Origin of the sequence: Ralstonia sp. 1138, from assembly GCF_040544795.1 — a bacterium.
GTDB classification, from domain to species: Bacteria; Pseudomonadota; Gammaproteobacteria; order Burkholderiales; family Burkholderiaceae; genus Ralstonia; species Ralstonia flatus.
The window spans coordinates 453,112-508,397 of record NZ_JBEPKQ010000004.1 but is presented as its reverse complement, the minus strand read 5'-3'; the positions used below and the strand labels follow the sequence as shown (position 1 = coordinate 508,397).

The window sequence follows — 55,286 nt, the reverse complement described above, 5'->3', positions numbered from 1 at the left end:
TTCAATGAACACCTGCGTTTGGGCGGCTGAGCGCGAAAGCTGTTCCAGTGCGCGCAGCTTGGTCTTGCGCTCGGCCGCATCGACCGGCAGATAGCCGTTGAACGCAAAGCTCTGGCCGTTCAGGCCGGACGCCATCACCGCCAGCAGAATCGAACTCGGTCCCACCAGCGGCTTTACGCGCACCCCGCGTCGGTGCGCGAGACGCACGAGATTCGCGCCCGGATCGGCCACCGCCGGCACGCCGGCTTCCGACATCAGCCCCGCGTCCTGCCCTGCAACCACCGGCGCCAGCAGCGCTTCCAGCTCCGATTCCGGCGTTTTGACGTTCAGTTCGCGAATGGTGATTTCCTGCAGCGGGCGTGTCAGTGGCGTCGTCTCGGCCAGTTTTTTGAGCAGCGCGCGCGCCGTCTTGGCGTGTTCGGCGACGAAATAGTCGAGTTGCGCGGTGATCTGCTGCACGCCGGCCGGAATCACGTCAGGCAGCGGGTCGGCCGCATCGCGCGAGCCCAGCGTATTCGGAATGAGGTAAAGCGTACCGGCCATGGTTCAGGCGAAGAGCGGGTAATGAACGTTGCGCAGCATGCCGGTCAGGGCGATCAGCGGCAGACCCACAAGCGCGGTCGGGTCCGACGATTCCACGCGTTCGAGGAGGGCAATGCCGAGGCCCTCCGATTTGGCGCTCCCTGCAACGTCGTACGGGTGTTCCAGGTGCAGATAAGCGTCCAATTCCTCATCGGAAAGGTCGCGGAAGGTGGCCAGGGTGCGGATGTCTTCGCTCTGGTGTTGCCCCGTCCGCCCGTCGTACAAGCACAACGCAGAGTGAAATGTGACGGTGCGTCCACGCATCCAGTGCAGTTGCGCCAGTGCACGGGCGTGGTCGCCCGGTTTGCCGACCTGCTTGCCATCAAGCGTCGCGACCTGGTCGGAGCCGATGACGAGGGCGCCGGGATAGTCTGCGGCCACCTTCTCCGCCTTCTGCCGCGCCAGGCGCAACGCGGTCTGGTCGGGTGACTCGTCTGGGGCGGGCGTCTCGTCAATGTTGGGTACCACGATCTCAAACGGCAGGCGCAGGCGTTCGAGCAATTCCCGCCGATATGGCGAGCTGGAGGCCAGAATGAGCGGCGGACGCGATGCAGAAGTCATAAGTGCTTGAAGATGCAGTGGATTTTGAGCAAAACCTTTTGACGCCAGAGGTTTTTGCCCGCTATAATCCCGCGTTTCGCGGTTTGGCCGCGCAGTGTCGCAAACCGGGCGCCCCGGCGCAAGGTGTGATGGCTGCAGGCGGTCGCTCCGGTTCGCGCACCAACGGCAACGCGTTCAATAGGTTCGATTCGTGGATTTTCGTACATTCGATCTTTTCGCGTTCATTCGCGCGGGTGAGCCGGCAAGCGGTGCAGTCCTTCTGACCGACATGCCGCGCCTCCTGGCCGAGCGGGCCGCCGATGCGCCAGCTGACGCCGATACGCAGTTCCATTGGCGATTGCAGGGCTTGGTGCGCGAGGAGGCCTCCGCCGGTCAGTTGCCGCGTCAGCGTCTCTTCGTGGATCTGGAAGTGGACGGTGCGGTCTGGCTGCAATGCCAGCGATGCCTGAAGGCGTACGAGCAGCCGCTGCCGGTGCGCACGCGCCTGGAAGTCATGCGTTCGGAAGTCGAGGCAGATGCCGCCCCGCTGGATGACGACGAGGCTGACGTCATCGTCGGCTCGCGCCACTTTGATCTGATCACGCAGATCGAAGATGAGCTGTTGCTGGCGCTGCCGGTGTCGCCGCGTCATGCCGCCTGCCCGGATGAGGTGTTGCCGGAAGAGGCTGAAGCTGAAAAAAAGCCGTCGCCGTTCGCGGTGCTGGCCAACCTGAAGACCAAACATTAGGCGTGCGCGAGTATTGCGCGCGCTGATGGCAGTACGTTTCACACGCCTACCGGAATGGCTACGCTCCGGCTCCGTGTGATGTGATAAAATCGATCAAATTGCTTAGGAGTCAGTCATGGCTGTTCAACAAAACAAGAAGTCGCCGTCCAAGCGCGGCATGCATCGTTCGCACGATTTCCTGACCGCGGCCCCGATCGCTGTCGAGCCGACCACCGGCGAAGTGCACCTGCGTCACCACGTGAGCCCGAACGGCTACTATCGTGGCCGCAAGGTTGTGAAGACCAAGAACGACTGATGCGATTTGCCAGTTTTCTGGCAAGCGTGTTGGGTTGGTCTGAACGCACAGGTTCATGATGCAAGCGAAAAAGCGGCAAGCCAATTTGCCGCTTTTTTGTTGAGCGAAATTCGGCAATGCGTGTACGGGTTTGTGTACCATACGCGCGCCAACGGCCGGAGCCGCACGTGAAACCGCAACTCAGACTCGCATGACCATCAAGCTTGCCATCGACTGCATGGGTGGCGATCACGGCGTTGGCGTGACAATCCCTGCAGCGATCCATTTTCTCGCCGCACACGAAGACGTCGAAATGCTGCTCGTCGGGCAGCCCGATGCCATCGCGGCGCAGCTCAAGCGACTTCACGCCACCGCGAACCCGCGCGTCCACGTCGTCCACGCCTCCGAGGTGGTGTCGATGGACGATCCGGTCGAGGTCGCGCTGCGCAAGAAGAAAGATTCTTCAATGCGCGTGGCCATCAATCAACTCAAGGAAGGCGCTGCTCAGGCGTGCGTTTCCGCCGGCAACACCGGCGCGTTGATGGCCGTGTCGCGTTACGTTCTCAAGACGCTGGACGGCATTGATCGCCCGGCGATTGCCACCGCCATCCCGAACGAGAAAGGTGCCGGCACGACCGTGCTGGATCTCGGGGCCAACGCCGACTGCGAGCCCGAGCATCTGCTGCAATTTGCGCAGATGGCCTCGGCGATGGTGTCGGTGGTCGAGCAGAAGCCGCGTCCGACGGTCGGCCTCCTCAACATCGGCGAAGAAGTCATCAAGGGCAACGAGGTCGTCAAGCAGGCCGGTGAGCTGCTGCGCGCCTCCGATCTCAATTTCTTCGGCAACGTTGAAGGCAACGACATCTTCAAGGGCACGACGGACATCGTTGTCTGCGATGGTTTTGTCGGTAACGTGGCGCTCAAGAGCACCGAAGGCCTGGCTAAGATGATCGGCGAGATGCTACGCCAGGAATTCAGCCGGTCGTGGTTCACCAAGCTGCTCGCCGTTGTGGCGCTGCCGGTGTTGACGCGTTTCAAACGGCGTGTCGATCATCGGCGCTACAATGGCGCCGCGCTGCTCGGTCTGCGTGGTCTGGTCATCAAGAGCCACGGCTCGGCCGATGCCTACGCGTTCGAATGGGCCATCAAGCGTGCCTACGACGCCGCGGCCAACGGCGTGATCGCCCGCATTGCGCAGGCGTTCGAATCGCACCATGACGCAGCGGGCGCTGCGCCGGTCTCCACTTCCGCTCCGGCCGCCGACGCTGCTTGAACGCGTCGCCTCCGAGTCAGATTTCACCCCACCGCACATGACACGTTTCGCAAGGATCATCGGTACGGGCAGCTACCTGCCGCCCAAGCGGGTCACCAATGACGAACTGGCGGCCCAGCTGGCCGAAAAGGGTATCGAGACGAGCGACGATTGGATCGTCTCGCGCAGCGGCATCCGAGCGCGTCATTTCGCTGAGCCCGACGTTACGTGCAGCGACCTCGCCGTGAAGGCCGCGGAGCGCGCGATCGAAGCTGCCGGTATCGATCGCTCCGAACTCGACCTGATTCTGGTGGCAACGTCCACGCCGGATTTCGTGTTCCCGAGCACTGCGTGCCTGGTGCAGCAAAAGCTCGGCATCACCAACGGCTGCGCTGCGTTCGACGTACAGGCCGTGTGTTCCGGCTTTGTCTACGCGCTCGCGACTGCCGACAAGTTCATCCGCTCGGGCGCCTACCGCAACGTGCTGGTGATTGGCTCGGAAGTCTTCTCACGCATCATCGATTTCAACGATCGCACCACATGCGTGCTGTTTGGCGACGGTGCGGGTGCTGTGGTGCTGCAAGCCTCTGACGAGCCGGGCATCCTGTCGACCGCGCTGCATGCTGACGGCAGCCACGCCAACATCCTGTGCGTGCCGGGCAACGTGGCGGCAGGCGCAATCCAAGGTAGCGCCTTCCTGTACATGGATGGTCAGGCCGTCTTCAAGCTGGCTGTGACGGTGCTCGACAAGGTCGCCCGTGAAGCCCTGGCAGCAGCGGAACTCGATGCCTCACAAGTCGACTGGTTGATCCCGCACCAGGCGAACATCCGCATCATGCAGGGCACGACCAAGAAGCTGGGCCTCTCGAACGAGCGCCTGATCGTGACCGTCGATGAGCATGGCAACACGTCTGCGGCCTCGATTCCGCTGGCGCTCGACGTTGCTGTGCGCGATGGCCGCATCCAGCGCGGCCAGCACGTGATGCTCGAAGGCGTGGGCGGCGGCTTCACTTGGGGCGCTGCGCTGCTGCGCTTCTGATCGACGAATTTCCAGAACGAACAATACGAGCCATGACATTCGCTTTCGTCTTCCCCGGCCAGGGTTCGCAATCGGTCGGCATGCTCAACGCGTTTGCCGATCATCCGGCTGTGGCGGCAACGCTGGCCGAGGCATCCGACGCGCTGGGCCAGGACATCGGCAAGCTGATTGCCGAAGGCCCGGCTGAAGAGCTGAACCTGACCACCAACACGCAACCCGTCATGCTGACGGCCGCTGTTGCGGTCTATCGCGCATGGCAAGCTGCTGGCGGCCCGACACCGACCGTCGTGGCGGGTCATAGCCTGGGTGAGTATTCGGCGCTGGTCGCCGCGGGCGCCATCGCGTTCAAAGACGCTGTGCCGCTGGTGCGTTTCCGCGCCAAGGCGATGCAGGAAGCCGTGCCGGTGGGCGAGGGCGGTATGGCTGCGATCCTGGGCCTGTCGGACGACGACGTGCGGGCCGCATGCGCCGAAGCTTCCGTTGCGGGCGTGGTCGAAGCGGTCAACTTCAACGCGCCGGCCCAGGTGGTGATCGCGGGTGCCAAGGCGGCTGTCGAGAAGGCTTGCGAAATCGCCAAGGCCAAGGGTGCCAAGCGTGCGCTGCCGCTGCCGGTCTCGGCACCGTTTCACTCGTCGCTGCTCAAGCCGGCATCGGACCGTCTGCGCGAGTATCTCGCCAACGTGACGGTCACTGCGCCTGTGATCCCCGTCATCAATAACGTGGACGTTGCTGTCGTAAGCGACCCGGCGGCCATCAAGGACGCCCTGGTGCGCCAGGCAGCATCGCCGGTGCGCTGGGTCGAGACCGTACAGAAGATGAAGGGTGACGGCATCACGCGCGTGGTCGAATGCGGCCCGGGCAAGGTGCTGGCTGGCCTGGTCAAGCGTATCGATGGTGAGATCGTCGGTGACGCGATCTTCGATCCGGCGTCGCTGGAAGCCGTGCTGGGCCAACTCAAATAATCAACGGAATTCGTATGACCCAAGCATTGAACAATCAGGTTGCGCTCGTCACCGGTGCCTCGCGCGGCATCGGTCGTGCCATCGCGCTGGAACTGGCGCGCCAGGGTGCGACGGTGGTCGGTACGGCCACGTCGGAAACCGGCGCGCAAGCCATCACGGCTTACTTTGCCGAAGCTGGCGTCAAGGGCACTGGCGTGGTGCTCAACGTGAATGACGTCGCGCGCTGCGAGGCCGTCATCGACGAAACCATCAAGACGCACGGCGGCCTGAACATCCTCGTCAACAATGCCGGCATCACGCAGGACAACCTGGCGATGCGCATGAAGGACGACGAGTGGGTGTCCGTCATCGATACGAACCTCTCCGCCGTGTTCCGCCTGTCGCGCGCCGTGCTGCGCCCGATGATGAAGGCACGCGGTGGCCGTATTATCAACATCACTTCGGTGGTGGGCTCGGCCGGCAACCCGGGTCAAGCCAACTACGCCGCGGCCAAGGCGGGCGTAGAGGGCATGGCCCGCGCGCTGGCACGTGAGATCGGTAGTCGCAACATCACGGTCAACTGTGTCGCGCCGGGCTTTATCGACACCGACATGACGAAGGTCCTGTCCGAAGAGCAGCATACCGCGCTGAAGGCGCAGATTCCGCTGGGCCGCCTGGGCGCTCCGGAAGACGTCGCCAGCGCAGTTGCCTTCCTGGCGTCACCGGCGGCGGGCTACATTACCGGCTCGACGCTGCACGTCAACGGCGGCATGTACATGGGATAAGGAAGCCGTCCCGGCGGCGGGTGTGCGGAGCTTTGCGCATAAGCAAATCCTGCGCGATCGCCGATTTAACTGGCTTTTAGCTTCATGTTTGGCGCATTTTTTGCATGGTTTCCGGCGCGGTTTTTCGTCGCGCAAACCTGCTAGAATGCGCGCACTTTTTGTCGAATACTTCCCTGGAGGGTTAAATGGACAACATCGACGCACGCGTTAAGAAGATCGTTGCTGAGCAACTCGGCGTTGCCGAAGCAGACATCAAGAACGAATCGTCGTTCGTGAACGATCTGGGCGCGGATTCGCTCGATACGGTTGAGCTGGTGATGGCTCTGGAAGACGAGTTCGGTATGGAAATCCCGGACGAAGAGGCCGAGAAGATCACCACGGTGCAGCAAGCCATCGATTACGCGACCGCCCACGTCAAGGCGTAAGCGTCAATCGATCTCTTGACATCGCGGGCCACAGAAAGGGCGGTTGTCCGGTTTGACCGGGTGGCGCGTTTTCTGTGGCCTTTGTCGCTGATACAGAGTTGCAGGAAAGCATAGTGAGCCGTCGTCGCGTAGTCGTAACCGGCCTGGGGCTGGTCTCTCCGGTGGGGAACTCGGTCGCCGAGGGGTGGGCCAATCTGGTCGCCGGCAAGTCCGGGATCGCCACCATCACCAAATTCGATCCGTCGAACCTGGCCGTGCATTTCGCCGGCGAGGTGAAGGGTTTCAACGCCGAGGAATACATTCCGGCGAAGGAAGCCCGCAACATGGATACTTTCATCCATTACGGCATTGCTGCCGGCGTGCAGGCGCTCAAGGACAGCGGGCTGGAAGTGACCGAAGCCAATGCGGAGCGCATCGGCGTGCTGGTCGGTTCCGGTATCGGCGGTCTGCCGATGATCGAAGATACGCATCAGACTTACGTCGATCGCGGTCCACGCCGTATTTCGCCGTTCTTCGTGCCGGGTTCGATCATCAACATGATTTCCGGCCATCTGAGCATCATGTTTGGCCTGAAGGGTCCGAATCTGGCAGCCGTCACGGCTTGCACGACCGGTCTGCACAGCATTGGCCTGGCTGCGCGCCTCATCCAGGCGGGCGATGCCGACGCAATGGTGGCCGGCGGTGCCGAGTCGACCGTTTCGCCGCTGGGCATCGGCGGCTTTGCTGCCGCCCGTGCGCTGTCCACACGCAACGATGATCCGGCTACGGCCTCCCGTCCCTGGGATAAGGACCGCGACGGCTTCGTCCTGGGCGAAGGTGCGGGTGTGATGGTGCTGGAAGAATACGAGTCGGCGAAGGCTCGCGGCGCCACGATTTACGCTGAAGTCGCCGGCTTCGGCATGAGCGGCGACGCCTTCCACATGACCGCACCGAACATGGATGGCCCCCGCCGCTGCATGCTGAACGCGCTGCGCGATGCCGGCATGAATGCAGATCAGGTTCATTACCTGAATGCGCACGGCACCTCCACGCCCCTGGGCGACAAGAACGAGTCCGAAGCCATCAAGGCGGCTTTCGGCGATCACGCAGGCAAGATCGTCGTGAACTCCACGAAATCCATGACGGGCCACTTGCTTGGCGGCGCGGGCGGGTTGGAGTCGGTGTTCACGGTGCTGGCACTGCACAACCAGGTGTCGCCCCCGACCATCAACATCTTCAATCAGGACCCCGAGTGCGATCTCGATTACTGCGCCAACACCGCGCGTGACATGAAGATCGACGTGGCCGTGAAGAACAACTTCGGCTTCGGCGGGACCAACGGCACGCTGGTTTTCAAGCGCCCGTAAGGTGAGGCGGCACGTAGCAGACGCGCGTGCCGCTTCGTTTTTGTCTTGGTTGTTCAGCAGATCGTTTTCCCCGAGCCGTATCGGCGGCTGTGCGCGATTGGTCGAATCAGCATGGCCAGTCTTGTTTGTGCGGTGGCCTTATGGGTGATCAGCGCGTGGGGCATTGCGTTGCCGCTGATCACCTGGGCCGTCATCAGCGGCTTGGCGGTAGCGGCCTGTATTCCACTGCTGGTGAATCGCTCGCCGCATGCAATGGAACTCATGTGGCGCGCTCGTCTCAAAGGAGACGGAGAACCCGGTCAAGCTGTGTGGCAGGTCCGACTGATTGCGCCAGAAGCGCTCCAAAATGTGCCTCTGCTATGGTCATGGCCACTCGGCGAGCGCGTCTTGGTCCTTGGGGTTGCGCGTCACGGGTGGTGTCCACAGATCTTTGTGCTGATGCCACCGTGGTTTTCCGCCGGGACGTTACGTCGTATGCGGAGTTTGTTGCGCCTGGGGCCGCCGCAGGTGGCTTCCCGGGTGTCCGGTGTGTCGTAGGTAAAATACAACGTTTCCAAGTCACAAAAATTCAAGGCGATACACTGCAGGTGAAGAATCCGTGAGTGAACGCGAAGCCGACCAGATCCTTGTCGAGCGCGTCCAGCAAGGCGATAAACGAGCGTTTGAGCTGCTGGTGGTCAAGTACCACCGCAAGATCATCCGCCTCGTCTCGCGTTTGATCCGTGACCCGGCCGAAGTCGAGGATGTGGCACAGGATGCCTTTATCAAGGCCTACCGTGCATTACCCCAGTTTCGGGGAGAGTCCGCGTTCTATACGTGGCTGTATCGCATTGCCGTGAATACGGCCAAGAATTACCTGGCGACCCAGGGTCGGCGCCCCGAATCGTCCAGCGACATCGACACCGAAGAGGCTGAAACTTTTGCCGACGGTGAGCTACTAAGGGATATCAATACGCCAGACTCCATGCTGCATACCAAGCAGGTGGCCGAAACGGTCAACCGTGCCATGGAAGCGCTCCCCGAAGAACTGCGTACCGCAATCACACTCCGGGAGATCGAGGGTCTGAGCTATGAGGAAATCGCTGAAGCGATGGAATGCCCGATCGGCACGGTCCGGTCCCGCATTTTCCGGGCGCGCGAGGCGATTGCCGAGAAATTGCGCCCCCTGCTGGGAACAGTGGAGGGCAAACGGTGGTAGCCAGCCGATATGACAAGCCGGCGGCCGCATGCGGCTGCAAACGGTGAAACCTCGGGAAGTCTTCTCTCGGATCGTTGATTGGACGTTGGAGTTTTTGGGGTCGGGAAATGGGTCAGGCTCAATTGCAAACGGCAGAAGCGGAGTTCGCACAACGTATCTCTGCCTTGATGGACGGTGAAGTTGCCGCGCACGAAGTGGCGACTGCAGTCGACCTCGCCAAGGATGGCGAGGGCGCGGCGCATTGGCGCGAATATCAACTGATCGGCGACGTGCTTCGGTCGGAAGATTTGCTTAACACACGTTCCTCCGAAGATTTTCTCAGCCGGTTCTCGGTCAAGCTCGAGGCCGAGCCTCATCTGCTGGTGCCGGCTGTGGCGCAGCGTGCGAAAACTCAAGAGAGGCATCGTTTCCTGGTCAGCCCGGCTTGGGTCCGCCGCATCATGCCCACGACTGCTGTGGCGGCGGCGGTGGCGGCCGTTAGCTGGGTCGTCGTGCCGCAACTGCGCGGTCCTGCCGATGGCACAGACGGCTCTCCTGCGATGGTCGCCAAGGCGACGCAAGGTGCCGGTGCGCAGGCGCTGACCGTGGCGGCAACTGACAGCACGCCGATGATTCGCGACGCCCGCCTGGACGAATACCTGAGCGCCCATCGTCAGTCGGCGACCAACGGTATGGTGGTTCCGTATCTGCGTGCAGTGGCCAACGGGGTGGCAAACACCCAGGACTCCAATCAGGAATAATGCGGGCATCCATGTCGAAGGTGTGGCACCCCGTTGCCGGGGCAGGCGCCCGCAAGTTGCAGGCCGTTCGTCGGTCGGTTTTTCTTCTTCTGTGTGTTTCGGCGCTGGCGACAGCTGCTCAGCCCCAGCCCGATCCCATGCCGCGCAAGGAGGCCGCCTCGTGGCTGGCCAAAATCCATCGCGCAGCGCTCAAGCAGAACTATGTCGGCACGCTCACATACCAGCGTGGCACCGGCATGCACTCCACCCGCATCCAGCACTACGCTGATCTCTTCAACAACGAGTACGAGCGCGTCGAAGCGCTCGACGGCAAGCAGCGCGAAATGCTGCGTCAGAACGACGTCGTCCGGAATCTGATTTACGACGTCAAACTCGTTGTGACGGAAAAGCAGGAGCACAAGGACAGCTTCCCAGCGCTGCTCGCTACGACCAATGGCGATGTGCTCGATCAATACGACATGCGTCATCTGCCCTCGGAGCGCGTCGCGGGCATGGATTGCGAAGTCTTCCAGCTCGACCCGAAAGACGGCTACCGCTATGCGTACCGTATCTGGGCGGAACGCAACAGTGGCTTACTGATGCGCGCCCAGACCATCGGTGAAGACGGCAAGGTGCTTGAGCAGGTCGCCTTCTCGCAGGTCGAGCTGGGTGTGCCGTCGGAAAAGCAGAAGATCGTCGCTGCGTTCAAGAACCTGAACGGCTGGAATCAGTACGAGATCGTGACGCAGCCGACCAATCTGGCTGAGCAAGGCTGGACAATTGGCAACCCCGTCAAGGGCTTCCAGAAAATCCGTGAGGTGCGCCGTCCGCTGGGCGACATCGCGCCGGCCGGCAAGAACAGTTCTGGTTTCGAAGTCCAGCAGGTCGTGTTCAGCGACGGGCTGGCGGGGCTGTCGCTCTTCATCGAACCCGTGTCGGAAAAACGCACGCGTCGTGAGGGCTTCATCTCGCAAGGCGCCACGCACGTGATGGTGCGGCGCGTTGCCGATTTCTGGCTGACGGTCGTAGGCGAAGTCCCGTTTGCTACCATCAAGCAGTTTGGCGCTGCAGTCGACTATAAGCCGGTGTCCGCCAACGCGACCAATAAGCCGGCCAGCGCGCCGCAGTAGCCACAGAGCCGGCACCCGCCTGGGGTGCGCGGCGTGGTTGCACTCAGTACCATTTCTCTATCTGTTCTTGTTCCGGGGAGCTTTCATGCGTACCGCTCGATCCGTTCATGCCTTGCGTCTGCTGTGCGTTGCCGCCGCTGTGGCGGTGGGAAGCGCCCTGGTGCCGGCCCACGCGCAGAACGCCACGGGTAGCGTGGCCACGGGCACGTACGGCTTGCCCGATTTTGCCGACCTGGTCGAAAAGGTCAGCCCCGCCGTCGTCAACATCCGCACCACCGAAAAGGTTCGTATGCAGCAGGGTGGTCCGAGTGATGACGACATGGCCGAGTTTTTCCGCCGCTTCTTCGGTGTGCCGATGCCTGGCATGCCCGGGCAAGGCCAGAAGCGCCGCAATGCGCCGCCGCAACAGGAAGAAGAGCAGAGCCGCGGTGTCGGTTCCGGCTTCATCATCTCGGGTGACGGCTACATCCTGACCAACGCGCATGTGGTGGAAGGCGCGGAAACCATCTACGTCACGCTGATCGACAAGCGCGAGTACAAAGCTAAGCTGATCGGTCTCGACAAGCGCACCGATGTGGCGCTCGTCAAGGTGGAGGCGACGGCGTTGCCCAGCCTGAAGCTGGGCGACTCCGATAAGGTGCGCGTGGGCGAGTGGGTGCTGGCGATCGGGTCTCCGTTTGGTCTCGACAATACGGTGACAGCGGGCATTGTGTCGGCCAAGGGGCGCGATACGGGCGACTACCTGCCGTTCATCCAGTCCGACGTGGCGGTCAACCCAGGCAACTCGGGCGGCCCGCTGATCAACCTGCGCGGCGAGGTGATCGGCATCAACAACCAGATCTACAGCCAGAGCGGCGGCTACATGGGCATCTCGTTCTCGATCCCGATCGACGAGGCGATGCGTGTGGCTGAGCAGTTGAAGGCAACGGGCCGCGTGACGCGGGGCCGCATCGGCGTGGCAATTGACAACGTGCCGAAGGACGCAGCGGAGTCGCTGGGTCTGGGCCGCGCGCGGGGCGCCTATGTGGGCAATGTCGAATCGGGCGGCCCGGCGGACAAGGCCGGCATCGAGGCTGGTGACATCGTCTTGAAGTACAACGGCCGCGATATCGAGAAGGCGGGAGATCTGCAGCGCCAGGTCGGCGAGACCAAGCCGGGCACGCGCGCGACCGTGCAGGTCTGGCGCAAGGGCGCAACGCGCGATCTGACCGTGACGGTCGCCGAGTTGCAGGCCGATACGAAGGTGGCGCAGCGCTCCAAGGGCGCGCAGCCTGATAACAGCCAGCAGGGCCCGGGCAAGCCGAATGCCCTCGGGCTGGTGGTGGCGGACTTGTCCGACGGCGCACGTCGCGAGTTCAAGACCAAGAGTGGCGTTGAAGTGCAGGTGTCAGAAGGGCCGGCGGCGCGTGTCGGCATTCGCCCGGGCGATCTGATCCTGCGTGTGGGCGATACGGACGTCACCAACGCCAAGCAGTTCAACGAGGTGGTCGCCAAGCTCGACAAGAATCGCATGGTTGCCGTGTTTGTACGCCGCGGTGACGCCACGCAGGTCGTGACGCTGCGCCCGAGCGCGGCGCGCTCGGGTAGCGGCCAGTGATCGAACTTACGCTCTACGGCCGCACGTACTGCCATTTGTGCGAGGACATGAAAAACGCGCTGGAACTTCTCCGGCGCGGTTTTTCTTTTGTGCTGCACGAAGTGGACGTCGACAGCGACCCTGCGCTGGAGGCCCGGTTTGATGAATTGGTGCCCGTGCTGATGAGCGGCGCGCCGGAAACCCTGCCCGAAGACGCGCGTGAGCTGTGCCACTACTTTCTGGATGTACAAGCTGTGCAGGCGTGGCTCGCAGCACAAAGCGCGCACAACTGAGGCCACGCCGCTGCCGCAAAAAGAGGCGCGGGAAGCCCACTGAAATCCGGTAAAATCGCCTGTTAGCGCCGATTTTTGCAGTGCACGATTCTTGTGCCGCGACCTCGGCTTGGAACCCAATACCTCCCGCCGGCGCAGCCAACGCGCGCCGGCCTTGCCGGAACCGCTCGCGCTCCCGGCAGACGCGCCCGGGATGGGCGCTTTTCGACGCATTCGATGGACAATATCCGTAATTTCTCGATCATCGCCCACATCGACCACGGCAAATCGACGCTGGCCGACCGCATCATCCAGTTGTGTGGCGGGCTCTCCGACCGCGAGATGGAGGCCCAGGTGCTGGACTCGATGGACATCGAGAAGGAGCGCGGCATCACCATCAAGGCGCAGACTGCCGCGCTGTCTTATAAGGCTCAAGACGGCAAGGTCTACAACCTCAACCTGATCGATACCCCGGGACACGTCGACTTCAGCTACGAGGTCAGCCGCTCGCTGTCCGCGTGCGAGGGCGCGCTTCTGGTGGTCGATGCTTCGCAAGGTGTGGAAGCGCAGACCGTCGCCAACTGCTACACCGCCATCGAGCTGGGCGTGGAAGTGGTGCCGGTGCTCAACAAAATCGACTTGCCTGCAGCCGATCCGGAAAACGCGATCCAGGAAATCGAAGACGTCATCGGCATCGACGCCACCGATGCGACGCGTTGCTCTGCCAAGACTGGCGTGGGCGTGGCGGACGTGCTTGAAGCGCTGATCGCCAAAGTGCCGGCGCCGAAGGGCGACCCGGCTGCGCCGCTGCAAGCGCTGATCATCGACTCGTGGTTCGACAACTACGTCGGCGTGGTGATGCTCGTGCGCGTGGTGAACGGCACGCTGCGCGCCAAGGACAAAGTCCTGCTGATGGCAACCGGTGCGCAGCATTTGGTGGAGCAGGTGGGCGTGTTTTCGCCGAAGTCGGTGCCGCGTGAATCGTTGTCGGCGGGGCAGGTGGGCTTCGTCATCGCCGGCATCAAGGAACTCAAGGCGGCCAAGGTGGGTGACACCATCACGCACGTAGCGCCGCGCAAGGCCGAAGCGCCGCTGCCGGGCTTCAAGGAAGTCAAGCCGCAGGTGTTTGCCGGCCTGTATCCGGTGGAAGCCAATCAATACGAAGCGCTGCGTGAATCGCTCGAAAAGCTCAAGCTCAACGACGCGTCGTTGCAGTACGAGCCGGAAGTGTCGCAGGCGCTCGGCTTCGGCTTCCGCTGCGGCTTCCTGGGCCTGCTGCACATGGAAATCGTGCAGGAGCGCCTGGAGCGCGAATTCGACATGGATCTGATCACCACCGCGCCGACGGTGGTCTATCAGGTGCAGTTGCGCGATGGCACGATGGTGCAGGTGGAAAACCCGGCCAAGATGCCGGCCGACCCGAGCAAGATCGAGGCGATTCTCGAGCCGATCGTCACCGTCAATCTGTACATGCCGCAGGATTACGTGGGCGCCGTCATCACGCTGTGCGAGCAGAAGCGTGGCTCGCAGATCAACATGAGCTACCACGGCCGCCAGGTCCAGCTGACCTACGAAATCCCGATGGGCGAGATCGTGCTGGACTTCTTCGATCGGCTGAAATCCGTCTCGCGCGGTTATGCGTCGATGGATTACGAGTTCAAGGAATACCGCGTGTCGGACGTGGTCAAGGTCGACATCCTGATCAACGGCGACAAGGTCGATGCGCTGTCCATCATCGTCCACCGTTCGAACAGCACGTACCGTGGCCGTGAAGTGGCCGCCAAGATGCGCGAGATCATTCCGCGCCAGATGTACGACGTGGCGATCCAGGCGGCCATTGGCGCGAACGTGATCGCGCGTGAGAACGTCAAGGCGCTGCGCAAGAACGTGCTGGCCAAGTGCTACGGCGGCGATATCTCGCGCAAGAAGAAGCTCCTCGAGAAGCAGAAAGAGGGCAAGAAGCGCATGAAGCAGGTTGGCACCGTTGAAATTCCGCAAGAGGCTTTCCTGGCCATCCTGCGCGTCGAAGAAAAATAATCCAGACATCGCTCGGACGATCTCTCCTCCATGAACTTCGCCCTGATTCTGTTTGTTCTCGTCGTGCTCACCGGTATCGCATGGGTGGCCGACAAGCTCGTATTCCAGCGTCAACGTCAGGCGGCCGCGGCCGCGGCACTCGCTGAATTTGATGCGCGCGCGCAGGTGCAGGCGCAGTACGGCGGCGGTGGCGACATCGGTGCAGCGCGTTTGCAACTGGCCGAAGACAAGCTGCGCCAGCCCTGGTGGCTGGAATACACCGCCAGCTTCTTCCCGGTGATTGCCGCGGTGTTCCTGCTGCGCTCGTTCGTGATCGAGCCGTTCAAGATTCCGTCGGGCTCGATGATTCCGACGCTGCAGATCGGCGATTTCATCCTCGTCAACAAGTACACCTATGGCATTCGTTTGCCGATCGTGAACAAGAAGATCATGGAGCTGAACCAGCCGAAGCGTGGCGACGTGATGGTCTTCCGCTATCCGAAAGACGAGTCGATGGATTACATCAAGCGCGTGATCGGCGTGCCCGGTGACGTGGTGAAGTACGACAACAAGCGTCTGACAGTGAACGGCCAGCCGGCGACCTACGCGCCGCAGTCCGACTACCTTGATGGCGAGCGTCTGACCTACTCGAAGCAGTACCAGGAGACGCTGGGCAACGTGACGCACAACATCCTGAACGACGCGGACCGCCCGGCCTATGTCTCCGGCCCGGATGATTTTCCGTTCCGCGAGAACTGCACATACAATCAGACCGGCTTCACTTGCAAGGTACCTGCAGGTCACTATTTCATGATGGGCGATAATCGCGACAACAGCGCGGATTCCCGTTACTGGGGCTTCGTGCCGGACAAGAACATCGTCGGGAAGGCCTTCTTCATCTGGATGAATCTGAGTGACCTGAAACGGATCGGTGCTTTTCACTGATCCGATAAGTGACGCAGAGATATCTTAGTAAAACTCGGCAATTGCAAAACGGGGGAAATGCAATGCGGATTCGTCAGACCGGTCTCAAACGCCCGTCGCGCGGGATTACGATGTTTGGCATCCTGATCGGCATCATCGTGCTGATCACGTTTGTGCTGCCCGCCATTCGGTCTGTGCCGAGCCTGATGGAATACCAAGCTATCACGCGTGCTGTGAAGCAGGCGCGCGAACGTGCCAGCACGCGCGAAGAGATTGCCAATGCCTTCGACAAGCAGGCCGCGATTGATGACATCACGTCGATCAAGGGCGAAGATCTGGAAGTGCTGGACGGCGGTGGCTCCATTCAGGCGGTGCGTTTCTCTTACAAGCGTGAAGTGCCGCTGTACGGCCCCATCGGTCTGGTGATCACCTATTCGGGGACCCAGCGTTGACATGAGTCTGGATGCACTACAGCAACGTCTTGGCTACCGCTTCAGCAAACCGGAGTTGCTGCAGCAGGCGCTCACGCATCGCAGCCACAGTGCGATGCACAACGAGCGCCTGGAATTTCTTGGCGATTCGATCCTGAACTGCGCTGTCGCGGACATGCTCTACGGCATGTTCGGCAAGCTGGATGAAGGCGATCTCTCGCGCGTGCGGGCCAATCTGGTCAAGCAACAGGCGCTGTACGAGATCGCGCAGATGTTGCAGTTGCCCGATGCCCTGCGTTTGGGCGAAGGTGAGTTGAAGAGCGGCGGTTTCCGCCGTCCGTCTATCCTGGCCGATGCGCTGGAAGCGATTTTCGGGGCAGTGTTCCTCGACGGCGGCTTCGATGCCGCCCGCACGCTGATCCGCAAGCTCTATATCCCGATCCTTGAGCAGGTCGACCCGCGCACGCTCGGCAAGGACGCCAAGACGCTGTTGCAGGAGTACCTCCAAGGTCACAAGATTGCGTTGCCGCTGTATACGGTGGTGGCTACCCACGGCGCGGCGCATAATCAGCAATTCGAGGTCGAGTGCTCGATCCCCAAGCTGGAGATTCGCGTCTCCGGCAACGGGGCATCGCGGCGCGCGGCCGAACAATCGGCGGCCAAGCTGGCCTTGGAAGAAGCGCATCGCCTGGTGCCGCAGCTCGTCAAGCGCAGCCGCGCCGAGCGCACCGGCAAGACGCGCAAGCAGGCCACGCCGCCCGATCCGCAGTTGTCTCTCAGGTTGAAGGAATAATCAGTAAATGAGCGACACCCCATTGCAGCCTCCGCAGCCAGAATCTGGCGTGCCGGAGGGGTTCCGCTGCGGCATGGTCGCCATTGTCGGGCGGCCGAACGTCGGCAAATCTACGCTGATGAACGCCCTCGTGGGCCAGAAAGTCAGCATCACATCGCGCAAGGCGCAGACCACGCGCCACCGCATCACGGGCATTCAGACGACGGATGACGCCCAGTTCGTCTTCGTCGATACGCCAGGCTTTCAGACACGTCACGCCACCGCGCTGAACCGTTCGCTGAACCGCGCGGTCACGTCCACGCTTACGTCGGTGGATGCGGTGTTGTTCGTGGTCGAAGCCGGTCGCTACGGCCCGGACGACGAAAAGGTGCTTTCGCTGCTGCCGCGCGAGACGCCCGTGATCCTGATCGTCAACAAGGTCGATCGGCTTGATGCGTACACGCGCGCCGAGATGGTCGCCGTGTTCTTGCAGGACATGGCGCAGGTGTTTCCGTTTGCCGAAATCGTGCCGATGTCGGCCAAGAACCGCGACGACATCGATCGACTGCTCGGCATCGTGCGCCCGTATCTGCCGGAAGGTGAGCCGATGTACGACCCGGAAGCGCTGACCGATCGCAGCGAGCGCTTCCTGGCTGCCGAAATCGTTCGCGAGAAGGTGTTCCGCTGGACGGGCGACGAGTTGCCGTATTCCAGCACCGTCATCGTCGACAAATTCGAAACCGAAGGCCGCCTGCGCCGCGTGTTCGTGACCATTCTGGTCGATCGCGACGCGCACAAGGCGATGATCATCGGTGCGAAGGGCGCGAAGCTCAAGCAGATCTCCACCGAAGCCCGTATGGACATGGAAAAACTGTTCGACGGCAAGGTGTATCTGGAGGTCTGGATCAAGGTCAAGAGCGGTTGGGCCGACAACGAAGCCGGCCTGCGCGCCTACGGCTACGAATAACCACCTAGCCGCGCCACTTCTACACACGCTCGATGGCGGGACGATCCGATCCGATTCCGGACGAGGCCGCGGAATGGCTGGCCGAGGAAGGCGTTGCCGGCGCCGCGCCGCGCAAGAGTTTTCCTGCCGGGCGTTCCGAAACGCGTGTTGCTGCGCAGCCGGCGTTCGTGCTGCACAGTTATCCGTATCGGGAAACCAGCCTCATCATCGACGTCTTCACGCCGGACTACGGGCGCATGGCGCTGGTCGCCAAGGGGGCCAAGCGGCCGCATTCGGCGCTGCGTGCGGTGTTGCAGACGTTCCAGCCGCTTTCGTTGTCCTGGAGCGGGCGCGGTGATGTGCGCACGCTCACGCGCGCAGAGTGGGTCGGCGGCATGCTGCCGCTGGGCGGAGAAGGGCTGCTGTCCGGGTTCTACCTGAACGAACTGCTCGTCAAGTTTGTCGCTCGCGAAGACGGCCACCCGGTCCTGTTCGCGCATTACGTCGAAACCCTCAATAAGCTGGCCCATGGCGAGCCCGCGGCCTTCACGCTGCGGGCGTTCGAGCGTGTTCTGCTGCGTGAGACGGGCTTTGCCGCGCAGCTCGACCGCTGCATCGACGGCGAACCCGTGCAGGCCGATGCCGAATACGTCTATCACCCCGAGCGCGGCATCCGGCGCACGCTGCCCAGCGATCCGTCGTCCTGGCCTGTATTGCGCGGCCAGACGCTGATCGACATGGAACACGACGACTACGCCTCACGCCCCACGACCGCGCAGCAAAGCCGCAGCCTGATGCGTTTCCTGCTGCATTATCATTTGCATGGCACGCCGCTTTCGACGCGCCAGATCCTGATCGACTTGCAGAAATTATGATCTTTCATGCCTCGCCGGGAATCATCGACCTGGGTATCAACATCGACCACGTCGCCACACTGCGCAACGCGCGCGGCACCACGTACCCGGACCCGATCGCCGCGGCGCTGTTGGCTGAAGAAGCCGGCGCCGATCTCATCACGCTGCACCTGCGCGAAGATCGCCGCCACATCAAGGATGCCGATGTGCGCGCGTTGCGGCCGCAATTGCGCACACGCATGAACCTCGAGTGCGCGGTCACGCAGGAGATGCTCGACATCGCATGCGACGTCGGCCCGCAGGATGTCTGCCTCGTGCCCGAGCGCCGTCAGGAAGTGACCACCGAAGGCGGGCTGGACGTTGTCGGCGGTTTTGCCAAGGTGCAAGCCGCTTGCAAGCAACTGGCCGATGCGGGGATCCGCGTGTCGCTGTTCATCGATCCGGATGCGGCGCAGATCGAGGCCGCCGCCGCGGCCGGCGCGCCCGTCATCGAACTGCACACGGGCCGCTATGCCGAAGCGACCGACGACGCCGAGTTGCGGGCAGAACTTGTCCGCATCGAGACCGCGGTGGAAGAGGGCATCCGCTGGGGCGTGCGTGTGAACGCCGGCCACGGTCTCCACTACACGAACGTGCAGCCGATTGCCGCCATCGCCGGCATCCATGAACTCAACATCGGGCACGCCGTCGTTGCGCATGCGGTGTTTGCCGGTTGGCAGAACGCCGTGCGCGAGATGAAGGCGATCATGGTTGCAGCGCGGTTGTCATCCACGACGCCGGCCGCCGCACACCCGGGCGTGCCTGTATGAGCGAACGGGCTGCAGCCGCCTCGGTGTCCGGTGCCATTTATGGCATCGGCACCGACATCATCCAGATTGAGCGCGTTGAAGGCGTGATGCAGCGGACCAATGGCCGCTTCGCCGAAAAGGTGCTCGGCCCCGAGGAGCTGCGTATCTACCATGCCCGCAAGGCGCGTTCAGAGCGACGTGGCCTCGCGTTTCTTGCCACGCGCTTTGCCGCAAAGGAAGCCGTGTCCAAGGCCATCGGCCTGGGCATGCGCTGGCCCATGACGTGGCGTGCGGTACAGACGCTCAACTTGCCCTCCGGCCAACCGGTGGTGCGCTACAGCGGCGAACTGGCCGACTGGATTGCGCAGCACGGCCTTCATATCCAGATCAGCGTGACGGACGAGCGCGACTACGCAGTCGCCTTCGCAGTCGCCGAGTTGCAAACGAAATCCTCCGCATGACTCAAACCAAAAAACAGAAGCACCCCGGCCCGATCGTTCTGGATGTGGCCGGCCTGAAACTCGGCCCCGACGACGTTCGCCGCATTGCCCATCCGTTGACGGGTGGCGTGATCCTGTTTGCGCGGAACTTTGAATCGCGCGCGCAGTTGACGGCGCTCACGCAAGCCATTCGCGCGATTCGCAACGACGTGCTGATTTGCATCGACCACGAAGGCGGTCGCGTGCAGCGTGCCAAGACCGACGGCTTCACGCACCTGCCCGCCATGGGCGCGCTGGGCAAGCTGTGGGACACCGATGTGCTGGCCGCGACGCGCGCCGCCACCGCTTGCGGCTACGTGCTGGCCGCCGAACTCCGCGCCTGCGATATCGACCTCAGCTTCACGCCCGTGCTCGATCTCGACTACGGCAGCAGCAGCGTGATCGGCGATCGCGCGTTCCATCGCGACCCGCGCGTGGTCACGATGCTCGCCAACCACCTGACGCTGGGCCTGCGCCTGGCCGGCATGTCCAATTGCGGCAAGCATTTCCCCGGTCACGGCTACGTCCAAGCCGATTCGCACATTGCTGTGCCGGTGGACGAGCGCCCGCTGGAGGCGATCCTTGCCGACGACGCGCAGCCCTACGGCTGGATGGGTATCGGCCTGCAATCCGTCATGCCGGCACACGTGATTTACTCGGCCGTCGACCCGAACCCGGCGGGCTTCTCTCGCTTCTGGCTGCAGGACATGCTGCGCGCGCATTTCAACTTCGACGGCGTGATCTTCAGCGATGACCTGAGCATGGAAGGCGCGAGCGTTGCCGGCACGGTGGTCGACGGCGCGCGCGCGGCGCTCACGGCCGGCTGCGACATGGTGCTGATCTGCAACGCGCCGGAGAAGGCCGATCAACTGCTCGGCGAGCTGGACGTGCCCATGGGCAAGGCATCGCAGCGGCGCGTGCGCCGGTTGTTTGGCGGCCGGGCCGTGAAGGACTGGGCGAAGCTGCAGCAGCAATCGGCCTACAGGCAGGCGCTGCGCACGTTGCGCGAGGCGAAGCTCATCGCTTAGCCCCAGAAACGCACAAAGCGTGGTGGTAAAAGAAAAGGCTCCCGAGGGAGCCTTTCTTCTTGCTGCGGCGCCAGCTTACTTGGCGCGGCTGCGGTACTCGTCGGTACGCGTATCGATTTCGATCTTCTCGCCGATGTTGCAGAACAGCGGCACCATGATCACGAATTCTTCGTTGTCGTTGATGCGAGCTGCCTTCAGCACCTTACCCGACGACGTGTCGCCCTTGACTGCCGGCTCGGTGTAGACGATTTCGCGGACAACCGTGGTCGGCAGTTCCACCGAGATGGCGTTCTCGTTGTAGAACGTCACTTCGACCTTCATGCCGTCTTGCAGGTAGTTCAGCGCGCTGCCCATGGCGGCGGGCTCAACGTTGTACTGTTCGTACGTGACCGGATCCATGAACACGTACATCGAGCCGTCGAAGTAGGAGTACTCGGCTTCCTTCTTCTCCAGGATGACCTGGTCCATCTTGTCGTCGGCGTTGAACACCGACTCGCCGCCTGCGCCCGTCAGCAGGTTCTTGTACTTCATCTTGACGACGGCGCCCGAACGGCCCGAACGGCTGTACTCGGTCTTGAGCACGACCATTGCGTCGTTGCCGATCATGAACACGTTGCCAGCGCGGAGTTCTTGCGCGATTTTCAAAGCCATTTCACAGTTCCTGAGAGTAAGAGGGTTCGATGCGCGCCAAGCAACGAAGCACCGCGCGATACCCTCCGGGCCGCGCGAACCAGGTCAGAGCCGGGGGTCGCATACAGATCAGCCCGCTATTTTACCTGTTTTTCGCAAAATGCCACCAAATTCGCGGCGAGATCGCCCAGTTGCATCAAGCTTTGCTCCCAGGTGACGGCCCGTACGCGCAGGCGAGGCGCAACGGCTGCAAAGTCCGTCCAATTGAGTGATGCCGGCGCACCATTCCAGGCGTGCCAGAACGAGATCAGCGCTTTGGCATCGGCCTCTGTCAGGGCTGGCGTATAGCGCGCCAGAAATGCGTCGAGCTTGACGAGGTGTACGTCGTCGCTTTGGGGGTAGATGTGCCAGACAAACGGCTTCAGCGCCCACTGGGCGCGCACGAAGGAGTCTTCCCCGCGTACGAAATTGATGTCGCATGCCCACAGCAGTGGGTCATAGTGCTCCTGTGGCACGAACGGCACGACTGCCACCGTGAGGTTGCCACGCGTCCAGCGCGCGCCCGTCTTGGCAGAGCCGGCATCGCCCATTAGCTCGGCGATCTGCTGGGCGGCCAAACCTTCGGGCACCAGGCAGATCACCGGTTGGGGCGAGGCTTCCCATTGAGAGACCAGCGTCGCCAGGGCCGGGTTGGCATAAGCGAACAGGCTTACGCGCAGGGCGTCGGGGTTGTGGCGCACGAGGTCGTCGACGCCGAGGCGGTGCCACAACGCCTGGTGTGCGGCGGGGCTCGCCTGGAACGTTTTGCGTTGCGCGCCCAGATGCGATTCCCGCAGGACGCCGCCGGTGTTGCGTGCAAAGCCGGGGAAGAAGAAGTGTTTGACGAGCGGCAGCCGCAGATGTGGTGATTGCATCGCGTGATGCTCGGCCACCCAGTTCTCCGCGCTCAGGTATTCCAGATTGAGCCAAACCGGCGCCACGCCTTCCGATGCCCGCTCCGCCATGAGCGTCAGCACGGGCTCCGGAACGGCGCATGCGAACGCGCCAATCACCACGTCGTGCAAACCTGGGTGCGCATCGGCGGCGAGGAGATTGGCGACCTGCGCATCGTCAGTCCATTGGCGGATATCGACGCCCGAGACTCGCTGCGCGTCGGCTTGAGCGTCGACTGCGGGGCAGATCTTCTCGAACGAGCGGAGATCGTCGACCCACAAGCGGACGGTATGGCCGTGCTCTTGTACAAGCTGGCGGGCCAGACGCCAGCAGACGCCGATGTCGCCGTAATTGTCGACGACGCGGCAGAAGAGATCCCAGGATGTGATGGTGCGCATGCAGGAAGGCGAGTCGGGCAGCGAAGAAGGGCGGGCCGACATTGTAGTCGGCAGCTTGTTCTACACTGACGGCCTCTGATCCAGCGAACGCCATGTCGTCCGACCCCACGCAACCCCAGCCCCCCGAGACGCCCGAGAGCGTCGAGCCGAGCGCGCCCGGCAACGTGCCCGAATTCGACGCGAAAGCGCAGATCGCGCGCCTGCCGAATCTGCCGGGCGTGTATCGCTACTTTGATGCGCAGGGCAACGTGCTCTACGTGGGCAAGGCACGCGACCTCAAGAAGCGCGTGTCGAGCTATTTCAACAAAACGCTGCTTTCGCCGCGCATCGCGATGATGGTGGCGAAGATCGCGCGCATCGACACCACCGTCGTGCGCAGCGAGGCCGAAGCGCTGCTGCTCGAGAACAACCTCATCAAGGCGCTGGCGCCGCGCTACAACATCCTGTTTCGCGACGACAAGTCGTATCCGTATCTGAAGCTCACGCATCACGCCTATCCGCGCATGGCGTATTACCGGGGCGCGACCGATCGCAAGCACCAGTACTTCGGCCCGTTTCCGAGCGCGCATGCGGTGCGTGAAAGCATGCAGATCCTGCAGAAGGTGTTCCAGCTTCGCACGTGCGAAGACACCGTCTTCAACAACCGCACGCGGCCGTGCCTCCTCCATCAGATCCATCGCTGCAGCGGCCCATGCGTCCAGGCGATCAGCCCGGAGGATTACGCGCGCGACGTCGCCAACGCGGCGGGTTTCCTGCAGGGCCGCCAGGACGAGGTCATGCAGACGCTGCAGGACAAGATGCAGCGCTATTCCGAATCGCTGGCATTCGAGCAGGCCGCCGTCGTGCGCGACCAGATCGGCGCGTTGTCGACGGTGCTCAAGCAGCAGTCGGTTGAAGAGGTCGGCCACGCCAGCGACATCGACATCCTGGCCGTTGCCATCAAGGGCGGCCACGCCTGCGTGAACCTCGCGATGGTGCGCGGCGGCCGGCATCTGGGCGACAAGGCTTACTTCCCCACGCACGTGGAAGAGGGCGCCGCCATCGTCGGCGTGGATGTCGAGGCCGGCGGCGACGCTGCGGCAGAAACATCACGCGATGCCGAGCGCATGGCCAGTGACATCCTGGAAGCGTTCGTTGCGCAGCACTATCTCGATCAGTTCGTGCCGCCGGTGCTGGTGGTCAGCCATCAGATTCATGCAACCGAGTTGATCGATGCGCTGGCCGAGCAGGCGGGGCGTCGCATTTCGGTTGTGCGCCAGCCTCAGGGCGGGCGTCGCGCCTGGCTTGAAATGGCGGAGAAGGGCGCCGAGCTGTCGCTGATGCGCCGGCTTTCCGAGCAAGGCAGTCAACAGGCTCGTACGCGCGCACTGGCCGAGACCATCGGCATCGATCTCGAAGACCTTGCCGCGCTGCGCGTCGAATGTTTCGACATCAGCCACACCGCCGGCGAGGCCACGCAAGCCTCCTGCGTGGTCTTTCACAGCCACGCCATGCAAAACAGCGAATACCGTCGCTACAACATCCAGGACATCACACCCGGTGACGACTACGCGGCCATGCGGCAGGTCCTCACGCGGCGCTACCAGAAGATCGTCGAGCAGGCTGGCGAAGACACGCCGAACATGCCGAGCATCGTGCTGATCGACGGCGGCAAGGGGCAGGTGGAAGTCGCCCGCCAGGTGTTTGAAGAGCTGGGGCTCGATATTGGATTGCTCGTCGGCGTGGCCAAGGGCGAGGGGCGCAAGGTCGGCCTCGAAACGCTGATCTTTGCCGATGGCCGTCCGTCACTGGAGCTGGGCCAGGGCAGCGCCGCGCTGATGCTCGTCGCGCAGATTCGCGATGAGGCGCACCGCTTTGCCATCACCGGCATGCGTGCCAAGCGAGCCAAGGCGCGCAACACGTCGCGGCTGGAAGAAATCGAAGGCATCGGCGCCAAGCGTCGGCAGCGTTTGCTGGCGCGCTTCGGTGGCCTGCGTGGCGTGATGGCCGCGAGCGTCGACGAACTCGCCACGGTCGAAGGCATCTCGCAGACCCTGGCCGAAGAAATCTACCGTCAGTTGCATTGATCGGCGACAATGCCCCATCTTGCCGCGTAGGTTGAAGCTTGCGCGGCGGTTGTCCTCTCGATTTGCCATGCCTTTCAACTTCCCGATCCTCCTGACCTGGCTGCGTGTGGCCATGATCCCGCTGGTGGTGGGCGTGTTCTACGTGCCGGACACCTGGATGGCGCTGCCCACCAAGAACCTGACGGCCGCGGTGTTTTTCATCGTTGCAAGCCTCACGGATTGGTTCGACGGCTTTCTTGCCCGCCGCTGGAACCAGACCTCCGCCTTCGGCGCTTTTCTCGATCCGGTCGCGGACAAACTGATGGTGGCCGCTGCGCTGCTGGTGCTGCTGTCGTTGGGGCGCGTGTCCGACGTCATCGCGCTCGTCATCATCGGCCGCGAGATCACCATCTCTGCCCTGCGTGAATGGATGGCGCAGATTGGCGCGTCGAAGAGCGTGGCCGTGAACTTCCTCGGCAAGCTGAAGACGACCTTCCAGATGATCGCCATTCCGCTGCTGCTGTTCGAAGGCCGCCTGTTGGACATGATTGACGCGCAGGTGTGGGGCACGTGGCTCATTTACGTGGCGGCGGTGCTCACGCTGTGGTCGATGGCGTACTACATGAAGCTCGCGTGGCCGCAGATCCGCGAGCGCGCAAAATGAGCCTGTAAAAACTCTTGCGCAAAAGTGTTGACGAGGACGATTCTTCTTTGCCATAATCTCGTTCTCGCGTTGCAGTGATGTGACGCAAACGGTCTGGCAGCACAAAGGTTGTACGGCAGTGCTGGTAGCCAAAAATGCGGGAATAGCTCAGTTGGTAGAGCGCAACCTTGCCAAGGTTGAGGTCGCGAGTTCGAGCCTCGTTTCCCGCTCCAATTTTAAATATGTGGCTGTGTTGATGTGATGGCGCAGCGGCATAACCGGTTACGCGGGAATAGCTCAGTTGGTAGAGCGCAACCTTGCCAAGGTTGAGGTCGCGAGTTCGAGCCTCGTTTCCCGCTCCAATCCCGAAGGGAAGCCTTGCTTCCCTTTTTCTTTATCGGCACGGCAAACACGCGGTTCTTCATGAATTGCTACAATGCGGTGCTGAGCCCCTGGCGGGGTAGCAAAGTGGTTATGCAGCGGCCTGCAAAGCCGTGTACGCCGGTTCGATTCCGGCCTCCGCCTCCAGAATAAAAAAAAGCCCCGACTGGTTCGGGGCTTTTTGTTTTTCCACGTATGCGGCTGCCGTATCGCTACGGCGTTGGTGCGATACCGGCGCACAGCAAGCGAGAGTGGTAGATATCTGTGCAAAAAAAAGAGCAGCCCGGCAAGGCTGCTCTTTTTGGTGCGGTGTGGCTTACTCCTTCGGCTGGATCACCGCCCATGCATTTGTCCCCGGCGGCACGGTGATGGTGTCAGCGTACGTACCCGTCACGGAACCCCGCGGCGACACGAACGCGGCATACGGCGCCAGCGTAGCGGGCGATGTCGGCAGGCTCTGAACCGCATGGAAGGGTTTGAGATTGACGGCCGGTACCTGGAAGCCAACTTCTGCACGCGCTGGGAAGCTGTAGCGAGAAGCTCCACCGCTAGAAGGCATCAGCGACGCCATCGTCACAGCGAAGCGCTCTGCTTCCGCGCTGAAACTCGAATCTGCGCGTGCCGCCTTGATCGCATTGTCCAGCACGGTTTTGGAGTCTGGGCTGTCCATACGCGTAAGCAGATCTTTGTAGAAGCCCAGGCCGAGCTGGCGATCCAGGAATCCGCCAAAAGCCCCATTCACTGCATAGCTGTCGCAGGGGGCGTCGCCACCGCTGGTAAACGTCGTCAACGGACATGTGTAGCCAGTCGTCGCTACGAAGTCCGGAATGCGAATGTCCCGCACGTTGTTGAAAGTGGCGTCCACGTTAAAGCTGGCCCAATCCTCCATCATCATTGCCGACTGCTCTTCCAGCCAGGTGTCGAATGCAAATTCCGATCCCTTCAGGACGGCGCGGCGGTAGAAGTTCTGCATATGCATGCCTTCGTGCGCCAGGGTCATGAGCGACGCCTGCAAGCCAAAGCTTCCGCCCAAATACATGGTCTCCGTATCGAGGTAGAGCGACACGGATTCGTTGCTCTTCGGGGCGCTGCTCTGCAGGAAACTGTTCAGCCCATGGAAGTAGCCGACCATGCCGAACGGTTTGGCGTTTTGGTCGAAGTTGAGCAGAACGAGGTCGATCGGCTGGTTTGGGGCCAACAGGTTGTTGTAAGGTTGATCGCCCCACAGCGGTCCGCCCACGGCTGTCAGCATGTCGTAGACGCCCCCGGCGCGCGCATACGTGTCCAGCATCTGATCGACGATGGCGTGGGTGATTCGGTCCGGCGCAAGCTCACTGTGCTCCACCCACAGGTTGATCATCTTTCCGTCTGCGGCGGCCTGCTGCTTGACCAGCGTGGCGGTGCGGGCCACACCGTTCATATCGTTCCACTGACGTTGATCGTTGACTGCATAGACGGTCGATGCTTGCGTCCGGACGCCGGCAATACCCATTTGCGATTCGCTCGCACGTGGGCCGAGGAGCTTGGCAAAGCCAGAGCGGTTGAATTCTTGGATGCGCGCCCGGATCTCGCCGTCCGTCGCTTCGGGCGGTTGCACGCTCCGCACAGCCGCGCGATTGAAGGCGGATGCCTTGACGAACATGGAGAATGGCGCAGGCGTGTCGGTCGGGTTGGTGTAGACGACGCGGACATCCTCGCCCGAGAGACCGCCTGCCATGGTGATGTTGACTTGTGCTGCCTTGGCCGTGGCGCCCGTATTTCCTACAGACCAGATGCCTACGCCCGAACCCGAGTACGTTGCATCGTCTGCTGCGGCACAGTCGGTGCAGGCCCTTTGGAAGTCGTTCTGTGGTTTGGCCGGCGTTGTGGTGCCGGTGGCGCCCTCAGGCATGGTTGAATTCGCCGGGCTGTCATCGCCGCCACCACAAGCTGCCAAACAGGCGGCCATGATGATGGCTAATCCCAGGGCAACCGCTGGTTGCCGATTCTTGAAATGCATAATCCGCCCCTAAAAATGGTGCCACGGTTGGCACCTTGAATAAAAAATGAGGATGCTGGCCTTGAATGCCTATTGTTGATAAGGCGAGGGCGGATTTTATCGAGCCTCTAGGGAATGGGGTCTCGATATTTTTGGAAATAATTGCAAATAATGTATTTAAATCTATTTAACCGTTGTGATTGTAATTATTTATTTAAATTAACAAAAATTGTTGTGATCCGGGGTGTGCGGTTCGTTAGCGCGGTGGGCCTTCGGCTTCCGTGCCCGCTCAATCATGTCAGTCGCAACTTTCTTGGAGTAGGGACGCTGCCGCGTCCGGGGGGCGATCACCTCAACGCTTCACTGGCTTGATGCTGCGAACGTGGAGTGTGTGCTTTGCCAGCGCTGAGAACGTTGTGTCGCTGCCAGGTGTGCCCGACACAATCACGCGTTGGTTGACCAATGGGAGGAGCGCATTTTCGTCCGGCACATCAAGTTTCCACAGCGCACCGTCCTCTGTTCGCACGGCGAGGTGGTTAAAGGGAACATTCCCAACTTGGCTGAGTGTGCCGTGCAGCGTGATGTCTGAAGTCGGCGAGGGAAAGCTGCATGCGGCCAATAGCGAAGAGGTCAAAAAGAGCAAGAGCAAACGAGGAAATCGCATGGCGATAATGGCTTATTGAACGTGGTGAGATATATCTCGGGCTGATGTAAGCCCATTAACGCGTGTGGCGGTTTTTGGTGGAAGGAATATGACATCTAGCGGTCTCGGGCCAGTCTGGATATTCGGAGGCCCGCTAACGCATCGTTCCAGCCGGCTGGCCCAGGTGGAGTAAGCTTGAGCCGTTTTGCCCGTAGGAGGGGCGTCCCGGGACACTTCGCTCGATCACCGCACAACAGCGTGTATCTACTACCCCGGTGCCGGGCACACCCTGTTCTGTCTCAATAAAAAGTGATAGAACGGCACAAACCGCCGCTGCGGCGCGGGGCTTTTCACAATTGTTTGCAATGTCGCGGGGGTAGCCTTCTAGGATGGCCTGGGCTCAAGTCGGTGTGGAAGCTGTGCCGGCGGCTCTGAATATGAGCCTGGGCGCGGGTCAGGACCGTACCGGACGCGGCTGAAGGTGCAACGACGATGTTCCGGCTGGGACCCGATCACAATGAGAACGGGCCGAACCGGCATTCCATGAAGCGACGGCCGGCGGTAACAATGGGGCCGGACCCGTCACGGGGAAAGGGCAGTCCAGATGGCGATACGAATTGCCTCGGTAGAAGACAACCAGGCGCAATCGGATTTGATCCGCGAAATCCTGGTTTCGTCGGGATACGAATGCGAGAGTTTCAGTAACGGGGATGCCTTCGTCAAGGCGCTGCGGGATCGAACGTTCGACCTGCTGCTGCTTGACTGGCAGTTGCCCGATATCAGCGGCATCCAGCTCGTGAGCTGGGTGCGGCAGACGGTCGGCCCGGCGCTGCCGGTGCTGTTTCTAACCAACCGTTCGCTCGAAGACGATGTAGTGCGGGGCTTGGCCGCGGGCGCCGACGATTACGTCGTCAAGCCGGTGCGCCGTGCCGAGCTGGTGGCGCGCGTCGGTGCGCTGCTGCGTCGTGCCGCGCCGCGCACCAGTGAATCGCTCGAACGCATTCGCGTCGGTCCGTATGCGGTGGACCCGGTTGGGCGCGTGCTGACACTGAACGGCTCGCAGGTCGAGCTGTCCCCGCGCGAGTTCGATCTGGGGCTGTACCTGTTCCGCAATGTCGGCAAGCTGGTGCCGCGCGAGCTGATCGAGCAGGCAGTGTGGGGCCGCAGCATCGGCCCGGATTCGCGAACGCTGGCCACGCATATCTCCAAGCTGCGGCTCAAACTCGATCTCAATCAGAAGAATGGCGTGCGGCTGGTCTCGGTGTATTCGCATGGCTATCGGCTGGAAACCACGCAGGAAGATGGCGAAGCAAGCTGAAGCAATTTGGGGTGGTTTGATTGGGCGCGCCGCGTTTGTCGGCGCGTTCGTTCTTTTTGGCGGCGTTTGGCAGCTGGCGATGGCCCAGCCTTCCGGCGCGGACGGTTCCGATTTCGTCTATCGGGTGCAGCCGGGCGACACGTTGATCAGCCTCGCTGAACGTTACATGGACAGCGTCGAAGGCTGGCGCCTCCTGCAGCAGCGCAACCATGTCGCCGATCCGTATCGGCTTCAGCCCGGCTCGCTCCTCCGGATTCCGTTCGATCGCATTCCGGTCGTGCCAGCGGCGGCGCAGGTCGTGTTCGCACGCGATGCAACCGCCGGTGGCAAGCCCCTGCAGACGGGTACGAAGCTTGCCGAAGACGCACAGATCGACACCGGCGACAAAGGGGCCGTGACGCTGGCCTTTGACGACGGCACACGCGTGACGGTGCCACCGGGCAGCCACGTTGCGCTGTCGCGTGTGCGGGCGTTTGCGCGTGCCGGGCTGATCGATGTGCGCGTGCACGTGAAGAAGGGCGAAGCGGAATCCAACGTCTCGCCCAAGAAGAGCGGCGTGGGCCGCTACGAGATTTCCACGCCGGCGCTGGTGACGGGCGTGCGCGGTACGCGTTTCCGCGTGCAGGCCAGCGAAGCGGGTTCGACGAGTTCCGTGCTGGAAGGTGAGGTCGCCACAAGCGCCGGTCGTCAGAAGCAAGCGGTCAAGGCCGGCTTTGGCGTGGTGGCATCGGCGGGACACCTCAAGCGGGCCGCGCTGCCGGCGGCGCCCAGGCTCGACGCCATTCCGCAACTTGTGCAGACGCCGTGCCTGCGCGCGACGTGGCAGCCGGTCAAGGGCGCGGTCGGGTATCGCGCCGCCGTGGCGCGGGATGCAGCGCTGACCGAACTCAGCGCCTATCAATCCAGCAAGACGCCGGCGGCAACGCTGTGCGGCGATGAGGACGGCGACTACATACTCGTCGTGCAGAGCGTCGACGCCCTTGGCCTGACGAGTGAATCGGCCACGCGGCCGTTCACGGTGCGGCTCCATCCGGAAGCGCCGTACACGATCCAGCCGGCCAGCGACCGGACCTACCGCAGCGGCGACGTGGCATTCGCGTGGGCGATGGTGTCCGACGCGAGCAGCTACGACCTGGAAGTGAGCGATGCCGAGACTTTCGCCTCGCCGGTCATTCAGCAGCATGGCAAGGACGTGCGCCTGGTCAGGCCGCTGACGGCCGGCACATGGTGGTGGCGTGTGCGCTCGGTCGCCGCGGACGGCAAAACCGGCCCGTGGAGCGATGCCCTGCGTTTCCGCGTGCTCGACATCCCGCTCGATGCCGTGCCGACTGCCGCCGTGGACGCCGGCGATGACGGCAAGCTGCATGCCCATTGGTCTGCGCTGTCGCCCGAGCTTGCCGCATCTGGCGCGCGTACGCGTGTGCAACTGGCGGGCGAGCCGAGCTTTGCCAAGCCCATCGTCGACATCGTCAGCGAAGGGAACGATGTGACCATTCCGCGGCCGCCTGCCGGCGTGTATTACCTCCGCACCGGCGTAGACCTGGGCGATGCCGCATCGGTGGTCTACGCCAAGCCGCAGCGCATTGACGTCGGCACCTTCGTGGGCGACTCCGTACGCAGCCCGGTGCAGAGCGGCGACGGCAATCTCCTTCTCAATGACTGAATCCGCACCTCCCCAATCGGCCGCGCGCAGCCTCGGTGTGCGTGCGCTGGTGGAGTGGGGTGTGCTGGTGGCACTGGCTGCGCTGCTGACATTGGGCGCTGTGCGCTGGAGCGTGGTCTCACGGCTTGACGCGGCGCTGTACGACGCGGTCGTCACGCTGCACGGGCATGCGCCGCGCGACGACATCGTCATCGTTTCCATTGATGACCAGAGTCTCGACGCGGTGGGACGCTGGCCGTGGCCGCGTAGTCGTCTTGCGGATCTGATCGCGCGCGTGGGGCAGGCACGGCCGCGTGCCATCGGCGTCGATATTCTGCTGATCGAACCCGATCTCGCGCATCCCGAAGGCGATCGCGCATTGATCGACGCCCTCAGGCAAGCGGGGCATGTCATTCTGCCCGCGCTGCCCGAGCGCACGGAGCAGGGGCGCGTGTATCACTATCCGTTTCTGGGCATCGACGCCGCCGTCGCGCATATCAATGCGGCGCCCGATGCAGACAGCGTGGTGCGCGGCATGTATCTGGCGGAGGGCCCGAGCGCGCATCTGCTGGACCATCTGGCCGTGCAGCTTGCGCGGCAGGCGCTGCGCTCGCCAGCCTCCGTGCCGGCGCTGCCCGATGTGGAAACCGATGTGGGCGGCTGGACGCGGCGTGGGCATATCCGCCTGAATTTTGCCGGGCAGGCCGGTACGTATCGGCACGTGCCCGCGCTGAACGTGCTCGACGGCCACGTGGCGCCCGATGCGCTGGCCGGCAAGCTCGTGCTGATCGGGGCCACGGCCTCCGGGGTGTCCGATATCTTTGCGACACCGCCGTCGCGCACGATGAGCGGCGTGGAAGTGCTGGCCAATGCCACGCAGACCATACTCGACAGCAGCGCCATCCAGCCGGTGTCGCCCGGTGTGTTTTGGGCGATGACGCTGCTTCCTTTGCTGATGACCGCGGTTGCCGTGCGTTGGCTGACGCCGCGTATGGCGCTTGCCGTAGCGCTGGCGGGGGCGGCCGTCTTGTTGCTGAGCGCGATCGGGGCGCTGGTGTTCGGCAATCGGTGGTTGCCGCCCTTTGCCGCGTTGGTTGGGCCGCTGGTGTTGTATCCGCTGTGGAGCTGGCGCCAGCAGGAAGCCGCGCTGCGTTTTCTGCGCGACGAGATGCAGCGCCTGGCGCGCGAGCCCGGGCTGCTGGCGGAGACCGCACCGCTGGCGCGCCCCGGCCGCACATTGGGCGCGCACATGGATGCCGTGGCGTCTCTGACGGACAAGCTGCGCGGGCTGCGTCGCTTTCTGGCCGATGCGCTGGAGAGCCTGCCCGATGCCACCGTGGTGTGCACGCACGACGGCACGATCCGCCTCGCCAACGGCCGCAGCGCCGACTTGGCCGGCCAGGCGCAGACGCCCGGCCAGAACCGCGCGGCCGCGTTGCGCGACCTCCCGACGCTGCTGGCGCGAGCGTTTCCAGACCCCTCCGCAGGCGAGCACTACTGGGCGCGCTGGCTCGCCGGTCCCACGGGGCTCGAACCTGTCGAGCTGCAGACGCACGACGGCCGCTCGATGTTGATGCACGCCGCCGCATTGCGGGACGAAGCGGGGCGCCCCGTCGACATCATCGTCAGTTTTGCCGACATCACCCCCGTGCGCCAGGCCGAGCGCCATCGCGAAGAGGCGTTGCGGTTCATCTCGCACGACATGCGTTCGCCGCAGAGCGCCATCCTCGCCCTGATCGAGCTGCAGCGCGATGCGTCGCGCGCGTTGGATCGAGAGGTGCTGCTGTCTCGCATCGAGCAGCTGTCGTCGCGCACGCTGGAGCTGGCCGATGCCTTCATCGACCTGGCGCGCGCCGAATCGCAAACGCTCAAGCTGGTGGACGTGGATCTGGTGGGCCTCGTTCTCGATGCCGCCGATGAGGTCTGGCCGCTGGCGAATCGTCACCAGGTGGAAGTGCGCGTGGCGGCCGACATCGAAGCGGCCGTGCGGGGCGAACCGCGCTTGCTGGTGCGCGCGCTCGTGAATCTGCTCAACAACGCCATCAAGTTCAGCGCGGCTGGTTCTGTGGTCACGGTGACGGTTGAGCAGGACGAAGCCACGTTCTCGGTGGCCGTGGCGGACCAGGGGGCCGGCATTGCTCTGGCCGATCAGTCGCGGCTGTTCCAGCCGTTCCATCGCTTGCATGAGGGGGCGGCCAACGCACCCTCCGGCAGCGGGTTGGGTCTCGTATTCGTGAAGACGGTGGTCGACCGGCATGGTGGCCGCATTGCTGTGCAAAGCGCACCCGGCCTGGGGTCGACCTTCACGCTGTGGCTGCCGCGCGTCGCGCATCGTCACGACGCCTGAGGGCACGACGGTCTCGTGTGGCCTTTGCCACATTCCCTTTTCAATCATTTGCATTTCGGCACGGCGGCGGCCCTACAGTTCATTGGCCGACCCGCACAGCATGCACCGGTGACACACCGGTCGAGAGACGACGGCACCTTGGAAAAAACCGAGCACAGACACGCCCGAGGCGCCACGTATGTTGAGCCAGATTGCAACCGATGTTTTGAGCGAATGCGATTACGAGTGCATTCGCGCGCAACTGCATCACGCCCTGCGCGGTAACGGGAACCCGCCGCAGTTCAAAAGCTTCTGGCTGGCTGGTCGGCATGTATCCATGTGGCGCGGCGGCAGTGGCGACGACAGCAATGCACAGCATCATCGTCACGCCGCCGCTTGACCGCGCCGCACGCAGTCCACTACGACACCGAGCCATGAAAATCGGCCTGATCGACACGCACCTCGCCCGCCAGCAGGCGATCCACACGGCGCTGCGGCCCACGCGCTTTGAATGTGTGCCGCTGTTTCTCTCTCGCCAGGTTTTTGAAGCCATCGACCTGCACGGCATCAACCTGCTGATGGTCGGCGCGCATGCGCACGACATGCCCGGCCTGTCGCTGGTGCGCACGGTTCGCGAACGCGTGGGGCCCGGCATGGCCATCGTCTATCTCGCCGACGGGCAAGCCGATACCGAAACCGCAGACGCGCTCAACCACGGCGCTGACCTTTGCTTCCAGGGTGATATCCGTCCACCTGAATTGCTGGCGCGCCTCGATGCGTTGATTCGCCGCTTTGCCGTGAGCCGCGCCGTGCGGGCGTCGGAGATTCGTCTGGGGCCATACACGCTCGATCGGCAGAACCGCTCCATCCGGCTGCGTGATGCTTCGGTGTCGGTGCATGCGCGTGAGTTTGAGCTGGCGCTGTTGCTGTTCGCGAATGCGGGACGGATTCTCTCGCGCGCCGACATCGAACTGGCCCTTTGGGGCCGGGAGCTGAGCCCGTATTCGCGCACGCTCGATACGCATGTCTCGCGCCTGCGCAAGAAGTTGCTGCTGGGCGCCGAGAACGGCCTGCGCCTGCGCGCCATCTACGGGCAGGGCTTCTGCCTGGAGCGCGTGATCGACGCCGAAGCAACGCACTGACCGCCTCGACCCGCGGAGCCACTGCCATGCAATTGCTCTGTATCACCATCCTCATCGGCTTTCTGGCCGGGCTTGTGGCGCGGTGGGTGACGCCACGCTGCGGCGCAAGCGGCTTCGTCCTCACCATCATGGTCGGCATTGCCGGCGCACTGGCAGCGGCTTTTCTGGGTCAGTTGATGCGTTGGTATGAGCCTGGGCAATTGGCTGGGTTTGTCAGCGCGATGGTGGGCGCCATCATCCTGCTGGTCGGCTATCACGTGCTGGCACGCGAACGCTGAGTCGGTCGTTTCACAGTAAGGCCCCGCAAGTCGGGGCTTTTTTTGTTGGTGAAGCAGGGAGGAGACTCGAACGCCCGCCACCAAAAGAAACGCCCTGACACTCGGGACAGCAGCATCAGGGCCAAGAAGGCCGCGGCTCTCTCTTCCGCGGCCGGAGCGCACCCACGAGGGGTCGGTGCAAGCTCAGGTTACGTGGCTGAGAGCGGGCGAATGCAAATCTTTATCAACAGCGCGGAGATCGGCGGATATGCGATGGTTGCTGCGCTACTAGTAAGACGTCGTACAACCGAAGGTCGTTGCCCGGCTCAGCTACCTGCCACGGACGTTTGAGTGCCAGCCGCTTCATGCGCACGGCGCAGACGTTCGCGGCTGTTTGACAGGTGCATGCGCATTGCGGCGCGAGCGGCTTCGGGATCTTTCCGCGCAATGGCTTCGAAGACGCTGTGGTGCTCCCGGTTGACCGTGGCGCGCAGTTCGGGCGCGTTCAGGTAGCCGACCTGCGCCAACCCCATCCGCGTGCGGGGAATGAGCGTCTTGCCGAGTTGGGCGAGGGCGCCCACGAAATGCTCGTTGCCGGTGGCGCGGGCAATGCTCAGATGAAATTGGAGGTCGGACGTGGCGCTGTCGTTGCCCTCCGCCTGGTCCTGCTCGATGGCTTCGAGCGCCAGACGCAGCGCCTCGATCTCGGCTGCGGAGATGCGCTGTGCGGCCAGGCCGGCGCATTCAGTCTCAATGGCGACGCGCAATTCGAGCATGCTCAAGATGTCGTGCATCGTCGACGCATCGCCCAGCGGGATGCTGTTGTCGACCCGCGGCGGCAGGACAAAGCTGCCGATGCCGTGACGCGTCTCGATCAGCCCCTTGGCTTGTAAGCGCGAAATCGCCTCACGTACCACCGTGCGGCTCACCCCCAGCGCTTCCATCAACGCGGATTCCGTGGGCAGCTTGTCGCCAATCCGTAGGGATTCGCTGGCAATGCGCCCCTTGACGTGGTCCACCACCACGTCCGCCAAGCTTTGGGTGCGGCGCACGAGCGTTGCGGGCGAACTGACGGTGGGCATGCGGTCTCCGGGAGGGCGGGTTTACCAGGGGTGGTTCGGCAGGAATGGGTCCATTATAGTCGCGTCCATGTTGTACGACGACTGATGACATACGTGATGACAATCAATCACCCTGCTACCGAATCTGCAGTTCGCACGCCGCGCGTGACCCGCCTTCAGGTCATTCCCGTGGCGGGCCGCGACAGCATGTTGCTGAATCTCAGCGGCGCGCACGGCCCGTTCTTCACCCGCAATATCGTCCTCCTGGAAGACTCGGAAGGTCATATCGGCGTGGGCGAAGTGCCGGGCGGTGAGTCCATCCGCAAGACCATCGAGGATGCGACGCCGCTGGTTGTCGGACAACCGATCGGTGCGTACAACAATGTGCTGAACAGCGTGCGACGCCAATTTGCCGATCGCGACGCTGCCGGCCGCGGGTTGCAGACCTTCGACCTGCGCACCACCGTGCATGCGGTGACGGCGCTGGAAAGCGCGCTGCTCGACTTGCTCGGCCAGCACCTCGGCGTGCCTGTGGCGGCGCTGCTGGGGCAGGGGCAACAGCGCGACAAGGTGCCGGTGCTCGGCTACCTGTTCTTCGTGGGCGACCGCAAGCGCACCGACCTGGACTACGCCGACGGCAGCGATGCCACGGACGACTGGACCCGAGTGCGCCACGAAGAAGCGCTCACGCCGGAGGCCGTCGTGCGCCTCGCCAAGGCGGCCCATGCGCGCTATGGCTTCAAGGATTTCAAGCTCAAGGGCGGCGTGCTGAGCGGCGATGACGAGATGGTCGTCACCACTGCATTGGCCGAGGCCTTTCCCGAGGCGCGCGTCACGCTGGACCCGAACGGCGCGTGGTCGCTGGCGGAGGCCATTCGCCTGTGCCGCGACAAGCACGACGTGCTGGCCTACGCCGAAGACCCGTGCGGCGCCGAGGGCGGTTACTCGGGCCGCGAAGTGATGGCCGAATTCCGCCGCGCCACTGGCCTGCCGACGGCGACCAACATGATCGCCACGGACTGGCGCCAGATGGGTCACGCGATTCAGCTGCACTCGGTCGACATTCCGCTGGCCGATCCGCATTTCTGGACGATGCAGGGCTCGGTGCGCGTGGCGCAGATGTGCGACGACTGGGGCCTGACCTGGGGTTCGCACTCCAACAATCACTTCGACATTTCGCTGGCGATGTTCACGCACGTGGCCGCGGCCGCGCCGGGCAACATCACCGCCATCGATACGCACTGGATCTGGCAAGACGGACAGCGCCTGACGCGCGAGCCGTTCCAGATCGTCGGCGGCGAGATTGCCGTTCCGACCGCCCCGGGCCTGGGCGTCACGGTCGACATGGAGCAACTGGAGAAGGCCCACGCGCTGTACAAGCAGCACGGCTTGGGCGCGCGCGACGACGCGATCGCCATGCGCCAACTCATTCCCAACTGGCAGTTCGACAACAAGCGCCCCTGCATGGTGCGTTGACTGTTGACCGCTACGGCGGAACCCGAGGCGGCGCACGTCGTGGCACGCCGCCTCGTAGATCGGTAACCAATAAAAAAATATCGGAGACAACACCGTGAAGACCATCAAGGGCTTGCGCTGGTGGATCATCGTGCTGGTGTGCCTGGGCACGATCGTCAACTATCTGGCGCGTAACTCGCTGGGCGTGCTGGCGCCCACACTCAAGAGCGAGCTGGGGATGAGCACCCAGCAGTACTCCTACGTGGTGGCGGCCTTCCAGGTCGGCTACACGATCATGCAGCCGGTCTGCGGCTTTATCGTGGATCTGGTCGGTTTGCGTATCGGTTTTGCGCTGTTTGGTGTGTTGTGGTCGTTTGCCGGCGTGCTGCACGCGGGTGCTACCGGCTGGCTGTCGCTGGCAGGTTTTCGCGCCTTGATGGGGCTGACGGAAGCCGCTGCCATTCCGTCGGGCATGAAGGCCGTCGCCGAATGGTTCCCAGACAAGGAAAAATCCGTCGCCGTCGGCTGGTTCAATTCGGGCACCTCGCTGGGTGCGATGTTGGCGCCGCCACTGGTGGTCTTCCTGCATCTGCGTTACGGCTGGCAGTCGGCGTTTGTTGTGACCGGCGCCATCGGCTTCCTGTGGGCCGCGCTGTGGTTCGCGTTCTACCGTTCGCCGAAAGACCACGCCGCGCTGTCCGACGCCGAGCGCGAAAAGATCATCGGCGGACAGCTCCGCCCGGTGAGCGCCGAGCGCGGCAAGCGCCCGGTCAAGGATGTCGTGACGTCCCGCCGTTTCTGGGCGATTGCGCTGGCGCGCTTCTTCGCCGAGCCGGCCTGGCAGACGTTCAGCTTCTGGATTCCGCTGTACTTCGTGAACGAACGCCATCTCGATCTGAAAGCGATCGCCATGTTCGCGTGGCTGCCGTTCCTGGCGGCGGACCTGGGCGGCCTGGTGGGTGGTTACCTGTCGCCGTTCCTGATCAAGCGTTTCCGCATTCCGCTGGTGTGGTCGCGTGTGTGCGGCGTTGTGCTCGGTGCGTTCATGATGATCGGTCCGGCGTGCGTCGGGCTCGTGGCGTCTCCCTACACGGCGATTGCGTTGTTCTGCGTGGGCGGCTTTGCGCACCAGATGATCTCCGGCTTGGTCAACACGCTGTCGGCGGACGTCTTCGATCCGGAAGAGGTCGGCACCGCCAGCGGCTTTGCCGGCATGGCGGCGTGGATCGGCGGCCTGGGCTTCTCGCTGTTGGTGGGCGCGCTGGCTGACAAGGTCGGTTATGGTCCGCTGTTCGGCCTGCTCGGCGCGTTCGATCTGATTGGCGCGGCGTTGCTGATTGTGCTGATTCGCGGTCAGTCGCATGAAGAACGTGCCGCGCGTCAGATGCGTCTCTCTGCTTCAAACTGAGTTGAAACCGATGTCCATGTTGAATCCCCCCCGATTCGAAGTCCAGGCGCATGAAGGCAACCGGCTGCGGCTGGCCAGCAGCGCCGGCGCTGCGATTGAACTCTTCGTGCTGGAAGAAGACATCATCCGCGTGCTCGTGCTGCCGCAGGGCGACCTGCGCGGCCCGGCCACGTGGTCGATCGCCCCCGGCGGTGACGACACGCCGCTCGAAGGGCGTGACCGCCGCGACCTGAGCGGCTTCGCGCTGCCCGCATTTGCGCTGCACAGCGATGCCGACACGCTGCGCGTGGAAACCAGCAAGATTCGCCTGAGCGTCGCCCTGGCGGGCGGCTTCTGCACATGGCAGATCCGCGGGGCTGGCGGGTGGCAGACCGTGCTGAACGATCGCCCCACGCAGGCCTACAACTTCGGCTATTGGGACGAGCAGGTCTACCACTACGTGCGGCGCGAACCCGGCGAGATGTACTTCGGCCTGGGCGAGCGCGCCGGCGACATGAACCGTGCGCACCAGCGTTATGAGATGCGCAACATCGACGCGATGGGCTACAGCGCCCGCACGACCGATCCGCTGTACAAGCACATCCCGTTCTACGTGACGTGGCAGCCGGAAAACCGCACCGGCTTCGGGCTGTTCTACGACACGCTGTCCGATTGCAGCTTCGACATGGGCCGCGAGCTGGACAACTATCACGGCCTCTATCGCTACTTTGTCGCGCCGCATGGCGATCTCGACTACTACTTCATCGCCTCGCCCGACACGCCGCTCGACGCCACGCGCCGCTTTACGTGGATGACTGGCCGCCCCGCGTGGATGCCGAAATGGGGCCTCGGTTATTCCGGCTCGACGATGACGTACACCGACGCGCCCAACGCGCAGGAACAGATGGCCGAGTTCATCAAGGGATGTCGTGAGCACGACATCCTCTGCGACTCGTTTCATCTGTCGTCGGGCTATACGTCGATCGGGCCGAAGCGCTACGTCTTCAACTGGAACACCGACAAATTCCCGGATGCGCGCGGCTTCGTCCAGAGCTATCTGGACGCGGGCATTCGCCTGTGCCCGAACATCAAGCCGTGCCTGCTGCGCGATCACCCGAAGTTTGAGGAAGCGAGAGAAGCCGGCTTGCTGATTTGCGACGCAAACGGCGAGCCGGCGTGGGTGCAATTCTGGGATGAAGTTGGCGCGTATCTCGACTTCACCAACCCGAAAACGCTCGACTGGTGGAAGGCCAACGTCAAGAGCGCGCTGCTCGAATACGGCATGGCGTCCACCTGGAACGACAACAACGAATTCGAAGTCTGGACGCCGGACGCTTTCGCTCACGGGTTCGGCAAGAAGGCGCCCATCCGCGAAGCCAAGGTGCTGCACACCATGCTGATGATGCGCGCCTCGCGCGAAGCGCAGCTCGAATTTGCGCTGCAGCGCCGGCCGTTCCTGGTGTCGCGCTCAGGCGGTGTCGGCATGCAGCGCTACGTGCAGACCTGGTCCGGCGACAACTACACGTCGTGGGAAACGCTGCGCTACAACCTGAAGATGGGTTTGGGGCTGGCGCTCTCGGGCGTCTCGAACATCGGCCACGACATCGGCGGGTTTGCGGGCCCGGCGCCGTCGCCCGAGCTGCTGGTGCGCTGGGTGGCGTTTGGCGTGTTCCTGCCGCGCTTCTCCATCCACTCGTGGAACGACGACAAGACCGTCAACGAGCCATGGATGTATCCGCAGGTCACCGCGCAAATCGCCTCGCTGATCAAGCTGCGCTATCGGCTGATTCCGTATCTGTACGAACTGCTGTGGCAATCCACGCAGGCCTACGAGCCTGTGCTGCGCCCGACGTTTGCCGAGTTCCCGAACGACCGCCGCTGCTACGCCGAGTGCGACGACATGATGATCGGCGCGTCGCTGCTGGTGGCGCCGACGGTGGACGAGGGGCAGACCGAGCGCATCGTCTATCTGCCGGCTGGCGCGCGCTGGGTTTCGTACTGGAGCGGCGAGGCGTTCGAGGGCGGACAGACCGTCACGCTGCCTTCGCCGTGGGACCAACCCGTCATGCTGATTCGCGAAGGCGGCGTGATCGCGCTGAACGTGGCGGAACAGCATTTCGACCAGCGCGCCGATCGACGAGGCTTCCTTTTCGTGCCCATGCAGGGCGTTGGCGAGGCCGTTGGCGGCAGTGTTGAAGACGACGGCGAAACCGAAGCGTGGCGCGACGGCGAGCAGGGCCGTTGGAGCGTGCGCGCGGTGTCAGACGCGCAATCCATCACGCTACACGTATCGCGCGAGGGCAAGATGCCGACGCCGGCCGACGCGGTGGAGATTCACTTGCCCGCCGGTGACGTGCGGCAGGTGCAGACGCCGCATGCCCGCGTGCTGGAAACCGTTGTTGTGGGTGGCTGGCGCCGCCTGACGTTGCAATTGCTGGCCTAGTGCCGCATTCTCGCTGCGCATCACGATCGGGTCCGCAGAGGCACGGTGATGCGCAGTGTTCCCTTGGTGCAGGAGATTTCCGAGCTAACAACGATGAAAACCACACGACCCAAACGTTCCCTTTCGATCCGCCCGGTCTACGCATCGGCAGCGCTGCTCTGCGCGGGCGTGTCGATGCATGCCGCAGCGCAAACGTCGGTCACGCTGTATGGCGTGGTCGACAACGCCTTTGCCTATTCGAGCAACCAGGGCGGGCATTCCAACGCCTACATCAACTCGGGCGCCTTGCTGGCCAGCAAGTTCGGCCTGTACGGCACGGAAGATCTGGGCGGCGGCAACACGGCGCTGTTCCGGTTGGAGAGCGGCTTCAACGCCGACACGGGTCAACAAGCCCAAGCCGGGGTCATCTTCAACCGTCAGGCCTATGTCGGCCTGAGCAACACGAACTATGGCCAGGTCACGCTGGGCCGTGCGTACACGCCGTACTTCCAGTACGTCGCCTCGCTGGGCCCGACGAACGTGCTGACGGGTGCCACCGGTGCACACCCCGGCGATGTGGACGCGCTGGACACCACGCTGCGCTTCAACAATTCCATCACCTACAGCACGCCGGTGTGGGGCGGTCTGCAAGCGGGCGTGCAATACGGCTTTGGCGAGCAGGCCGGCAGCGTTTCGAGCGGCAGCAGCGTGAGCACCGCACTGCGCTATGACTACCAGGCGTTCTCGTGGGGCGTCGGCTATACGCGCCTGAAGAACGTGTCGAGCGGCACGACGGCCGGCAACTTCAGCAACGTCGGGACGTTCGCCAACAATTCGCCGGTCAACGCCGGCTATGCCACGGCAGACTCCGCGCAGCTCATTGCCACGGCCGCGCGCTATACGTTCGGCAAGCTGATGGTCGGCTTGAACTACTCGAACGTGCAGTACAAGCCGGGCGCGCTGTCGCTGTTCACGCAATCGGCCACGTTCAACACCGTGGGCGCCATTGCCACCTACGATCTGACGCCGGCATTGCGGCTCGCCTTCGGCTACAGCTACACGGCCGAGAAGGCGCGCAACGGCATCAGCTCGCCGGCCAAGTACAACCAGTTCTCGATGGAGCAGCTGTATTCGCTGTCCAAGCGCACCGCGTTCTACGCCATCCAGGCGTATCAGCGCGCCAATGGCCAGACGCTGCGCGCTTCCGGGACGAGCACCTCCATCGTCGATGCGGTGGCGTCGGTGGGCGATTCGCAGAACGGTACGCCGTCGAATGGACGCAGCCAGTTTGTGGGCATGGTCGGCATTCGGCATTCGTTCTGATGCATAGCCAGACTTGGCTTGCGCCCGGCCCAGTGCATACGCTGCAGGCCGGCGCGTTGACGATGGTCGTCGCGCCGGCAGCCGGTGGCCGCATTGCCTCGCTGGCGTCGGCCGGCGAGGGCGGCCAGCGTGTCGACTGGTTGGCGCCGATGTCCGCCGAGTCCCTGCGCGACGGCTTCGAGGGGCTGGCATGGCCCAAGGCCGGATGCTATCCGCTGCTGCCGTTCTCCAACCGCATCCGCGATGGGCGATTTGAATGGGGCGGCCGCGCGATCCGTCTCGCGCCGCATCCCGGCCAGGCCCACGCCATGCACGGACTGGCGCATGCGCGTGCCTGGACGGTGGAGCGGGTGACAGCGTCGTCGACCGAACTCGGCTTGCGCTATGTGCCCGAGGCAGACAACTGGCCCTGGCCATTCACCGCGACGCAAACGCTGGTGCTGACTGAATCCGGGCTGGATGCCGTCATGACGCTGCGCAACGATGGCGACAGCAGCATGCCGGCCGGCGGCGGCTTCCATCCATATTTCGTGCGCACGGCCGATACGCGCGTGCAGTTCGATGCTGCGATGATGTGGCCAACCGATGCGGGCGAGGTTGCCGTCCGCCGCGAGCCGATCACGCCGCGGGAAGATTTCCGCCAGGCGCGCGCGTTGCCCGATGCGGCGCTCAGCGTCTACTACAGCGAATGGCAGCAACGTGCCGTCGTGTCCCGCGCGGACGGCGTGCTCACCCTGAGCGCCGATGACCCGCTCGACCACTTCATCCTCCACGCGCCGCACAGGCAGCCGTATTTCTGCCTGGAGCCGATTTCGCACGTGGCCGATGCGATCAATCTGGCGGCGCAGGGGTGGAAGGGCACCGGCCTGTGCGCTTTGGCACCTGGCGAGACGTTGCGCATGCGCATGCAACTGCGCATCGAAACAACGGCCTGAAAATGCCGCGCCGCGTTACCGGCGTGCGTCCACCCACGCGGCTTCCTTGCCGAACCAGTCCGTCAGGAAGTCGATAAACGCGCTGACCTTCGCCGACAGGTTGGCGCGTTCCGGATACACCGCAAAGATGTCCGCCACGGGCAGTGCCCAGTCCCCCAAGACCGGCACGAGCCGGCCGGCGCGCACGTGTTCGTGGATGTCCCATTCCGATCGCATCAGGATGCCGTAGCCGGCCAGCGCCCACAGCACGCCGGTTTCGCCGTCGTTCGTGCTGAGCACGCCGCGCACCTTGATGGTTTCCTGTCGAGCGCCGCGCGTGAGGTACCACGTGCCGTAAGCCGCGTCGCTTTCGCGCAGCACGATGCACTGATGCGACTGCAGATCGCGCGGCACCTGTGGCATGCCGGCACGCTCCAGGTAATCGGGCGAGGCGCACAGCATGCGTTTGTTGTTCACGATCTTGCGCGCGACCATGCGTGAATCCGGCACCGTGCCGAACCAGATGCCGATGTCGAACGCCTTGTCGGCCAGATTGACGGAGCGGTCGGTCAGTTCAAGCTGCACCTCCACCTCCGGATACCGCCGCGCGAATTCCACAATGGCCGGCGCCACGTGCCGCCGCCCAAAGCCGAAGGTGGCGTTGATGCGCAGCAGACCCTTGGGCGTGCCCCGGCTGCTGGAGACCATCTGCTCCAGCTCCTGCAGCTCTTCGAGCAGGCGTGCGCCGGTCGCCAGATAGATTTCACCTTCGTGGGTGACGCTCAGCCGCCGCGTGGTGCGGTTCAGCAGCCGCACGCCAAGCCGCTTCTCCAGCTGCGCCAGGCGCGCGGTGATGGCCGGCGGCGTCACGCCAAGCTCGCGCGCCAGCGCGGCCAGCGAACCCTGCTTGACGAGCTGGGTGAAAAACTCCAGATCCGATACGCGATCCATTATTCAAATGAAATGAAGAATAGATAAATTTCCGCACCAATTATAAAACCGTTCTGCATGTCTACACTTCGTCTCGCCAGTGGTGGGGGCCGCCTTCAGTCAGGCGGGCCGGCCACGCGAATGGGAGGAAGCATGGCGAAGACGCTGTATCAGAAGCTGGTCGAATCGCACACCGTTGCGCAGCTCGATGCGCAGAACGTGCTGCTTTACGCAGACCTGCACATCATGAACGAGTACACCAGCCCGCAGGCCTTCGCCGGCTTGGCGGAAGCGGGCCGCACGGTGGCCGTGCTGGGCCAGCACATGGCCGTGGTCGATCACATCATCCCCACGCACCCGGTGCGCGTGCGGGTCATCCGGGACCCAGCGTCGGCACTGCAGGCGTCCAACCTGGCAAAGAACTGCCGCGAACACGGCATCGTCCTGTTCGACACCAACGATGCGTTGCAGGGCATCGAGCATGTGATTGCGCCCGAGTTGGGCATGATCCGCCCGGGCATGGTGGTGCTTTGCGGAGACAGCCACACAACGACCTACGGCGCGTTCGGTGCGCTCGGCTTTGGCATCGGCACGTCGGAGGTCGAGCACGTGCTGGCCACACAGACGCTGGTCTACCGGCTGGCGCAGGACATGCGCATCCGTGTAGAAGGCGAACTGCCCATCGGCACCACGGCAAAAGACCTGATCCTGCACATCATCAGCCGCATCGGCGCACAGGGCGCGCGCGGCTACGTGGTCGAGTTCACGGGCAGTGCCATTGCCGCGCTTTCGATGGAGGCGCGCATGACCCTCTGCAACATGGCCGTCGAGGCCGGTGCACGCGGCGCACTGATTGCGCCCGACGCCAAGGCCACGCGCTACGTGCTCGAACATGCGCGCGACGTGGCGCATACCCATGTAAGCGCCGCGCTGGCGGATTGGCGGCAGTTGTCCAGCGATGCGGACGCGCATTTTGACGTCGAGCACGCCTTTGACGCGCGCGACGTTGCCCCATACGTGACATGGGGCACCAGCCCCGATCAGGCGATTCCCATCACAGGAAAGATTCCGCAGCCCGAGGCCGCCGAGGACGCGTCGGCCCGGGCATTGCGCTATACGGGCCTGCAGGCCGGCGCCGCCATCGAGGGCGTGCCCGTGCAGCGCGTGTTCATCGGCTCGTGCACGAACGCGCGCATCGAAGACCTGCGCGCCGTGGCCGGCATCGTCAAGGGCCGCAAGGTGGCGCAGGGCGTGCGCGCCATGGTCGTGCCGGGTTCTGGCGCCGTGCGTGTGCAGGCCGAGCAAGAGGGGATTGCCGACATCCTGATCGCCAGCGGCTTTGAATGGCGCCAGCCGGGCTGCTCGATGTGCCTTGCCATGAACGACGACGTTCTCGCTCCAGGCGAGCGCTGCGCCTCGACCACGAATCGCAACTTTGAAGGGCGTCAGGGGCGGGGCGGCATCACGCATCTGATGAGCCCGGCCATGGCGGCGGCCGCTGCCATCACCGGTCGCATCACCGACGTCCGTCAACTGCAATCGCAACCGGCGCAAGCGGAGGCTGCCCATGTCTGACACCAAACGCATCGAAGGCACGGCCGCACCGCTGCCCACGCCCAACCTCGACACCGATCAGATCATGCCCAAGCAGTTCCTGCGCGGCATCGACAAATCGGGGCTCGACAAGGGCCTGCTCTACGACCTGCGCTACGACGCCGATCACCAGTTGCGCAGCGATTGCGTCCTCAACCAGCCGGCGTATCAGGGCACGTCCATCCTCGTCGGCGGCAGCAACTTCGGGTGTGGTTCCAGTCGTGAGCACGCGGTGTGGGGGCTGCAGCAATTCGGCATCCGCGCCGTCATCGCGCCCAGCTTTGGCGAAATCTTCTACAGCAATGCTATGAACAACCGCCTGCTGCTCGTGATGCTTGACGAGGCGACGGTGGAACGCATCCTGGCCGACGTGTCGGACCCGGCCACGAGCCGCATCGCCATCGACGTGGAATCGATGACCGTGCGCACCCATAGCGTGGAGGCGTCGTTCACGCTGTCCGAACGCCACCGCCACATGTTCCTGCACGGGCTCGACATGATCGGCGCGACGCTCGCACGCTGGAGGGACATCGACGCTTTCCAGCAGGCGCATTGGAAGACGCGCCCGTGGCTGCGCGACGTCGCGGCTACCACCCGCGCACGTCTGGCGGCAATGGCGCCGGTCAGCAGCCTCTGAATTTTCCCAAGACGTTTTCGCAACCTCACACAGCGACGCCGGCGCTTGTCCACCTCGCATGAAGACGAGGCGCGCCGCGCGGCTGATCAGGAGACCATCATGGAAGCATCCATTCGGGCGCAGGAAGACACACGCGTTGGCCTTGGGCGCATGCTTATCCACTACAGGATCGGGCCGCTGCCTCTTCCCGTGTACGCCGCGATTGCCGCCATCACGCTGCTCGCAGCGTTCAACAAGAAGTTGCCCAACGACATGATCGGCGGTTTGGTCGTGCTGATGCTGCTCGGTTTCCTGCTGGGCGAAATCGGTGCCCGGCTGCCGGTGTTCAAGCACATTGGCGGGGCAGCCATTCTTTGTCTGTTCGTGCCGTCGGCGTTGGTCGGCTACAAGGTGATCGACCCCGAGATGCTGAAGGCGCTCACGACCACGATGAAGACGGCCAACCTGCAATATCTGTATATCGCGTGCCTCGTGGCGGGCAGCATCCTGGGGATGAGCCATCGCGTGCTGGTGCAGGGCTTCATGCGGATGTTCATTCCGCTCTTGATCGGGACGCTGGCGGCCATCGTGGCGGGCGTGACGGTCGGGCTGTTCTTCGGCTACGACCCCAAGCACACGTTCTTCTTCATCGTCATCCCGATCGTCGGGGGCGGCATTGGCGAGGGCATCCTGCCGCTGTCGATCGGGTATTCCGAAATCCTTGGGCGGCCGCAGGCAGAGCTGATAGCGATGCTTGTGCCGGCGGCGCTGCTGGGCAACGTTGTCGCCATCCTGTCGAGCGGCGTGCTCAAGTCGCTGGGTGAGAAGCGGCCGCACCTGACCGGCCATGGCGATCTCGTCAAATCCGGCAACGACACCGATCTGCTGGCCAACGATCGCACCGACGCGCCGCTCAATCTGGGCCTGATGGGCGCTGGCCTGTTGATCAGCTGTGCGTTCTTCATCTTCGGCGCGCTGCTGTCGCGCTTCACCGGCATTCCGGGCCCGATTCTCATGATCGTCAGTGCCGCGCTGCTGAAGGTGTCGAAGGTGCTCCCGCAGAACATGGAGCTGGGCGCTTACCAGATGTACAAGTTCGTCTCCACCAATCTGACGTTCGCGATCCTCGTCGGTCTTGGCGCGTTGTTCGTCTCGTGGAAAGAGCTGATGGCTGCCTTCACGCCAGGCTATTTCGCGATCTGCGCGGTGACGGTGCTGGCGCTGGTGGCGTCAGGTTTCTTCGTCGGCAAGTGGCTGGGGATGTATCCGGTGGAGTCGGGCATCGTGACGGCGTGCCACAGCGGGTTGGGCGGCACGGGCGATGTGGCGATTCTGTCGGCGTCGAATCGCATGGGGCTAATGCCGTTCGCGCAGATCTCGACGCGCATTGGCGGGGCTGCGATGGTCGTGGCCGCGACGATTCTGCTCAAGTTGCTGCACTGAGCAAAAAAAGGCGAGGGTAAGTCTGAAGAATGAGCGGCCGGCGCGCAGCGTGTCGGCCGTTTTGTTGTCTGCGCACCGCGGCGCAAGCGCATCGCAAATTGCGCAAATGAAAAAGGCCCGACAGTTGCCTGTCGGGCCTTCCATATTCTGGTGGGGCGTGAGTGACTCGAACACTCGACCTACGGATTAAGAGTCCGCTGCTCTACCAACTGAGCTAACGCCCCGCGAAGAAATGAGACTATATCAACCTTTTTTGGATCGCGCTAGTCCTTTGCGCGAATTTTTTTCGAGTCGGCGCTGTGACTGCGTAGCACGTTGATGAATTGCGTGAGCCCGTGCGTCGGATGCTTGTCCCGATGGCGCACGATCAGCAGCGGTCGGGCGATGCGCGGCAGGCCGCTGTTCACCTCGACCAGGCGGCCGTCACGCAACGCGTCGGCCACCACGTGGCGCGACAGGCAGCTAATGCCGTAGCCGGCAGCCACCGTGCGCTGGATGGCTTCAGAGTGCCCGAGTTCGAGCGCCACGTGCAGCGGCCCGACCACCGAAGCGATGCGGCTATCGACCAGTTCGCGCGTGCCGGAGCCGGGTTCGCGCATCAGCCAGGCCGCTTCGCGCAGCGCTGCGTGTGAGACAGGCTCCGTCCCTTGAGCGAGCGGGTGCCCCGGCGCGGCCACGATCACCATCTCATCGTCGATCCACGTTTCGATCTCTAATGCCTCGCCGCGGCACGTGCCTTCGATCAGGCCGATGTCGACCTCGAAACGCTGCACGGCATCGACCACGTCCTGCGTATTGCCGATCAGCACGTCGAGCTGGCTATTGGGTGCGATCTCATGCCGGAAGCCAGCGAGCAGGGCCGGCAGCACATAGTTGCCGATCGTGCTGCTGGCGGCCACCTTCAGGCGCACGTTGGGCTGGGCGGTCGCGTGTTCCAGCGCATCGGCGTGGTCGAGCAGCGCCTGTGCTTGCGGCAGAAGTTGCCGGCCCAGCGCATTCAGGTGCAGGCGCCGCGCATGCCGGTCAAACAGTGGATGCCCGAGCGTGGATTCCAGCTCGGCCAGCGCCGCGCTGACAGCGGATTGCGACAGGCCAAGGACTTCGCCGGCAGCGGTGGTCGTCTCACTCTGCGCGATGGCGGCAAAGACGGCCCATTGCCGCAATGTGACGCGAGGCGCTTTGTTATCCATAAAAGTGGTTGGAATTACGAAAATTACCTGTTTTACATGTTATCACGGTCCGCATATCGTTATGCGCATATCGAATAAGCAAGGCGGATGTGATGACGATTGCGCAGAAACAGCTGGCACCCTCGAGCATGGCGGCGGGGTTCGATGGGCGGACGCTTGCCAGCGTGACGATGTTGTTCGCCTGTGCAGGCGTGGCTGTAGCCCTTGGGGCCATGCCGTGGGCGGCGCATCTGGGGCTGAGCGCGTTGACGCTTGCCATCCTGCTCGGCATGGCCGTGGGCCATGTGCCGGGGCATCAACGTTGGCTGACCCCGGCGGCGATCCAGTTTGCGCGCCATACGCTGCTGCGGGCCGGCGTGATTCTCTACGGCGCCCGGCTGACGCTTGCGCAGATCCAGGATCTGGGTACGTCGGGCGTGGCGATTCCCTTGGTGGTATTGGCCGCGACGATGCTCGCCGGTACGTGGATCGGCACGCGCTGGTTTCGCCTCACGCGTTCGCAAGCCGTACTGGTGGCGGCGGGTAGTGCGGTGTGCGGGGCTGCGGCCGTGCTGGCCGTTGCGCCAGCGGTGAAGGCGTCGCCGCGTGAGACGGCCGTAGCGATCGCCAGCGTCGTCCTGTTCGGCACCGTCGGCATCTTTCTGTATCCGTGGCTGTACGCGCTGGTCGCGCATGCCGGCGGGACGGTCTCGCCGGAGCACTTCGGCGTCTACATCGGTTCGACGATGCACGAGGTCGCGCAGGTGATTGCCGCTGCGCGTCCGTTGGGCGACGACGCCACCAACGCGGCCGTGGTCAGCAAGATGGTGCGCGTGCTGGCGCTGGCTCCGCTGCTGGTGGTGCTGGCGTGCACGACGCCCGCTGAAGGGCCGGCTTCCGCTTCGGCGCCTTCCGAGAGTGCGCTTCGCAAGGCCGCCGGCCATGCCTGGAAGGCGATGCCCTGGTTTGCGGTGGGCTTGCTGATCGTGACGCTGCTGAATTCCGCTGGTGCGATCCCCGCTGCATGGCACGCCCCCATCGACGCCATCGACACCGCCATGCTGGCCTGCGCGATGTTTGCCATCGGCACGCAAACGCATGTACCGATGCTGCTGAAGTCCGGTGTGCGTCCGCTGCTGTGCGCTGCGGTGTTGTGGATCGGTCTGGTGGGCGGCGGCGCGCTCATCAATGTGGGCGTGCGTTGGCTGGTAGGTTGATCAGGCCTCCGAAGCGGTGAGCGGGGGGCGGCAAGTTCGCCTCCATGGCGTGCAAGTCGCATCCGATTGCCGACTTGTGCGCTGCGGCTTTTCATTCGTGCGCGGCCGCCTAGTATGAAGTCCTGTGTCTTCGGCAAAGGGGCGACCATGCAAGCGCATCCCGTAGTCTCAAGAGATGAATGGCTCATCCAACGCCGGGCGCTGCTGGCCCGCGAGAAAGAGGCCATCCATTTGCGCGACGCCATCAATGCCGAGCGTCAGGCGCTGCCGTGGGTCCAGGTCGATACGGAATACGTGTTCGCGTCGCCGGAAGGCAGGAAGACGCTCGGCGAGCTGTTCGACGGCCGCAGCCAGCTGATGGTCTATCACTTCATGCTCGGTCCCGATTGGGATGCGGGCTGCCCTGGGTGCTCTTTCCTGTCCGATCATATTGGCGGAATGCTCACGCATCTGAACCACCATGACGTGACATTCGTCGCAGTCTCCCGCGCGCCGATGGACAAGATCGCGGCGTACAAGAAACGCATGGGCTGGCAATTCCCGTGGGTGTCGTCGTTCGGCTCGACGTTCAATCACGACTATCGCGTGAGTTTCTCGCAGGACGAACTCGCAAGCGGCTCGGTCGACTACAACTACACGGCCACGCCACGCGAAGAGGCTCACGACGAACTGCCTGGGATGAGCGCGTTCTACAAGGATGAGGCCGGCAATGTTTTCCACACGTACTCGACGTATGCGCGTGGCTTGGAAGACATGGTCGGCACGCTGCTGCTGCTTGATCGCGCGCCGCTCGGCCGCAACGAGACCGGCCCGATGTCATGGGTGCGCCGTCATGACGAATATGAAGACGCACCGAAGGCGCACGGCTGCTGCGCGACGTAAGGCACTCGAGCGAAAGAGGGGAAGAAGCGAAGAGAGGGTTTGGTGCCCGGAGCCGGGATCGAACCGGCACGCGCCGATTAGGGCGCAGCGGATTTTAAGTCCGCGGTGTCTACCAATTTCACCATCCGGGCATGAGGATCGATGCAGACAATACACGCACCGATGCCACAAATGAAAACGCCCCGCACGAAGCGAGGCGTTTTGTTATTTTGGCTCCCCGACCTGGGCTCGAACCAGGGACCTACGGATTAACAGTCCGGCGCTCTACCGACTGAGCTATCGGGGAATCGCTGTAGCAGCGAAGAAATGAATTCTAGCTAGTTTCCGATCTGCCCGTCAACACCTTTTTTGCGATGCTCGACAAAAATTGTGTCGGGCAAGTTCGCTCAACGCGTTCAGCCGCGGTCGAGGTACTGCTCCTTGTCCTTCACGTCCTTCCAGTCGTCGGCGTCGGGCAAGGGTTGCTTGGTCTTGGTGATGGACGGCCAGCCGGCTTGCGCCAGCTCTGCATTGATAGCGATCCATTTCTGCTGATCGGCAGGCACGTCTTCTTCGGCGTAGATGGCGTTGACCGGGCACTCGGCCACGCAGACGGCGCAGTCGATGCATTCATCCGGATCAATGGTCAGGAAGTTCGGGCCTTCGCGGAAGCAGTCGACGGGGCAGACGTCCACGCAGTCGGTGTACTTGCAGCGGACACAGCTTTCGGTAACGACGTGAGTCATTTCGCTTGGAAGTTGATGCTAGGAATTCGTGGGGCGCGCGGCCACGGATGCTTGTGCGTTTCCATGCCGGCAATCCCGCATTGTAACGCACCGGCCGTGCCCGACCGCCGCGTCATCCGCGTGCCGTCAGACAGTTTTGGCATGTGTTTATGCGCAGGCGCAAGGTTTGGCCAATCCTCTATTGCGCATGCTCGATCACCATCTGCACGCGTGTGATGCCGTTGAAGGTGTTGTTGTCGAGCCGGTAGGCCACATAGGCGGAGGCGCCCAGCGGCTCCGCGTGGTTGAACCAGATCGCATCGAAATGCTGCTTGCCCCGGCCCAGCTTGAGCTTGAGGTGCTTTTCCTTCAGCACCGCCTGCGACAGCACATCGAACTCGCCGCAGAAGCTCGGCGCCGGAAAACCCTGACCCCAGACCTGGGTTTCGAGCAGCTCGACGAACTGCGGCGTGAAGCATTCCGGGTCGGCTTCGCCATCGGTTTCGAGCACGCGCGAGAGCAGGGCCTCGGTCAGCCATTCGCGGCCGACGGCCTCGAAGGTGGCGACGAATGTCTCGAAGCCGTCTTCGCGCAGCGTGAGTCCCGCCGCCATGGCATGGCCGCCAAACTTGACGATCAGCCCCGGGCTGCGCTTGTGAACGGCGTCCAGCGCATCGCGCAGGTGGAAGCCAGGAATCGAGCGGCCCGAGCCTTTGATGACGCCATCGTCGCCGGGCGCGAAGGTGAAGACCGGGCGGTGGAACTTGTCCTTGATGCGCGACGCGACGATGCCAATCACGCCCTGATGCCACGTCTCGTTGTAGACCGCGATGGTGTGGCTGCCCGCGCCGTCGATGGCGTTCATGCTGTCGAGGATGGCGAGCGCTTCCTGCTGCATGCCGGCTTCGATCTCCCGGCGCTCGCGGTTCATGCCGTCGAGTTCTGCGGCGATGGACATGGCGCGGTCGTAGTCGTCGGTGAGCAGGCATTCGATGCCGAGCGACATGTCGGCCAGGCGCCCAGCGGCGTTCAGGCGCGGGCCAAGGCCGAAGCCCAGATCGAACGTCGACGCGCGACGCGCCTCGCGGCCAGCCACGCGGAATAACGCGGCGATGCCCGGGCACATCCGCCCGGCGCGCATGCGCTTGAGGCCCTGCGCGACCAGCAGGCGGTTGTTGGCGTCGAGCTTGACCACGTCAGCCACGGTGCCGAGCGCCACCAGGTCGAGCAGCGCATCGAGGCGCGGCTGATCCTGCGGCGTGAACACACCGCGCTTGCGCAATTCCGCCCGCAGGGCCAGCAGGACGTAGAACATCACGCCGACACCCGCCAGATTCTTGCTCGGGAAGTTGCAGCCCGGCTGGTTCGGGTTGACGATCACGCGCGCGTCCGGCAACTGCGCGCCGGGCATGTGGTGGTCCGTCACGACCACGTCGATACCCAGCGCGTTGGCGGCCGCCACGCCCGCCACGTCGGCGATGCCGTTGTCGACGGTGACCAGCACGTCCGGCTTCTCGCGCGCGGCGAGTGCCACGATTTCGGGCGACAGGCCGTAGCCGTATTCGAAGCGGTTCGGGACGATGTAGCTGACCTGCGCGCCCAGCATGCGCAAGCCGCGCACGCCCACGGCGCAGGCGGTGGCGCCGTCGCAGTCGTAGTCGGCAATGATGAGCAGGCGCTTCTTGGCCGCGATGGCGTCGGCCAGGTAGCGCGCCGCGTCGTCAATGCCCTTGAGTTGCGTGGGCGGCAGGAGGTCGGTCAGCTCGGTCGACAGTTCGTCGGGCCGCGCGACGCCGCGGGCGGCGAGTATGCGCGCGAGGACGGGATGGATGCCGTGGCCGGCCAACGTGGTGGCGGCGTCAGGGGAATGCGAACGGACAGCGATGCGGGTCATGCGGAATCGGGCTCAGGCGGGCTCAGGCAGGCTCAAGCGGCCATGGAAAGCGGGGACAGCGCGTCGCGCAAGGTGCGAGGGCGACTCAGTGGATGGCTCAAGCGTCGCAGCCACCCGAGCGGGCCATTGGCCAGTTCGCGGCGGGTGACGCGGTAGTGGGCGTAATGCGAGTCACCGGTCAGCACGAGCGAGACGGCGTCGATGCGGCCGTCGGCCAACGCCTCGGCGGCGGGGGAAAACCAGTCGCGATCGTAGGCGCGCAGGGTTTCGATCCAGTCGTACCAGTCGGCGGAAAGATAGGGCTTGCCGGCGTCGCCCAGCAGCGCGGCGGCGCTTGTGTCGTCGAACGGCACCGCGGCCAAGGTTTCGGCGCACAGCTCGGTGGCGTTGCCGGCGTGGCACAGGCCTGCGAAGAACGGATCCGCGCCGATCATGCGTTCGGCAATGGGGCGGGCGTCAACCAGCGCGCCCTGGCCGAATAGCCAGACCGAGTTGACCGGCAGCAGGCCGCGCGCCTCGCGTGCCTGATTGACGGGATGGTCGTACCACGTCATCTGGATCTCGTTCTGGAACTTGCGCCAGGCGCGCTCCTGCTCGCCCTTGTGCATCCAGATGTCGATGTTGTGGCCGGTGGCCCGCTGCGGCGCGGCGGCAATGAGGTCGCCAAAGGGCGAATCGGCGACGTACCAGCGGGCGGCGTGCGGGGCTTCGAGCGTGATGCCCATCTCGTCGACCAGGGGGGCGATGGCGGCGCGCAGGGCGTCGGCGTCGCCGGCCTCCAGGCGGAGCTGCGCTGGGTCGAGCATCACCAGATGGTCCCGGGCGGCGTGAATGTGGACCGGCTGCAGGCAGGCCCAGGTGCGCGTGTTGGCGGT

The 55,286-nt window shown here is 63.5% G+C and carries 54 protein-coding genes and 6 tRNA genes (2 of these 60 only partly in view); 44 read left to right on the top strand and 16 right to left on the bottom strand.

Annotation, left to right across the window (positions count from 1 at the left end; translation table 11 throughout):
- Together ABIC76_RS20010 and ABIC76_RS20005 are read right to left on the bottom strand one after the other, a co-directional pair.
- Nucleotides 1–543: the 5' portion of an SAM-dependent methyltransferase gene (locus tag ABIC76_RS20010; protein WP_354534999.1), read on the bottom strand. Its footprint begins 189 nt before the window's first position; the window shows 543 of its 732 coding nt (coding positions 1–543); its start codon is at nt 541–543; its stop codon lies beyond the left edge, outside the window.
- A gap of 3 nt (nt 544–546) precedes the next feature.
- Complete coding sequence (locus ABIC76_RS20005; protein WP_354534998.1) at nt 547–1,143, bottom strand: Maf-like protein; 597 nt, start codon at nt 1,141–1,143, stop codon at nt 547–549.
- 2 nt (nt 1,144–1,145) lie between these two features.
- Here ABIC76_RS20005 and ABIC76_RS20000 point away from each other — a divergent pair, with 2 nt between their 5' ends.
- The 9 genes from ABIC76_RS20000 (at nt 1,146) to fabF (ending at nt 7,932) form a co-directional block, all read left to right on the top strand.
- Nucleotides 1,146–1,406 (top strand): hypothetical protein, encoded by a 261-nt coding sequence (locus tag ABIC76_RS20000; protein ID WP_354535072.1) that lies wholly within the window; start codon nt 1,146–1,148, stop codon nt 1,404–1,406.
- Nucleotides 1,334–1,870, top strand: coding sequence for a YceD family protein (locus ABIC76_RS19995; RefSeq protein ID WP_354534997.1), 537 nt, complete (start codon nt 1,334–1,336; stop codon nt 1,868–1,870). The genes ABIC76_RS20000 and ABIC76_RS19995 overlap by 73 nt, the downstream gene beginning before the upstream one ends.
- A gap of 115 nt (nt 1,871–1,985) precedes the next feature.
- The gene (gene rpmF / locus ABIC76_RS19990; protein WP_009238536.1) at nt 1,986–2,165 is read left to right on the top strand and encodes a 50S ribosomal protein L32; all 180 of its coding nucleotides are present in this window, start codon (nt 1,986–1,988) and stop codon (nt 2,163–2,165) included.
- A 190-nt stretch (nt 2,166–2,355) separates the two neighbouring features.
- Nucleotides 2,356–3,417, top strand: a complete 1,062-nt coding sequence (gene plsX, locus ABIC76_RS19985; protein WP_354534996.1) for a phosphate acyltransferase PlsX — start codon at nt 2,356–2,358, stop codon at nt 3,415–3,417.
- A gap of 37 nt (nt 3,418–3,454) precedes the next feature.
- Complete coding sequence (locus ABIC76_RS19980) at nt 3,455–4,435, top strand: beta-ketoacyl-ACP synthase III (protein WP_102064871.1); 981 nt, start codon at nt 3,455–3,457, stop codon at nt 4,433–4,435.
- 32 nt (nt 4,436–4,467) lie between these two features.
- Nucleotides 4,468–5,397 (top strand): ACP S-malonyltransferase, encoded by a 930-nt coding sequence (fabD, locus tag ABIC76_RS19975; protein WP_102064872.1) that lies wholly within the window; start codon nt 4,468–4,470, stop codon nt 5,395–5,397.
- A gap of 14 nt (nt 5,398–5,411) precedes the next feature.
- Nucleotides 5,412–6,161, top strand: a complete 750-nt coding sequence (gene fabG, locus ABIC76_RS19970) for a 3-oxoacyl-ACP reductase FabG (protein ID WP_354534995.1) — start codon at nt 5,412–5,414, stop codon at nt 6,159–6,161.
- A gap of 185 nt (nt 6,162–6,346) precedes the next feature.
- Nucleotides 6,347–6,586, top strand: coding sequence for an acyl carrier protein (gene acpP, locus ABIC76_RS19965; protein WP_004635650.1), 240 nt, complete (start codon nt 6,347–6,349; stop codon nt 6,584–6,586).
- A gap of 113 nt (nt 6,587–6,699) precedes the next feature.
- Nucleotides 6,700–7,932 (top strand): beta-ketoacyl-ACP synthase II, encoded by a 1,233-nt coding sequence (fabF, locus tag ABIC76_RS19960; protein ID WP_027677757.1) that lies wholly within the window; start codon nt 6,700–6,702, stop codon nt 7,930–7,932.
- A gap of 53 nt (nt 7,933–7,985) precedes the next feature.
- Here fabF and ABIC76_RS19955 read toward each other — a convergent pair whose 3' ends face one another.
- Nucleotides 7,986–8,195 carry a hypothetical protein gene (locus ABIC76_RS19955; protein ID WP_354534994.1) on the bottom strand — a complete coding sequence of 70 codons (210 nt, stop codon included), beginning with the start codon at nt 8,193–8,195 and terminating at the stop codon, nt 7,986–7,988.
- Nucleotides 8,196–8,530: 335 nt separating this feature from the next.
- Between ABIC76_RS19955 and rpoE the strand changes: the two genes are divergently transcribed.
- From rpoE to nagZ, 14 genes are all read left to right on the top strand, one after another.
- Entirely contained in the window at nt 8,531–9,130 is a 600-nt protein-coding gene (gene rpoE / locus ABIC76_RS19950; protein WP_004635646.1) for an RNA polymerase sigma factor RpoE, read from the top strand.
- Nucleotides 9,131–9,237: 107 nt separating this feature from the next.
- Nucleotides 9,238–9,870 (top strand): sigma-E factor negative regulatory protein, encoded by a 633-nt coding sequence (locus ABIC76_RS19945; RefSeq protein ID WP_354534993.1) that lies wholly within the window; start codon nt 9,238–9,240, stop codon nt 9,868–9,870.
- Nucleotides 9,871–9,881: 11 nt separating this feature from the next.
- A complete protein-coding gene (locus ABIC76_RS19940) occupies nt 9,882–10,979 on the top strand; it encodes a MucB/RseB C-terminal domain-containing protein (protein WP_102065158.1) in 1,098 nt (365 codons plus the stop codon).
- 85 nt (nt 10,980–11,064) lie between these two features.
- On the top strand, nt 11,065–12,576 hold the full coding sequence (locus ABIC76_RS19935; protein ID WP_354534992.1) for a DegQ family serine endoprotease: 1,512 nt from the start codon (nt 11,065–11,067) through the stop codon (nt 12,574–12,576).
- Entirely contained in the window at nt 12,573–12,848 is a 276-nt protein-coding gene (locus tag ABIC76_RS19930) for a glutaredoxin family protein (protein ID WP_354534991.1), read from the top strand. The genes ABIC76_RS19935 and ABIC76_RS19930 overlap by 4 nt, the downstream gene beginning before the upstream one ends.
- Nucleotides 12,849–13,064: 216 nt before the next feature.
- Nucleotides 13,065–14,864, top strand: a complete 1,800-nt coding sequence (lepA, locus tag ABIC76_RS19925; RefSeq protein ID WP_027677751.1) for a translation elongation factor 4 — start codon at nt 13,065–13,067, stop codon at nt 14,862–14,864.
- A gap of 30 nt (nt 14,865–14,894) precedes the next feature.
- Nucleotides 14,895–15,788, top strand: a complete 894-nt coding sequence (lepB, locus tag ABIC76_RS19920; protein WP_354534990.1) for a signal peptidase I — start codon at nt 14,895–14,897, stop codon at nt 15,786–15,788.
- Between the two features lie 62 nt (nt 15,789–15,850).
- A complete protein-coding gene (locus ABIC76_RS19915; RefSeq protein ID WP_027677749.1) occupies nt 15,851–16,219 on the top strand; it encodes a DUF4845 domain-containing protein in 369 nt (122 codons plus the stop codon).
- A 1-nt stretch (nt 16,220) separates the two neighbouring features.
- Nucleotides 16,221–16,991, top strand: a complete 771-nt coding sequence (gene rnc / locus ABIC76_RS19910) for a ribonuclease III (RefSeq protein WP_027677748.1) — start codon at nt 16,221–16,223, stop codon at nt 16,989–16,991.
- A gap of 7 nt (nt 16,992–16,998) precedes the next feature.
- A complete protein-coding gene (gene era, locus ABIC76_RS19905) occupies nt 16,999–17,937 on the top strand; it encodes a GTPase Era (protein WP_004635627.1) in 939 nt (312 codons plus the stop codon).
- A gap of 32 nt (nt 17,938–17,969) precedes the next feature.
- Complete coding sequence (recO, locus tag ABIC76_RS19900; RefSeq protein ID WP_027677747.1) at nt 17,970–18,791, top strand: DNA repair protein RecO; 822 nt, start codon at nt 17,970–17,972, stop codon at nt 18,789–18,791.
- Complete coding sequence (gene pdxJ / locus ABIC76_RS19895; protein WP_027677746.1) at nt 18,788–19,579, top strand: pyridoxine 5'-phosphate synthase; 792 nt, start codon at nt 18,788–18,790, stop codon at nt 19,577–19,579. Before recO ends, pdxJ begins: the two co-directional genes overlap by 4 nt.
- Nucleotides 19,576–20,019, top strand: a complete 444-nt coding sequence (gene acpS, locus ABIC76_RS19890) for a holo-ACP synthase (RefSeq protein WP_354534989.1) — start codon at nt 19,576–19,578, stop codon at nt 20,017–20,019. The genes pdxJ and acpS overlap by 4 nt, the downstream gene beginning before the upstream one ends.
- Nucleotides 20,016–21,065, top strand: a complete 1,050-nt coding sequence (gene nagZ, locus ABIC76_RS19885; protein WP_316888055.1) for a beta-N-acetylhexosaminidase — start codon at nt 20,016–20,018, stop codon at nt 21,063–21,065. The genes acpS and nagZ overlap by 4 nt, the downstream gene beginning before the upstream one ends.
- A gap of 75 nt (nt 21,066–21,140) precedes the next feature.
- On the opposite strand, the gene efp is transcribed toward nagZ, so the two are convergent.
- Complete coding sequence (gene efp / locus ABIC76_RS19880; protein WP_027677743.1) at nt 21,141–21,710, bottom strand: elongation factor P; 570 nt, start codon at nt 21,708–21,710, stop codon at nt 21,141–21,143.
- A 122-nt stretch (nt 21,711–21,832) separates the two neighbouring features.
- The gene (gene earP, locus ABIC76_RS19875) at nt 21,833–23,026 is read right to left on the bottom strand and encodes an elongation factor P maturation arginine rhamnosyltransferase EarP (RefSeq protein ID WP_354534988.1); all 1,194 of its coding nucleotides are present in this window, start codon (nt 23,024–23,026) and stop codon (nt 21,833–21,835) included.
- A 92-nt stretch (nt 23,027–23,118) separates the two neighbouring features.
- Here earP and uvrC point away from each other — a divergent pair, with 92 nt between their 5' ends.
- From uvrC to ABIC76_RS19850, 5 genes are all read left to right on the top strand, one after another.
- Nucleotides 23,119–25,092, top strand: a complete 1,974-nt coding sequence (gene uvrC / locus ABIC76_RS19870; RefSeq protein ID WP_354534987.1) for an excinuclease ABC subunit UvrC — start codon at nt 23,119–23,121, stop codon at nt 25,090–25,092.
- Between the two features lie 67 nt (nt 25,093–25,159).
- Entirely contained in the window at nt 25,160–25,735 is a 576-nt protein-coding gene (gene pgsA / locus ABIC76_RS19865; RefSeq protein ID WP_343548313.1) for a CDP-diacylglycerol--glycerol-3-phosphate 3-phosphatidyltransferase, read from the top strand.
- A gap of 136 nt (nt 25,736–25,871) precedes the next feature.
- Nucleotides 25,872–25,947: transfer RNA gene (locus ABIC76_RS19860), tRNA-Gly, on the top strand.
- A 53-nt stretch (nt 25,948–26,000) separates the two neighbouring features.
- A tRNA-Gly gene (locus ABIC76_RS19855) sits at nt 26,001–26,076 on the top strand.
- Nucleotides 26,077–26,168: 92 nt separating this feature from the next.
- A tRNA-Cys gene (locus tag ABIC76_RS19850) sits at nt 26,169–26,242 on the top strand.
- Between the two features lie 169 nt (nt 26,243–26,411).
- Here the strand turns inward: ABIC76_RS19850 and ABIC76_RS19845 are convergent.
- Both ABIC76_RS19845 and ABIC76_RS19840 read right to left on the bottom strand, forming a co-directional pair.
- Entirely contained in the window at nt 26,412–28,094 is a 1,683-nt protein-coding gene (locus ABIC76_RS19845) for a M30 family zinc metallopeptidase (protein WP_354534986.1), read from the bottom strand.
- Nucleotides 28,095–28,425: 331 nt separating this feature from the next.
- Nucleotides 28,426–28,737: a DUF5818 domain-containing protein gene (locus ABIC76_RS19840; RefSeq protein WP_354534985.1), complete on the bottom strand. Its 312-nt coding sequence runs from the start codon at nt 28,735–28,737 to the stop codon at nt 28,426–28,428.
- A 583-nt stretch (nt 28,738–29,320) separates the two neighbouring features.
- Here ABIC76_RS19840 and ABIC76_RS19835 point away from each other — a divergent pair.
- The 6 genes from ABIC76_RS19835 to ABIC76_RS19810 all read left to right on the top strand — a co-directional run bounded on the left by ABIC76_RS19835 (nt 29,321) and on the right by ABIC76_RS19810 (nt 35,422).
- The gene (locus ABIC76_RS19835) at nt 29,321–30,034 is read left to right on the top strand and encodes a response regulator transcription factor (RefSeq protein ID WP_027677738.1); all 714 of its coding nucleotides are present in this window, start codon (nt 29,321–29,323) and stop codon (nt 30,032–30,034) included.
- A complete protein-coding gene (locus ABIC76_RS19830) occupies nt 30,018–31,697 on the top strand; it encodes a FecR family protein (RefSeq protein WP_354534984.1) in 1,680 nt (559 codons plus the stop codon). The genes ABIC76_RS19835 and ABIC76_RS19830 overlap by 17 nt, the downstream gene beginning before the upstream one ends.
- Nucleotides 31,690–34,023, top strand: a complete 2,334-nt coding sequence (locus ABIC76_RS19825; protein ID WP_354534983.1) for a CHASE2 domain-containing protein — start codon at nt 31,690–31,692, stop codon at nt 34,021–34,023. Before ABIC76_RS19830 ends, ABIC76_RS19825 begins: the two co-directional genes overlap by 8 nt.
- A 178-nt stretch (nt 34,024–34,201) precedes the next feature.
- Complete coding sequence (locus ABIC76_RS19820) at nt 34,202–34,402, top strand: hypothetical protein (protein WP_180815181.1); 201 nt, start codon at nt 34,202–34,204, stop codon at nt 34,400–34,402.
- 34 nt (nt 34,403–34,436) lie between these two features.
- Complete coding sequence (locus ABIC76_RS19815; protein WP_102065020.1) at nt 34,437–35,144, top strand: response regulator transcription factor; 708 nt, start codon at nt 34,437–34,439, stop codon at nt 35,142–35,144.
- Between the two features lie 26 nt (nt 35,145–35,170).
- Nucleotides 35,171–35,422: a GlsB/YeaQ/YmgE family stress response membrane protein gene (locus ABIC76_RS19810; protein ID WP_354534982.1), complete on the top strand. Its 252-nt coding sequence runs from the start codon at nt 35,171–35,173 to the stop codon at nt 35,420–35,422.
- Nucleotides 35,423–35,727: 305 nt separating this feature from the next.
- Here ABIC76_RS19810 and ABIC76_RS19805 read toward each other — a convergent pair whose 3' ends face one another.
- On the bottom strand, nt 35,728–36,483 hold the full coding sequence (locus ABIC76_RS19805) for a FadR/GntR family transcriptional regulator (protein ID WP_027677732.1): 756 nt from the start codon (nt 36,481–36,483) through the stop codon (nt 35,728–35,730).
- Between the two features lie 84 nt (nt 36,484–36,567).
- Between ABIC76_RS19805 and gudD the strand changes: the two genes are divergently transcribed.
- From gudD to ABIC76_RS19780, 5 genes are all read left to right on the top strand, one after another.
- Nucleotides 36,568–37,938: a glucarate dehydratase gene (gene gudD, locus ABIC76_RS19800; protein ID WP_102065023.1), complete on the top strand. Its 1,371-nt coding sequence runs from the start codon at nt 36,568–36,570 to the stop codon at nt 37,936–37,938.
- A gap of 94 nt (nt 37,939–38,032) precedes the next feature.
- Nucleotides 38,033–39,325 carry an MFS transporter gene (locus ABIC76_RS19795; RefSeq protein ID WP_027677730.1) on the top strand — a complete coding sequence of 431 codons (1,293 nt, stop codon included), beginning with the start codon at nt 38,033–38,035 and terminating at the stop codon, nt 39,323–39,325.
- 10 nt (nt 39,326–39,335) lie between these two features.
- Entirely contained in the window at nt 39,336–41,747 is a 2,412-nt protein-coding gene (locus ABIC76_RS19790; RefSeq protein ID WP_354534981.1) for a glycoside hydrolase family 31 protein, read from the top strand.
- 93 nt (nt 41,748–41,840) lie between these two features.
- Nucleotides 41,841–43,049 carry a porin gene (locus ABIC76_RS19785; protein WP_354534980.1) on the top strand — a complete coding sequence of 403 codons (1,209 nt, stop codon included), beginning with the start codon at nt 41,841–41,843 and terminating at the stop codon, nt 43,047–43,049.
- Nucleotides 43,049–43,984 carry an aldose 1-epimerase gene (locus tag ABIC76_RS19780; protein ID WP_354534979.1) on the top strand — a complete coding sequence of 312 codons (936 nt, stop codon included), beginning with the start codon at nt 43,049–43,051 and terminating at the stop codon, nt 43,982–43,984. The genes ABIC76_RS19785 and ABIC76_RS19780 overlap by 1 nt, the downstream gene beginning before the upstream one ends.
- A gap of 15 nt (nt 43,985–43,999) precedes the next feature.
- Here the strand turns inward: ABIC76_RS19780 and ABIC76_RS19775 are convergent, their stop codons facing one another.
- The gene (locus ABIC76_RS19775) at nt 44,000–44,914 is read right to left on the bottom strand and encodes a LysR family transcriptional regulator (protein ID WP_354534978.1); all 915 of its coding nucleotides are present in this window, start codon (nt 44,912–44,914) and stop codon (nt 44,000–44,002) included.
- Between the two features lie 132 nt (nt 44,915–45,046).
- On the opposite strand from ABIC76_RS19775, the gene leuC reads away from it, so the two are divergent.
- From leuC to ABIC76_RS19760, 3 genes are all read left to right on the top strand, one after another.
- The gene (leuC, locus tag ABIC76_RS19770; RefSeq protein WP_354534977.1) at nt 45,047–46,468 is read left to right on the top strand and encodes a 3-isopropylmalate dehydratase large subunit; all 1,422 of its coding nucleotides are present in this window, start codon (nt 45,047–45,049) and stop codon (nt 46,466–46,468) included.
- Nucleotides 46,461–47,123 (top strand): 3-isopropylmalate dehydratase small subunit, encoded by a 663-nt coding sequence (gene leuD, locus ABIC76_RS19765; protein ID WP_354534976.1) that lies wholly within the window; start codon nt 46,461–46,463, stop codon nt 47,121–47,123. The genes leuC and leuD overlap by 8 nt, the downstream gene beginning before the upstream one ends.
- Before the next feature lie 99 nt (nt 47,124–47,222).
- Nucleotides 47,223–48,545 (top strand): 2-hydroxycarboxylate transporter family protein, encoded by a 1,323-nt coding sequence (locus ABIC76_RS19760; protein ID WP_354534975.1) that lies wholly within the window; start codon nt 47,223–47,225, stop codon nt 48,543–48,545.
- A gap of 148 nt (nt 48,546–48,693) precedes the next feature.
- Here the strand turns inward: ABIC76_RS19760 and ABIC76_RS19755 are convergent.
- Together ABIC76_RS19755 and ABIC76_RS19750 are read right to left on the bottom strand one after the other, a co-directional pair.
- Nucleotides 48,694–48,769, bottom strand: a tRNA-Lys gene (locus tag ABIC76_RS19755).
- A 39-nt stretch (nt 48,770–48,808) separates the two neighbouring features.
- Nucleotides 48,809–49,735: a LysR family transcriptional regulator gene (locus ABIC76_RS19750; RefSeq protein ID WP_354534974.1), complete on the bottom strand. Its 927-nt coding sequence runs from the start codon at nt 49,733–49,735 to the stop codon at nt 48,809–48,811.
- Nucleotides 49,736–49,827: 92 nt separating this feature from the next.
- Here ABIC76_RS19750 and ABIC76_RS19745 point away from each other — a divergent pair, with 92 nt between their 5' ends.
- Both ABIC76_RS19745 and ABIC76_RS19740 read left to right on the top strand, forming a co-directional pair.
- Complete coding sequence (locus ABIC76_RS19745; RefSeq protein WP_354534973.1) at nt 49,828–50,931, top strand: YeiH family protein; 1,104 nt, start codon at nt 49,828–49,830, stop codon at nt 50,929–50,931.
- A 147-nt stretch (nt 50,932–51,078) separates the two neighbouring features.
- Entirely contained in the window at nt 51,079–51,813 is a 735-nt protein-coding gene (locus ABIC76_RS19740) for a DUF899 domain-containing protein (RefSeq protein WP_354534972.1), read from the top strand.
- A 40-nt stretch (nt 51,814–51,853) separates the two neighbouring features.
- On the opposite strand, the gene ABIC76_RS19735 is transcribed toward ABIC76_RS19740, so the two are convergent.
- From ABIC76_RS19735 to ABIC76_RS19715, 5 genes are all read right to left on the bottom strand, one after another.
- Nucleotides 51,854–51,944: transfer RNA gene (locus tag ABIC76_RS19735), tRNA-Leu, on the bottom strand.
- Between the two features lie 79 nt (nt 51,945–52,023).
- A tRNA-Asn gene (locus ABIC76_RS19730) sits at nt 52,024–52,099 on the bottom strand.
- A gap of 109 nt (nt 52,100–52,208) precedes the next feature.
- The gene (gene fdxA, locus ABIC76_RS19725) at nt 52,209–52,538 is read right to left on the bottom strand and encodes a ferredoxin FdxA (protein WP_009238498.1); all 330 of its coding nucleotides are present in this window, start codon (nt 52,536–52,538) and stop codon (nt 52,209–52,211) included.
- A 178-nt stretch (nt 52,539–52,716) separates the two neighbouring features.
- On the bottom strand, nt 52,717–54,411 hold the full coding sequence (recJ, locus tag ABIC76_RS19720) for a single-stranded-DNA-specific exonuclease RecJ (protein WP_354534971.1): 1,695 nt from the start codon (nt 54,409–54,411) through the stop codon (nt 52,717–52,719).
- A gap of 32 nt (nt 54,412–54,443) precedes the next feature.
- Nucleotides 54,444–55,286, bottom strand: the 3' portion of a protein-coding gene (locus ABIC76_RS19715; protein WP_354534970.1) for a hypothetical protein. Its footprint extends 249 nt past the window's final position; the window shows 843 of its 1,092 coding nt (coding positions 250–1,092); the start codon falls outside the window, past its right edge; it ends in the stop codon at nt 54,444–54,446.

Excerpts from the sequence above, each read along its gene's own strand:
- ABIC76_RS20005 (WP_354534998.1), bottom strand. The coding sequence starts at position 1,143 with ATGACTTCTGCATCGCGTCCGCCGCTCATTCTGGCCTCCAGCTCGCCA.
- rpmF (WP_009238536.1), top strand. The coding sequence starts at position 1,986 with ATGGCTGTTCAACAAAACAAGAAGTCGCCGTCCAAGCGCGGCATGCAT.
- plsX (WP_354534996.1), top strand. The coding sequence starts at position 2,356 with ATGACCATCAAGCTTGCCATCGACTGCATGGGTGGCGATCACGGCGTT.
- ABIC76_RS19980 (WP_102064871.1), top strand. The coding sequence starts at position 3,455 with ATGACACGTTTCGCAAGGATCATCGGTACGGGCAGCTACCTGCCGCCC.
- fabD (WP_102064872.1), top strand. The coding sequence starts at position 4,468 with ATGACATTCGCTTTCGTCTTCCCCGGCCAGGGTTCGCAATCGGTCGGC.
- fabG (WP_354534995.1), top strand. The coding sequence starts at position 5,412 with ATGACCCAAGCATTGAACAATCAGGTTGCGCTCGTCACCGGTGCCTCG.
- acpP (WP_004635650.1), top strand. The coding sequence starts at position 6,347 with ATGGACAACATCGACGCACGCGTTAAGAAGATCGTTGCTGAGCAACTC.
- ABIC76_RS19955 (WP_354534994.1), bottom strand. The coding sequence starts at position 8,195 with ATGAGTTCCATTGCATGCGGCGAGCGATTCACCAGCAGTGGAATACAG.
- ABIC76_RS19945 (WP_354534993.1), top strand. The coding sequence starts at position 9,238 with ATGGGTCAGGCTCAATTGCAAACGGCAGAAGCGGAGTTCGCACAACGT.
- ABIC76_RS19940 (WP_102065158.1), top strand. The coding sequence starts at position 9,882 with ATGTCGAAGGTGTGGCACCCCGTTGCCGGGGCAGGCGCCCGCAAGTTG.
- ABIC76_RS19935 (WP_354534992.1), top strand. The coding sequence starts at position 11,065 with ATGCGTACCGCTCGATCCGTTCATGCCTTGCGTCTGCTGTGCGTTGCC.
- lepA (WP_027677751.1), top strand. The coding sequence starts at position 13,065 with ATGGACAATATCCGTAATTTCTCGATCATCGCCCACATCGACCACGGC.
- lepB (WP_354534990.1), top strand. The coding sequence starts at position 14,895 with ATGAACTTCGCCCTGATTCTGTTTGTTCTCGTCGTGCTCACCGGTATC.
- ABIC76_RS19915 (WP_027677749.1), top strand. The coding sequence starts at position 15,851 with ATGCGGATTCGTCAGACCGGTCTCAAACGCCCGTCGCGCGGGATTACG.
- rnc (WP_027677748.1), top strand. The coding sequence starts at position 16,221 with ATGAGTCTGGATGCACTACAGCAACGTCTTGGCTACCGCTTCAGCAAA.
- era (WP_004635627.1), top strand. The coding sequence starts at position 16,999 with ATGAGCGACACCCCATTGCAGCCTCCGCAGCCAGAATCTGGCGTGCCG.
- recO (WP_027677747.1), top strand. The coding sequence starts at position 17,970 with ATGGCGGGACGATCCGATCCGATTCCGGACGAGGCCGCGGAATGGCTG.
- pdxJ (WP_027677746.1), top strand. The coding sequence starts at position 18,788 with ATGATCTTTCATGCCTCGCCGGGAATCATCGACCTGGGTATCAACATC.
- acpS (WP_354534989.1), top strand. The coding sequence starts at position 19,576 with ATGAGCGAACGGGCTGCAGCCGCCTCGGTGTCCGGTGCCATTTATGGC.
- nagZ (WP_316888055.1), top strand. The coding sequence starts at position 20,016 with ATGACTCAAACCAAAAAACAGAAGCACCCCGGCCCGATCGTTCTGGAT.
- earP (WP_354534988.1), bottom strand. The coding sequence starts at position 23,026 with ATGCGCACCATCACATCCTGGGATCTCTTCTGCCGCGTCGTCGACAAT.
- uvrC (WP_354534987.1), top strand. The coding sequence starts at position 23,119 with ATGTCGTCCGACCCCACGCAACCCCAGCCCCCCGAGACGCCCGAGAGC.
- pgsA (WP_343548313.1), top strand. The coding sequence starts at position 25,160 with ATGCCTTTCAACTTCCCGATCCTCCTGACCTGGCTGCGTGTGGCCATG.
- ABIC76_RS19845 (WP_354534986.1), bottom strand. The coding sequence starts at position 28,094 with ATGCATTTCAAGAATCGGCAACCAGCGGTTGCCCTGGGATTAGCCATC.
- ABIC76_RS19840 (WP_354534985.1), bottom strand. The coding sequence starts at position 28,737 with ATGCGATTTCCTCGTTTGCTCTTGCTCTTTTTGACCTCTTCGCTATTG.
- ABIC76_RS19835 (WP_027677738.1), top strand. The coding sequence starts at position 29,321 with ATGGCGATACGAATTGCCTCGGTAGAAGACAACCAGGCGCAATCGGAT.
- ABIC76_RS19830 (WP_354534984.1), top strand. The coding sequence starts at position 30,018 with ATGGCGAAGCAAGCTGAAGCAATTTGGGGTGGTTTGATTGGGCGCGCC.
- ABIC76_RS19825 (WP_354534983.1), top strand. The coding sequence starts at position 31,690 with ATGACTGAATCCGCACCTCCCCAATCGGCCGCGCGCAGCCTCGGTGTG.
- ABIC76_RS19820 (WP_180815181.1), top strand. The coding sequence starts at position 34,202 with ATGTTGAGCCAGATTGCAACCGATGTTTTGAGCGAATGCGATTACGAG.
- ABIC76_RS19815 (WP_102065020.1), top strand. The coding sequence starts at position 34,437 with ATGAAAATCGGCCTGATCGACACGCACCTCGCCCGCCAGCAGGCGATC.
- ABIC76_RS19810 (WP_354534982.1), top strand. The coding sequence starts at position 35,171 with ATGCAATTGCTCTGTATCACCATCCTCATCGGCTTTCTGGCCGGGCTT.
- ABIC76_RS19805 (WP_027677732.1), bottom strand. The coding sequence starts at position 36,483 with ATGCCCACCGTCAGTTCGCCCGCAACGCTCGTGCGCCGCACCCAAAGC.
- gudD (WP_102065023.1), top strand. The coding sequence starts at position 36,568 with ATGACATACGTGATGACAATCAATCACCCTGCTACCGAATCTGCAGTT.
- ABIC76_RS19790 (WP_354534981.1), top strand. The coding sequence starts at position 39,336 with ATGTCCATGTTGAATCCCCCCCGATTCGAAGTCCAGGCGCATGAAGGC.
- ABIC76_RS19785 (WP_354534980.1), top strand. The coding sequence starts at position 41,841 with ATGAAAACCACACGACCCAAACGTTCCCTTTCGATCCGCCCGGTCTAC.
- ABIC76_RS19780 (WP_354534979.1), top strand. The coding sequence starts at position 43,049 with ATGCATAGCCAGACTTGGCTTGCGCCCGGCCCAGTGCATACGCTGCAG.
- ABIC76_RS19775 (WP_354534978.1), bottom strand. The coding sequence starts at position 44,914 with ATGGATCGCGTATCGGATCTGGAGTTTTTCACCCAGCTCGTCAAGCAG.
- leuC (WP_354534977.1), top strand. The coding sequence starts at position 45,047 with ATGGCGAAGACGCTGTATCAGAAGCTGGTCGAATCGCACACCGTTGCG.
- leuD (WP_354534976.1), top strand. The coding sequence starts at position 46,461 with ATGTCTGACACCAAACGCATCGAAGGCACGGCCGCACCGCTGCCCACG.
- ABIC76_RS19760 (WP_354534975.1), top strand. The coding sequence starts at position 47,223 with ATGGAAGCATCCATTCGGGCGCAGGAAGACACACGCGTTGGCCTTGGG.
- ABIC76_RS19750 (WP_354534974.1), bottom strand. The coding sequence starts at position 49,735 with ATGGATAACAAAGCGCCTCGCGTCACATTGCGGCAATGGGCCGTCTTT.
- ABIC76_RS19745 (WP_354534973.1), top strand. The coding sequence starts at position 49,828 with ATGACGATTGCGCAGAAACAGCTGGCACCCTCGAGCATGGCGGCGGGG.
- ABIC76_RS19740 (WP_354534972.1), top strand. The coding sequence starts at position 51,079 with ATGCAAGCGCATCCCGTAGTCTCAAGAGATGAATGGCTCATCCAACGC.
- fdxA (WP_009238498.1), bottom strand. The coding sequence starts at position 52,538 with ATGACTCACGTCGTTACCGAAAGCTGTGTCCGCTGCAAGTACACCGAC.
- recJ (WP_354534971.1), bottom strand. The coding sequence starts at position 54,411 with ATGACCCGCATCGCTGTCCGTTCGCATTCCCCTGACGCCGCCACCACG.